68 protein-coding genes (1 of these 68 only partly in view) are annotated in these 53,460 nt (G+C 62.4%); 24 read left to right on the top strand and 44 right to left on the bottom strand.

Annotation, left to right across the window (positions count from 1 at the left end; all coding sequences use genetic code 11):
- From BLT65_RS48095 to BLT65_RS30795, 36 genes are all read right to left on the bottom strand, one after another.
- Positions 1–83, bottom strand: the 5' end (the start) of a protein-coding gene (locus tag BLT65_RS48095; protein WP_244186773.1) for a hypothetical protein. It extends 511 nt beyond the left edge of the window; only the first 83 of its 594 coding nucleotides appear in the window; the start codon lies at positions 81–83; the stop codon falls past the left edge of the window.
- A complete protein-coding gene (locus BLT65_RS30970) occupies positions 80–493 on the bottom strand; it encodes a glycoside hydrolase family protein (protein WP_091785337.1) in 414 nt (137 codons plus the stop codon). Before BLT65_RS30970 ends, BLT65_RS48095 begins: the two co-directional genes overlap by 4 nt.
- An 11-nt stretch (positions 494–504) precedes the next feature.
- Positions 505–876 carry a hypothetical protein gene (locus BLT65_RS30965; RefSeq protein WP_143036594.1) on the bottom strand — a complete coding sequence of 124 codons (372 nt, stop codon included), beginning with the start codon at positions 874–876 and terminating at the stop codon, positions 505–507.
- 36 nt (positions 877–912) lie between these two features.
- Positions 913–3,600, bottom strand: coding sequence for a glycosyl hydrolase family 28-related protein (locus tag BLT65_RS30960; RefSeq protein WP_091785073.1), 2,688 nt, complete (start codon positions 3,598–3,600; stop codon positions 913–915).
- A 37-nt stretch (positions 3,601–3,637) separates the two neighbouring features.
- Entirely contained in the window at positions 3,638–5,266 is a 1,629-nt protein-coding gene (terL, locus tag BLT65_RS30955; protein WP_279634498.1) for a phage terminase large subunit, read from the bottom strand.
- A complete protein-coding gene (locus tag BLT65_RS30950) occupies positions 5,256–5,618 on the bottom strand; it encodes a hypothetical protein (protein WP_091785070.1) in 363 nt (120 codons plus the stop codon). The genes terL and BLT65_RS30950 overlap by 11 nt, the downstream gene beginning before the upstream one ends.
- The gene (locus BLT65_RS30945; protein WP_091785068.1) at positions 5,618–8,224 is read right to left on the bottom strand and encodes a hypothetical protein; all 2,607 of its coding nucleotides are present in this window, start codon (positions 8,222–8,224) and stop codon (positions 5,618–5,620) included. The genes BLT65_RS30950 and BLT65_RS30945 overlap by 1 nt, the downstream gene beginning before the upstream one ends.
- Before the next feature lie 2 nt (positions 8,225–8,226).
- On the bottom strand, positions 8,227–10,158 hold the full coding sequence (locus BLT65_RS30940) for a lytic transglycosylase domain-containing protein (RefSeq protein WP_091785065.1): 1,932 nt from the start codon (positions 10,156–10,158) through the stop codon (positions 8,227–8,229).
- A 7-nt stretch (positions 10,159–10,165) separates the two neighbouring features.
- Positions 10,166–12,325, bottom strand: a complete 2,160-nt coding sequence (locus BLT65_RS30935) for a hypothetical protein (RefSeq protein WP_208545829.1) — start codon at positions 12,323–12,325, stop codon at positions 10,166–10,168.
- Positions 12,326–12,328: 3 nt separating this feature from the next.
- Positions 12,329–12,850 (bottom strand): hypothetical protein, encoded by a 522-nt coding sequence (locus BLT65_RS30930; RefSeq protein ID WP_091785062.1) that lies wholly within the window; start codon positions 12,848–12,850, stop codon positions 12,329–12,331.
- A 3-nt stretch (positions 12,851–12,853) separates the two neighbouring features.
- Positions 12,854–13,318 (bottom strand): GNAT family N-acetyltransferase, encoded by a 465-nt coding sequence (locus BLT65_RS30925; protein WP_091785059.1) that lies wholly within the window; start codon positions 13,316–13,318, stop codon positions 12,854–12,856.
- A gap of 3 nt (positions 13,319–13,321) precedes the next feature.
- Positions 13,322–15,727, bottom strand: a complete 2,406-nt coding sequence (locus BLT65_RS48090) for a phage tail protein (protein ID WP_244186772.1) — start codon at positions 15,725–15,727, stop codon at positions 13,322–13,324.
- A 3-nt stretch (positions 15,728–15,730) separates the two neighbouring features.
- Positions 15,731–16,321: a phage connector family protein gene (locus BLT65_RS30910; RefSeq protein ID WP_091785056.1), complete on the bottom strand. Its 591-nt coding sequence runs from the start codon at positions 16,319–16,321 to the stop codon at positions 15,731–15,733.
- Between the two features lie 78 nt (positions 16,322–16,399).
- Entirely contained in the window at positions 16,400–16,861 is a 462-nt protein-coding gene (locus BLT65_RS30905; RefSeq protein WP_167306582.1) for a hypothetical protein, read from the bottom strand.
- A gap of 66 nt (positions 16,862–16,927) precedes the next feature.
- Positions 16,928–17,818, bottom strand: a complete 891-nt coding sequence (locus BLT65_RS30900; protein WP_091785054.1) for a phage capsid protein — start codon at positions 17,816–17,818, stop codon at positions 16,928–16,930.
- A gap of 242 nt (positions 17,819–18,060) precedes the next feature.
- Positions 18,061–19,029, bottom strand: coding sequence for a hypothetical protein (locus tag BLT65_RS46680; protein ID WP_143036593.1), 969 nt, complete (start codon positions 19,027–19,029; stop codon positions 18,061–18,063).
- Between the two features lie 34 nt (positions 19,030–19,063).
- Complete coding sequence (locus tag BLT65_RS30885) at positions 19,064–19,267, bottom strand: hypothetical protein (protein WP_091785046.1); 204 nt, start codon at positions 19,265–19,267, stop codon at positions 19,064–19,066.
- Between the two features lies 1 nt (position 19,268).
- Entirely contained in the window at positions 19,269–19,520 is a 252-nt protein-coding gene (locus BLT65_RS30880) for a Bbp19 family protein (RefSeq protein WP_244186771.1), read from the bottom strand.
- Positions 19,517–21,133: a portal protein gene (locus tag BLT65_RS30875; RefSeq protein WP_091785043.1), complete on the bottom strand. Its 1,617-nt coding sequence runs from the start codon at positions 21,131–21,133 to the stop codon at positions 19,517–19,519. The genes BLT65_RS30880 and BLT65_RS30875 overlap by 4 nt, the downstream gene beginning before the upstream one ends.
- A 5-nt stretch (positions 21,134–21,138) precedes the next feature.
- Positions 21,139–21,408 carry a hypothetical protein gene (locus tag BLT65_RS30870; protein ID WP_091785040.1) on the bottom strand — a complete coding sequence of 90 codons (270 nt, stop codon included), beginning with the start codon at positions 21,406–21,408 and terminating at the stop codon, positions 21,139–21,141.
- Positions 21,409–21,418: 10 nt separating this feature from the next.
- On the bottom strand, positions 21,419–21,913 hold the full coding sequence (locus BLT65_RS30865) for a hypothetical protein (RefSeq protein ID WP_091785036.1): 495 nt from the start codon (positions 21,911–21,913) through the stop codon (positions 21,419–21,421).
- Positions 21,914–21,981: 68 nt separating this feature from the next.
- Positions 21,982–22,248, bottom strand: a complete 267-nt coding sequence (locus BLT65_RS30860; protein ID WP_091785033.1) for a hypothetical protein — start codon at positions 22,246–22,248, stop codon at positions 21,982–21,984.
- A 7-nt stretch (positions 22,249–22,255) separates the two neighbouring features.
- Positions 22,256–23,269 carry a hypothetical protein gene (locus BLT65_RS30855; RefSeq protein ID WP_143036592.1) on the bottom strand — a complete coding sequence of 338 codons (1,014 nt, stop codon included), beginning with the start codon at positions 23,267–23,269 and terminating at the stop codon, positions 22,256–22,258.
- On the bottom strand, positions 23,235–23,666 hold the full coding sequence (locus BLT65_RS47345; protein ID WP_208545828.1) for a DUF2829 domain-containing protein: 432 nt from the start codon (positions 23,664–23,666) through the stop codon (positions 23,235–23,237). The genes BLT65_RS30855 and BLT65_RS47345 overlap by 35 nt, the downstream gene beginning before the upstream one ends.
- 26 nt (positions 23,667–23,692) lie before the next feature.
- Entirely contained in the window at positions 23,693–24,076 is a 384-nt protein-coding gene (locus BLT65_RS47655; RefSeq protein WP_143036591.1) for a hypothetical protein, read from the bottom strand.
- Positions 24,064–24,342 carry a hypothetical protein gene (locus BLT65_RS30840; protein WP_091785023.1) on the bottom strand — a complete coding sequence of 93 codons (279 nt, stop codon included), beginning with the start codon at positions 24,340–24,342 and terminating at the stop codon, positions 24,064–24,066. The genes BLT65_RS47655 and BLT65_RS30840 overlap by 13 nt, the downstream gene beginning before the upstream one ends.
- Entirely contained in the window at positions 24,339–24,758 is a 420-nt protein-coding gene (locus tag BLT65_RS30835) for a nuclease domain-containing protein (RefSeq protein ID WP_091785020.1), read from the bottom strand. The genes BLT65_RS30840 and BLT65_RS30835 overlap by 4 nt, the downstream gene beginning before the upstream one ends.
- The gene (locus BLT65_RS30830) at positions 24,755–25,135 is read right to left on the bottom strand and encodes a hypothetical protein (RefSeq protein ID WP_143036590.1); all 381 of its coding nucleotides are present in this window, start codon (positions 25,133–25,135) and stop codon (positions 24,755–24,757) included. The genes BLT65_RS30835 and BLT65_RS30830 overlap by 4 nt, the downstream gene beginning before the upstream one ends.
- Positions 25,132–25,593: a DUF1064 domain-containing protein gene (locus tag BLT65_RS30825; RefSeq protein ID WP_244186770.1), complete on the bottom strand. Its 462-nt coding sequence runs from the start codon at positions 25,591–25,593 to the stop codon at positions 25,132–25,134. The genes BLT65_RS30830 and BLT65_RS30825 overlap by 4 nt, the downstream gene beginning before the upstream one ends.
- Before the next feature lie 2 nt (positions 25,594–25,595).
- The gene (locus BLT65_RS30820) at positions 25,596–25,811 is read right to left on the bottom strand and encodes a hypothetical protein (RefSeq protein ID WP_091785013.1); all 216 of its coding nucleotides are present in this window, start codon (positions 25,809–25,811) and stop codon (positions 25,596–25,598) included.
- A 2-nt stretch (positions 25,812–25,813) separates the two neighbouring features.
- Positions 25,814–26,905, bottom strand: coding sequence for a hypothetical protein (locus BLT65_RS30815; protein ID WP_091785010.1), 1,092 nt, complete (start codon positions 26,903–26,905; stop codon positions 25,814–25,816).
- Positions 26,902–27,180, bottom strand: a complete 279-nt coding sequence (locus BLT65_RS30810; protein WP_167306581.1) for a helix-turn-helix domain-containing protein — start codon at positions 27,178–27,180, stop codon at positions 26,902–26,904. Before BLT65_RS30810 ends, BLT65_RS30815 begins: the two co-directional genes overlap by 4 nt.
- Positions 27,177–27,440, bottom strand: coding sequence for a hypothetical protein (locus BLT65_RS47340; protein WP_167306580.1), 264 nt, complete (start codon positions 27,438–27,440; stop codon positions 27,177–27,179). The genes BLT65_RS30810 and BLT65_RS47340 overlap by 4 nt, the downstream gene beginning before the upstream one ends.
- Positions 27,441–27,516: 76 nt before the next feature.
- Positions 27,517–27,840 carry a DUF4406 domain-containing protein gene (locus BLT65_RS30805; RefSeq protein ID WP_091785004.1) on the bottom strand — a complete coding sequence of 108 codons (324 nt, stop codon included), beginning with the start codon at positions 27,838–27,840 and terminating at the stop codon, positions 27,517–27,519.
- A complete protein-coding gene (locus BLT65_RS30800; RefSeq protein WP_091785000.1) occupies positions 27,840–28,286 on the bottom strand; it encodes a phage regulatory CII family protein in 447 nt (148 codons plus the stop codon). Before BLT65_RS30800 ends, BLT65_RS30805 begins: the two co-directional genes overlap by 1 nt.
- Before the next feature lie 65 nt (positions 28,287–28,351).
- Positions 28,352–28,576: a transcriptional regulator gene (locus BLT65_RS30795; protein WP_091784997.1), complete on the bottom strand. Its 225-nt coding sequence runs from the start codon at positions 28,574–28,576 to the stop codon at positions 28,352–28,354.
- Between BLT65_RS30795 and BLT65_RS30790 the strand changes: the two genes are divergently transcribed.
- From BLT65_RS30790 to BLT65_RS30745, 13 genes are all read left to right on the top strand, one after another.
- On the top strand, positions 28,575–29,408 hold the full coding sequence (locus tag BLT65_RS30790; protein ID WP_091784994.1) for a helix-turn-helix domain-containing protein: 834 nt from the start codon (positions 28,575–28,577) through the stop codon (positions 29,406–29,408). The two genes, BLT65_RS30795 and BLT65_RS30790, sit on opposite strands and share 2 nt — an antisense overlap.
- Positions 29,409–29,708: 300 nt before the next feature.
- Positions 29,709–29,840, top strand: a complete 132-nt coding sequence (locus tag BLT65_RS48495; RefSeq protein ID WP_279634497.1) for a hypothetical protein — start codon at positions 29,709–29,711, stop codon at positions 29,838–29,840.
- 8 nt (positions 29,841–29,848) lie between these two features.
- The gene (locus BLT65_RS48490) at positions 29,849–29,983 is read left to right on the top strand and encodes a hypothetical protein (protein ID WP_279634496.1); all 135 of its coding nucleotides are present in this window, start codon (positions 29,849–29,851) and stop codon (positions 29,981–29,983) included.
- 8 nt (positions 29,984–29,991) lie between these two features.
- Complete coding sequence (locus tag BLT65_RS30780) at positions 29,992–30,189, top strand: hypothetical protein (protein WP_091784989.1); 198 nt, start codon at positions 29,992–29,994, stop codon at positions 30,187–30,189.
- A gap of 116 nt (positions 30,190–30,305) precedes the next feature.
- Positions 30,306–30,737: a hypothetical protein gene (locus BLT65_RS30775; protein ID WP_167306579.1), complete on the top strand. Its 432-nt coding sequence runs from the start codon at positions 30,306–30,308 to the stop codon at positions 30,735–30,737.
- Entirely contained in the window at positions 30,734–30,877 is a 144-nt protein-coding gene (locus BLT65_RS47335; RefSeq protein ID WP_167306578.1) for a hypothetical protein, read from the top strand. The genes BLT65_RS30775 and BLT65_RS47335 overlap by 4 nt, the downstream gene beginning before the upstream one ends.
- Positions 30,877–31,008, top strand: a complete 132-nt coding sequence (locus tag BLT65_RS48485; protein ID WP_279634495.1) for a hypothetical protein — start codon at positions 30,877–30,879, stop codon at positions 31,006–31,008. Before BLT65_RS47335 ends, BLT65_RS48485 begins: the two co-directional genes overlap by 1 nt.
- A gap of 112 nt (positions 31,009–31,120) precedes the next feature.
- Complete coding sequence (locus BLT65_RS30770; protein WP_091784982.1) at positions 31,121–31,303, top strand: hypothetical protein; 183 nt, start codon at positions 31,121–31,123, stop codon at positions 31,301–31,303.
- A gap of 4 nt (positions 31,304–31,307) precedes the next feature.
- A complete protein-coding gene (locus tag BLT65_RS30765) occupies positions 31,308–31,586 on the top strand; it encodes a hypothetical protein (RefSeq protein WP_091784980.1) in 279 nt (92 codons plus the stop codon).
- A gap of 11 nt (positions 31,587–31,597) precedes the next feature.
- Positions 31,598–32,356, top strand: a complete 759-nt coding sequence (locus BLT65_RS30760; RefSeq protein ID WP_091784977.1) for a DNA cytosine methyltransferase — start codon at positions 31,598–31,600, stop codon at positions 32,354–32,356.
- A 30-nt stretch (positions 32,357–32,386) separates the two neighbouring features.
- Positions 32,387–32,869, top strand: coding sequence for a hypothetical protein (locus tag BLT65_RS30755; protein WP_091784974.1), 483 nt, complete (start codon positions 32,387–32,389; stop codon positions 32,867–32,869).
- Complete coding sequence (locus BLT65_RS30750) at positions 32,866–33,303, top strand: hypothetical protein (protein ID WP_091784971.1); 438 nt, start codon at positions 32,866–32,868, stop codon at positions 33,301–33,303. Before BLT65_RS30755 ends, BLT65_RS30750 begins: the two co-directional genes overlap by 4 nt.
- Positions 33,303–33,578, top strand: coding sequence for a pyocin activator PrtN family protein (locus BLT65_RS30745; protein WP_167306577.1), 276 nt, complete (start codon positions 33,303–33,305; stop codon positions 33,576–33,578). Before BLT65_RS30750 ends, BLT65_RS30745 begins: the two co-directional genes overlap by 1 nt.
- Here BLT65_RS30745 and BLT65_RS30740 read toward each other — a convergent pair.
- Positions 33,547–34,620: a site-specific integrase gene (locus tag BLT65_RS30740; protein WP_091784966.1), complete on the bottom strand. Its 1,074-nt coding sequence runs from the start codon at positions 34,618–34,620 to the stop codon at positions 33,547–33,549. The genes BLT65_RS30745 and BLT65_RS30740 overlap by 32 nt on opposite strands.
- 189 nt (positions 34,621–34,809) lie before the next feature.
- On the opposite strand from BLT65_RS30740, the gene cobO reads away from it, so the two are divergent.
- Genes cobO through bluB form a run of 3 tightly spaced genes read left to right on the top strand, consistent with a single transcriptional unit; the run spans position 34,810 to position 37,402 of the window.
- Positions 34,810–35,415, top strand: a complete 606-nt coding sequence (cobO, locus tag BLT65_RS30735) for a cob(I)yrinic acid a,c-diamide adenosyltransferase (RefSeq protein ID WP_091784963.1) — start codon at positions 34,810–34,812, stop codon at positions 35,413–35,415.
- 3 nt (positions 35,416–35,418) lie between these two features.
- A complete protein-coding gene (locus BLT65_RS30730) occupies positions 35,419–36,723 on the top strand; it encodes a cobyrinic acid a,c-diamide synthase CobB (RefSeq protein ID WP_091784960.1) in 1,305 nt (434 codons plus the stop codon).
- Complete coding sequence (gene bluB, locus BLT65_RS30725) at positions 36,707–37,402, top strand: 5,6-dimethylbenzimidazole synthase (RefSeq protein WP_091784956.1); 696 nt, start codon at positions 36,707–36,709, stop codon at positions 37,400–37,402. Before BLT65_RS30730 ends, bluB begins: the two co-directional genes overlap by 17 nt.
- A gap of 42 nt (positions 37,403–37,444) precedes the next feature.
- Here the strand turns inward: bluB and BLT65_RS30720 are convergent, their stop codons facing one another.
- Together BLT65_RS30720 and BLT65_RS30715 are read right to left on the bottom strand one after the other, a co-directional pair.
- Positions 37,445–38,131: a response regulator transcription factor gene (locus BLT65_RS30720; protein WP_042309219.1), complete on the bottom strand. Its 687-nt coding sequence runs from the start codon at positions 38,129–38,131 to the stop codon at positions 37,445–37,447.
- Positions 38,132–38,975: 844 nt separating this feature from the next.
- Positions 38,976–39,770: a DeoR/GlpR family DNA-binding transcription regulator gene (locus BLT65_RS30715; protein ID WP_091784952.1), complete on the bottom strand. Its 795-nt coding sequence runs from the start codon at positions 39,768–39,770 to the stop codon at positions 38,976–38,978.
- A 211-nt stretch (positions 39,771–39,981) separates the two neighbouring features.
- On the opposite strand from BLT65_RS30715, the gene BLT65_RS30710 reads away from it, so the two are divergent.
- The gene (locus BLT65_RS30710; RefSeq protein WP_091784949.1) at positions 39,982–42,465 is read left to right on the top strand and encodes a GcvT family protein; all 2,484 of its coding nucleotides are present in this window, start codon (positions 39,982–39,984) and stop codon (positions 42,463–42,465) included.
- A gap of 17 nt (positions 42,466–42,482) precedes the next feature.
- Here the strand turns inward: BLT65_RS30710 and BLT65_RS30705 are convergent, their stop codons facing one another.
- Positions 42,483–43,370, bottom strand: a complete 888-nt coding sequence (locus BLT65_RS30705; protein ID WP_091784946.1) for an AraC family transcriptional regulator — start codon at positions 43,368–43,370, stop codon at positions 42,483–42,485.
- A 192-nt stretch (positions 43,371–43,562) separates the two neighbouring features.
- Between BLT65_RS30705 and BLT65_RS30700 the strand changes: the two genes are divergently transcribed.
- Positions 43,563–44,444, top strand: a complete 882-nt coding sequence (locus tag BLT65_RS30700) for an NmrA family NAD(P)-binding protein (RefSeq protein ID WP_091784943.1) — start codon at positions 43,563–43,565, stop codon at positions 44,442–44,444.
- 265 nt (positions 44,445–44,709) lie between these two features.
- Here BLT65_RS30700 and ribA read toward each other — a convergent pair whose 3' ends face one another.
- A complete protein-coding gene (gene ribA, locus BLT65_RS30695) occupies positions 44,710–45,357 on the bottom strand; it encodes a GTP cyclohydrolase II (protein ID WP_042309212.1) in 648 nt (215 codons plus the stop codon).
- A gap of 368 nt (positions 45,358–45,725) precedes the next feature.
- Here ribA and BLT65_RS30690 point away from each other — a divergent pair, with 368 nt between their 5' ends.
- Positions 45,726–46,160, top strand: coding sequence for a CBS domain-containing protein (locus BLT65_RS30690; protein ID WP_007579103.1), 435 nt, complete (start codon positions 45,726–45,728; stop codon positions 46,158–46,160).
- Between the two features lie 270 nt (positions 46,161–46,430).
- Here BLT65_RS30690 and BLT65_RS30685 read toward each other — a convergent pair whose 3' ends face one another.
- Both BLT65_RS30685 and BLT65_RS30680 read right to left on the bottom strand, forming a co-directional pair.
- Positions 46,431–46,760 carry a DUF4148 domain-containing protein gene (locus BLT65_RS30685; protein ID WP_091784936.1) on the bottom strand — a complete coding sequence of 110 codons (330 nt, stop codon included), beginning with the start codon at positions 46,758–46,760 and terminating at the stop codon, positions 46,431–46,433.
- Positions 46,761–47,050: 290 nt separating this feature from the next.
- On the bottom strand, positions 47,051–47,701 hold the full coding sequence (locus tag BLT65_RS30680) for a DNA-3-methyladenine glycosylase (protein ID WP_091785317.1): 651 nt from the start codon (positions 47,699–47,701) through the stop codon (positions 47,051–47,053).
- A 400-nt stretch (positions 47,702–48,101) separates the two neighbouring features.
- Here BLT65_RS30680 and BLT65_RS30675 point away from each other — a divergent pair, with 400 nt between their 5' ends.
- Positions 48,102–48,458, top strand: a complete 357-nt coding sequence (locus BLT65_RS30675; protein WP_042309209.1) for a BON domain-containing protein — start codon at positions 48,102–48,104, stop codon at positions 48,456–48,458.
- A 225-nt stretch (positions 48,459–48,683) separates the two neighbouring features.
- Positions 48,684–49,772, top strand: coding sequence for a calcium:cation antiporter (locus tag BLT65_RS30670; RefSeq protein WP_042309207.1), 1,089 nt, complete (start codon positions 48,684–48,686; stop codon positions 49,770–49,772).
- A 7-nt stretch (positions 49,773–49,779) separates the two neighbouring features.
- Here the strand turns inward: BLT65_RS30670 and BLT65_RS30665 are convergent, their stop codons facing one another.
- Positions 49,780–50,655: a LysR substrate-binding domain-containing protein gene (locus tag BLT65_RS30665; protein WP_091784932.1), complete on the bottom strand. Its 876-nt coding sequence runs from the start codon at positions 50,653–50,655 to the stop codon at positions 49,780–49,782.
- Between the two features lie 262 nt (positions 50,656–50,917).
- Between BLT65_RS30665 and BLT65_RS30660 the strand changes: the two genes are divergently transcribed.
- The 3 genes from BLT65_RS30660 to BLT65_RS30650 are packed head-to-tail and all read left to right on the top strand — an operon-like array spanning position 50,918 to position 53,179.
- Positions 50,918–51,727: a transporter substrate-binding domain-containing protein gene (locus tag BLT65_RS30660; RefSeq protein WP_091784929.1), complete on the top strand. Its 810-nt coding sequence runs from the start codon at positions 50,918–50,920 to the stop codon at positions 51,725–51,727.
- 43 nt (positions 51,728–51,770) lie between these two features.
- Positions 51,771–52,526, top strand: a complete 756-nt coding sequence (locus BLT65_RS30655; protein WP_042309202.1) for an amino acid ABC transporter permease — start codon at positions 51,771–51,773, stop codon at positions 52,524–52,526.
- Positions 52,523–53,179 (top strand): amino acid ABC transporter permease, encoded by a 657-nt coding sequence (locus BLT65_RS30650; protein ID WP_091784926.1) that lies wholly within the window; start codon positions 52,523–52,525, stop codon positions 53,177–53,179. The genes BLT65_RS30655 and BLT65_RS30650 overlap by 4 nt, the downstream gene beginning before the upstream one ends.
- Positions 53,180–53,460 lie beyond the last annotated feature (281 nt).

Below are 53,460 nucleotides of genomic sequence, written 5' to 3'. Positions count from 1 at the left end.
GCTGCGCCAGCGGGGCCGCCGAGCAGCGTGCCAACGACAGGCGCGGCCTTGCTGACGACGCCTTTCAGGTCACTCCAGTTCATGCCGTCTCTCCAGTGCGCATCATCTGCGCGAGGCGTTGCGCGCGGGCGCCAACCTGCTTCGCCCATTTCGAATTGAGCATCCCGCTGGCTGCCTGATCCCACGATCCGGCCTTGATAAAGGCCAGCGTATTGATGAACGTCAGCAGCCCTTCGATGCCGAGATTGAAGGCCATGTTGACCATCACGCGCTGGCGCACGGGATCGAGCGACCGCCACCACGGCAGGCCCTTGTCGAGGCCCGCGCACGCACGCGCGACGTCGTTCGTGAGCATCAGGTTGATCTCGTCGTCAGAGAACGGAACGTCGGACAGATTGCGCCCCACGCCGCCACTGATCTTGCCAACGGTATCCGTGTAGATCCGCGCGCGCCGCCCTTCGTCGCGGCTCAGTTCGCCGATCAGCGTCGGCATATCGAAGTCGCTCACTGCGTAACCTTCGTCTTGATGTATTGCCAAACCGCTATGCCTAGCAGCAGCACCAGCGCCCACAGACCTTTCTTTGCCAGTTCTTCACGCAATGCCTTGTAAAGTGCCGCGCGCTCTTCGGCCTTTCTGATAAGCGCCTCGTGCGCACGGCGATGCCCCTCCGGATCGCTGTCAGGGAAGCCCCTGGCCAGGTCGTCGACGCGCTCGATCACGACTTTCAGATCCTTTTCCAGAACCTCAAGTGAGCTGGTGTTTTCGACGTGCCGCTGTCCGATTTCGTCGCGCAAGGCATCCAGCGCGACGACGACGGCCGCGTAGCCGTCGCCCTCGGTATGCGGCGGATCTTCGTATCGCATCCGCTCACCCATCCTTCCCCCGACTGTGGTCTTTACGTTTTATCGATCTCAGGTCAGCGCAACGGTCTTCCAGTCCGTCCCGGCTACGTGTGCATTCCCGAGCGTGAGGCGCTGCCAGCCATGAACCGCGAGCGATGAGTTGAAGTTGCGCACGAAGTGCCCTGGCACATACGTGCCGCTGCTCGGCATCGCGTTGCTTTCGAAAAGCGTCGGGTTGAACTGCGTTCCGTAACTTGCGGACGTCGGGTCGCAGTTTGAAACCTCATGCCAGTACTGCGCGCCGCCGTTCGGCAGAAAGCCGATACCCTTGTTCGACGCGCTATAACCCAGCGCGGCAGGCGAGCAGACCAGATGGTTGTCGCGGATGAAGAACGAACCCGCATTCGACGCGTTGATCGGCTGCGATACGTTCGCCACCTTGTTATGCCGGAACGTGATCCCGGCCGAGCCGTTCGCGACGAGCGCCGCCGGGCCGCTCGAAGCGGACGTCCACGTGCCCGAACCACCGCGCCCGGTCGAGTTGTGGAAAGGATCGCCGTCGAAGTCGTTGTCGTAAATTTCGGCGGCGAAGTTAATGCCGGACGACGGCGAATTCACCAGCACGCCCGCGAACGAAAAGTCGTACAGCACGTTGTCATGCACGCGATTGCCGCGCCCGGCGAAGTTCGTCGTCGGTGCGTAATACGAAATGGCCGAGCCGGTGTGCATGATGATGTTGCCGCCGATGTTCACGTTGCGCGCATCGGCCGGCACTGCGATACCCGCACTCATGCGAAGCGCGGCGTCCGAGACGGCTGCATCGGAATAGCCGCCGACAGCGAATGCCTTGCCGAACCCCCATTGGCTGTACGCCGACACGGCGGGCAGCGTGCGCATGATAGTGTTGTTCGAGATGTCGATTGCAAGCGACGTCGGCCAGCCGAAGGTGGCGACGCTCGCATAGCTCGCATCACGGTACGGCCAGAACTGCGTCACGAGTCCGATGTTAGGGCCGGACGTCTCGTTTTGCATCGGGATCGTGTTCGCCGAGTTCGTGTCGGGCGCCGGCGGAAACTGCGTAACCGAGATAGCGCAGAACTGCGGACCGGAGAACGGCGGGCGCACCAGCGAATCGAAGATCTGGTTGTTATGCACCCTGATACCGAACATCGGATTCGGGCCTTCGTTCGCGTCCGCGTCGATGTCGATCACCGTCTGCTTGACGCGGCGCATCAGGTTGTCATGCACACTCACATTCCGGCCGCCGAGGATGTGAATGCCGCACGTGTCCTCAAAGGTGTTGTCGGCGACGACGATGCCTTCGCGGATATTGCCGGTGCCCATGACGTAGTTCGCCTGATGCAGCGCGACGGCATCATCATCGCTATGCCGGAACGTGTTGCCGACGATGAGGCAGTTCCACGACGAGCGGAAACGCGCGTTGTCGCGCAGGCATTCGTCGAACTCACAGTTCATCACCTGGACGACGAGTATGTACTCGCAAGCCGTGTTCATCTGCGACTTGTTCGTGAAACGGCAGTTGATGATGTGGACTGATCGGTAGTAGTTCAGCGCGATCGACGTGCCGCCGCGCTCGGCATAGCCGCCTTCAGCCAACGTGCCCTTGATCTGCAGATCGCGGAAGCCCACCGAGCCCTTCATCGTCGTGTCGCTGATATGCACGAACAGATGCTTACGGCTTTCAAACGGGCTCGTGTTCAGCGCATCCCCTTCTTCGTGAATCAGGATCGACGCGTCGCGGCCGTCGCCACAGAACTCGATGTTGCCGACACCCGGATCGAGGCCCGGCGAAGCGGCGAAGAACCGGTACGTGCCGGTCGGGAAATAGACGCGCTTCATGCCGATTGCGAGCGCGGCGCTGATGGCGTTCTGGACAGCCGTCGTGCAGTCGCCGACGCCAGTCGGATCGGCGCCGAAGTCAATGACATTTGCTTCGTAGGTGAGGCGGTTCGCGAGCTTGCTGCCGCTCTTTACCTGCTCGTCGCCGACCGTGCCGACGCCCGTCTGATTGAGAGAAATCGTTGTGCCGCCGTAGCACCAGATTTTCGAGACGCCGAGCGGGATGACAGCATTGAACTGCAACTGATTACCGGCAATGCTGTAGGTGTCCGGGTCCTGCGTGACGCCCATCATGACGACGGCGCCGAGATTTGCCTTGGACGTATAGCTACGCGAGAGCGTGACGCTCGTCGACGTGCCGGCCGTGTAATTGGCGCCATCGTTCCAGATCTCGTTCTTCAGGTCGCCCGCGCCGACGCTCGCCGGCATTGGCACCATCGTTTGGAAACCGTTGGTATCGAAACCTAGAACGTTGTTCGCGCGATCCGTCGCGCCGGGCAGCGTGCCATCAAGGGTAAATTCCGTGACCGGATACTGGATCGCGCGCGTGGACTGGCCGTCGATGTCCTGCAGAGCCATCCATATGCGGTCGAAATCGGCATTGACCGTATCGGCGAGCAGATCGCCGTTGTCCTGATAGTCGGTCGTGCGCTCGATCGCAACCTTGCGATAGATGATGATCTTCGCGCCAGCAGCGGGAACGGCGTTGAACTGCACCGACCCGCCGTTCGGATTCCCGAGACCGTTGATCGAATAGCCCGAACCGAACGTAGCTGCCACGCCATTGATGAGCACGTTGAGATCCTGAACCTCAAGAACCTCGAACGGGAACGTAAAAAGCGTGGTGATGCCGTTTCCGGCATACGAAATGATGGGGTTCTGGACTGGGACTGTCACGCGGCGGCCTCTCTTGTGGCGCGCCGCAACTGCGGCGCTACATTTCGAGCGTCACCTCATGTACGCCCGATCCTGGACGCCAATCGTGCCCTTCCTCGCCAGTCGGATTCCCGACCAACTTCCCTATCCGGACAGGCGCCTCAAGGATCGCGCTCGCGCCGGAGTCGATATAGTCATCGGCCTGCGTCTTGATGAGCGGGTTGAAATCCTTCATCTGGTCCCACACTGGCCCGTCCAGAACGTCCACGTGCGCCCACAGCACTCCCGACTTGAGCGGCCCCTCCAGCCCGGCCAGAATCTTCTCGTTCTTGTTGACGGTTGCGGTGCGTTCGAGCACGCCACAACTGAGCTTGCGCACCTTGATCGCCTTGCGAAGCAGCTGCGGCACGAACGAGCCGACGCCGTTCGTCTCGACGTAGATCTGCGGGATGGAATACTTTTCAATCAGGTCGCAAACCTGCATCACCTGGCCGCCGACAATGGTCGAATTCGCCTCGTCGCCGAACACGGCGAATTCGCCCACCATCGCCTCGGCCACGTGCCAGTAATAGTTTCCGGCTGCATCGTCGAGAATCAGCGAGATCGCCGAGTCGTCGCCGCCTGCCTTGCCCGTCGCGCAGTCCCAATAGGCTCGCGCGCTCACGATCCGCGCGCCGCCCAGCATCATGCACATTTCGCGGTTTGCCCGCGCCAGCGTTGGGTGAATGTCGTACGCCCGGAGTTTCGCGGGATCAAGGCGGCATTCAGCGACCGGTTTCGAGTGCAACTGATACTGGCTGTCCCACTCGTTTATCGTGCGCGTCTCGCGCCGCCGCTTCTGCAATTCCTCGCCGTCGAACCGTTCCGGCCAGCTGGCATCGGCATAGAAGTCGATCAGACTGTTCGGCGCGGCCGCGAACCGCACCACATTGCCGGGCTCGATGGAATAGTCCGCACCCTCGCGCAGCAGCCGCGCATGCTTGCCTATGCCGGAAAACACGTACTCCGGGCGGAACGGCACGGTATAGCGCGCGTGCGTCGCCTGCTCGATACGATGTTCCTTCTCGAACATGCGAATCGTCAGGCAGTCTGCGCCGAGCGCCTCGATCTCGTCGTAGAGCGAATCGTGGGTGTGCGGCGTGCCGATGTACAGCTTGCTGCCGCCCGGCACCAGAATGTGCGTCTGCTCGCCCAGGCGATAGCGCAGCTTCTCGCGGGCCTCTGGCGTCTGGATGTTCTTCGGGACTTCGACGTCGTCGTTCTGGCACTCGTCCGCGCGCGCGCTGGTCACGTTCGACAGGATGCCTTTCGCGTACATGCTGGCATTCCGGTAATCGTTCGAGCCGATCACCCACCATTGCTCGACGGTGCCCTGATTCGTCGGTAGCAGACCCGCCGTCAGCGGATGTTTGCGGATGACGTTCTGGGTGTCGCGGCTAGTCTTGTAGGCGGTGCCGTCCGATTCCGACTGGTGCAGGACACGAAATGTCTCGTCCTCGTAGTAGCGCCACGCGTTATAGACCGCCAGCAGCGTCGATTTGCCGAAGCCGCGAAAGCAGCGCAGCACCGCGAGAGTGCCTTTATTTTCCAACCAGTGACACGCAATGATGTGTACATCCGGAACCTTCCACCGCATGCGGTCGGCCCAGATGAGAAAGAAGGCGAGGAAAGATATCTTACGTGTCACCCGTTGCGCGCTTCACGAATGCCGTGCGCGAAGCGTCCTTTTTGACCCGATCTACCAGCTGCGCTGCGCGCTTCTCGGCGTCGGAGATCCTGTTGTCGAGCTCGCCGTCACCATACGGATCGCGACCGAGCGCGTTCTTGTCGTTTGCAATCAGCTTGCGGGTTTCCTGCGCGAGCGCGACGGTCGCAATCGCGTTCTTCTTCTCCCAATAGCGATTCCCGCGCTCCTCTTTCGTCAGCTGCGATCCCATCGTGCCGACGCCCGGCCAGTTCGCCGGATCGGCCTCATCGAGGTAGACGTCAATCAGCGACTCCTCCAGGAGCTTCAGCCGTTCAATCTGGTCCGGTCGCATCAGGGCGCTCCTGCGATGGTTGCGAGGTTCGGCGCGCGCTCCGGCGATGTCTGCCCCGGCGACCACCAGTAGTCATTTCCATACTCTTTGTTCGACTTGTTGATGTTGCGCTGGGTCACGCCAGGCGACACGCTTTCCGCCACGTTGTCCCAGATCAACCGGTTCATCACCGTTTTCCAGTACCACAGGTTCAGCAGCGGCAGATTCGACTTCGCCACCTTCACGAGATCAGCGGCGACGTGCGTGTCTTTGCCTTCGGCTGCATCAGCGGCATTCTCCGCTAAAGCGTGTACAGGTTGAAAGATGGTCGAAAGAACGGGGCCGCCGACGAGGCTTGAAAGCAGCGATCCATAGTCCGAGCTGGTGAACGCCGCATTCAGCATGTCGCCCGCGAACCCCGCGCCGCCGCCCGTCGTGAACGCGCGAGTCCAGAACGAGGCCGCATGCTTCAGGTCGCCGCCAACCGATTCCGGATCTTTGCCCGCGAGGATGTTCTTTATCTCAGTGGTGATCGCACCGATCAGCGTTGTGCTGACGATCAACGCGGCGCCGTAAGCCAGCGGGTTCGCGAGCGCGGGCGCGCCGTCGACCTTGTAATCGCCCGAGCGGCGCATTTCGGCCAGCCTGCCCCAATGCCGCGTAATCATGGCGATCGGGAAGCTCTTGAACTGCATGAACGTCTTTTGCAACTCGCCCTTCCACGTGCCCGAATTGCCTGACGCGATCACCTTCGTCGTCAGATCAGGGTTGAGCACCGCGAATTCGCCTTCCTCGCGGATCATGCCGAGCAGCTTCGGCGCGATATTCGAGGCGTCGGGGTGCCCGGTCTCGTAGATCGAATCGGGAGTGAGATATTTGTTGCTGCCGTACGTGCTCGGCTCGGCCTGATTCACGACACTCCAGTCGTGCTCGGCAATTCCCGCGCGCGACATCGCGCGGCGATCCCACTCGGTCAGTTCCGCCCATGGTGTTTTCGAGATCTCGGCAAGGCCGCGCATCATGTTGGCCTGAAATCCCGTGCGCAGCGCATCCGTCCAACCTGTGACGCCGCCGAACTTCATCGTCGCCGCTGACAGGTTTTTCGCCCAGTCGGTTGCGAGATTGTCTTGCCCCCAGCGCGTCAGGCCATGTTCGAGGTTTTCCGCGATCAGACCTTGCGACGACAGCCAGTCGCGCAGGTCCTTCGAGCCCGGCGCCATTAGGCGCGCAGCCGTGCCCAGCGTGCGGAAGAACGGCACCTTGTTGTAGTTCGCGGTCACGAACGTGGTGCCGACGTCGCCGAGTGCGGCAAGCAAAGTGCCCTGCAGCTTGATCGCACCAACCGTCGTCCTGACGGTCTGGAAGTTGCGCGCTAGCGTCGGATCGATCGGGGTGTTCGTGTTGCCGTTGACATAGTCCCAGTACGCGCCAATCGACGTCGGGCCCTTCTCCAGAATTCGGACGGGCGTCCCGTCGTGCTCGGCGGTGCGATCGATCTGCGCCATGATGTTTCGCGTCGGGTTCGGGCCGTAGCGCTCGACGAGTGCGATGTTCTTCGCCATGCCGTTCACGTGATCGAGCGTCGCATTCAGGAGCGAGCCCTCGCCGTAGGCGCGGTTGTATTCAAAGTGCGCGTCGGCATCGACGAAGTGAATGAATCGGTGCTCAGAGTTCGCATTCGCACGGGCGCCGACTGCGCCGCGAATCGTCGTGATCTCGCGCGGCGACGTGCCCGCGATCTCATCCCAGATGCCCGGCTTGCGCCGCTGCATATCCTTGCCCTTCGCCTTGATGTTCGCCTCTTGCCACGGACCGCGCGCCTCGCCTGTGAGCATCTGGCGCACTTCGGCATCGCTCATGAGATCGCCGTTGTCATTCAGGTACTTCGACCGGTCGAGCAGCGGCAGCACGAAATCCGCCCACGCGCGCCGCTGCACATCCGACCCATTGCCGAGCACCTTCGCCTGGCTGTGGCGGATCGGCACGTAGCCGTAGCCGACGTCGCCGACGTTGCCGCCAGACGCATTGAAGCGCTTGCGCATCGCCTCGTTCGTCTTGCTGATCTGCTCGGCGGCCGCCTTCGCCACATCGTTACCCGTCGATCCATCGGCCTTCTTGTAGATCTCGCGCACGATGTCGCGCTCCATCGCGGGATTGTCGACGTCGAACGCTCGCGCAACGAAGTTCTGGCCATGCTTCATTGCGTCGATCGAGGCCATCGTCTGACGCATATAGTCGGCCTTGATTGCGCCGGACAGTACGTACGTCTGCTCGATGTCGGCTTTCACGACCTTTTGACGTGCATTCTTGTCGTGCGCGCGCTCGGGATCAGCGTATAGCGCATCCTCGATCCGGTTTTGCGTTTCGAGCTGTTTCGAGACCTGCAGGAGCTTGCGCTGTTTCGCCAGCTCGGCTTCCTGCGTCAGCTGCTTTGATGCCCACTCAGCGCCGGCGGTAATCCGCTCGCCGGTAGACATGCCGCGCCACGCGTCGATATCCTTGTTCGCAACCGAGCGCATGCCAGCGCGCACGCGATCTTCGATGTGATCGAGCTCAGCTTTCGTCAACGGCTTGCGGCCGGCGGACTCGCGCACGGCCTGAACTGCATTTGCGCACTTGTCGTGCATGGCTAGAACCCCGTTCCAAGGAAGCAATTCGCTGCGACGCTGAATAGCTTCGCGTCGTCCAGGGTAGCAGCGTGCTCGTTGTCGATCAATTCGAGTGCAGACTGGATCGTGCCGTTGTGCTCCGCGAGCGTCGGGTCCGCGGCGTCAAGATGAACCTGAATGTTCGGATCGACGTTCGCGGCCTCGCGCACGTTCGCCTCGACCGCACTGACCGGCTGCTCGCCCGACGGTGTGAGTCCGCTGATTCTCGGTTGCTGCTGGGCGCCACCGCTGCCCTGCGCTGACGCCGCCGCCTGATTGACAGGCGCATCCGCCGCATCCGCAACCGTCCCCGCTTGGGGTGAAATCTCGACCTCATTGGGACGTTCGGCGAGCGCGACATCACCAATGCGCTGCTCAAAATCGCGATACGCCGCGCGAGCGGTCGCATCATCAGGAATCAGGTTTGCAACCTGCGGGAATTCTCCCTCACCCATCTGGCGCGCCGCCAGTTCGAATGCGTCCTGATGCGCACCCATCGCGGCGATGTCACCCTCCGGCAGCGGGTTCGATTCGTCGACCATGCGCTGACCGTGCGCCTGCAGCGCCGCGTCTACCTGCTCGGGCGTCGCATTGAACTTGACGCCATTGATCTGCTGGTTCGCTGCGAAGCGATCGTACTTCTGCAGATACTTGATCGTCTCCGGATCGGTAGGCGCGCCGCCTGCATGCACTGCCTGCGCCTGCTTGACGCCGCCGTTGTATTCGGTGATCGCCGCGCGCACGTCTCCGTCGTACCGCTGCAGCAGATCTTTCGCATACGCCGCTGCCGCGTCGATCGAATTGACGGGGTCTGTGGGGTCGCCCTTGCCGAACGCCTGCCAAGTCGGATCGGTGAACTGCATGACGCCCTTCGCGCCCTTCGGGCTCACCTGATTGCTGTTCGACTGTTCGCCCTTATTCTTGATGAACAGCAGCATTTCCGGCGGAACGCCAGCCGCCTGCGCGGCCTGTGTCGCGTATGCGTCGAGCTGCGGGGCGTTGTAGCGAAGCGCCTTGCGCGTGTCGATCGGCAGATCGGTGAGCGGCACATCGACGGGCGCGGTCGTCGGCGCGGCAGCGGATGACGTGGCGCCCGCCGCCTTGCTCGCCGCGCGCGCGGTCGATGCCATGTGCGCGGCGCCGAACACGCCGGACACCAGCGTCGCCGCGGCGAGATTCGTCGGGTCGAGCGGGTCAATCTGATCGGCGAGGTGATCGTAGTTCGCGTTGCGCAGAATCGCCTTCTCTGCGACGCCCTGCGCGATGCCGAGCCCCGGCCCACCCACGGCGACGAGTCCGGCCGTCCGCGCGATCGTCGAGCCTGCGACGGGCAACACGGCGCCAACGGCGCCGAGGCCTCCTTCGACTGCGCCGACAGCCGTGCGCGTGCCGACATCGACGCCCTGTCGCTTGAGATCTTCCGCACGCCCGAGACCGATCGACGCGCCGCCAGCCACAGCCCCGCCTGCCGGGCCGAACAGCAGCGTTGATGGAACGATCTGCGTCAGGCCCGAGAACGCGCCTTGCACGATCTGATCGGTTGCCGTTGTCTTCGTCGGATCGGGTTTCAGCGTGTCCGCGAGGTCATAGGCACGCGCACCGAAGCGCGATTCGAACAGATGCCCGGCGCGCTGCTTCGCAATCGCATCGTTGATCTGCGCGTCAGTCTGCGCCTGCGCATTCGGGTTGAGTGCCAGCGTGTCGGGATCGACGAAGATCTGCGATGCGCCGGCCAGCGTGTCAGCAGCCGCGCCACCGAACTGCAAAGCGCCCTGCCCGACGCCGCGCGCCGCCGCGCGAGCAATCGAACTGATAGACGTCGACGGCGCTGTCTGCGGCGTCGGCACATTTACCTGATTCGCGCCAGCCAGATAGTCGTTCGTCGATTCTGCGTAGAGGTCATCAATCGGCATGCTGGCCTCAGAACGGATTGTTGATCTGGTCGGGCGACTGTCCCGGGACAGTCGGCGCTGTCGTCGTCGCAGGCTTCTGGCCGAGCTGCAGGCGCACGGTCACTGGCACGCCCGTCGAGTCGGTGACGAACTTTGAGCCGGCGACAACGGCATAAGTACCGCGCACACCCACGCGCACCATCTGGTAACTCGGGAACTTCGACATGAAGTCAGCGACGGGCAGCGGGTGGCCGTTCGCATACACGGTGTCAATCGGCTTGCCGCCGACCGTGTTTTCGATGTTCGACGCATCCGCGTTCTTCACGCTCGACTGGAAATCCTTCTCAAGCCAGCCGTACGGCATCGCGACGCGATTCGGATTGCCGTTGTACCGCGTGCCGCCTGTCGTGGAGATTCCGCCGGTCGCTGCGTTGATGCCGTCCTGAATATCGGTGCTGTTGGGCACGGCGCGGCCGTTGCGCGCGGCGCTACCGATCGCGATGTAGTACGCGCTCTCCTTCGCATCCGTCGCCTGCTCGGGCGGCAATGCGCCATCGACGGCATTCGAGATCGTCGCGCGCATGCCCGTGCCGACCGTGTCGTCCACCTTGACCGTCTTGTCCTTGATAGCCTGCTGGCCGGACAGGATGAAAGCGCCAACGGGCTGACCCGTGATCGTCGTCAGCGGCGAGCCGTTGCCGCCCGCCGCGCCCGCCTTCAGCGCCAGCGCCATGGCCGGATTCTTTTCTTGCCACTGCTTTGCGAGGTCGTTGATGCGCGCGCCCTGGCCGAAGCTCCCGCCGATCCCGTTGAGCATCTGGGCCTGCTGGTCGACGGGCAGCGCTTCGACGGTCTTCAGGACGGTCTGCGCTTCGTCCGGCGTGAGCAGCGACACCGTGCGGCCGGCGGCCTGATCGACGACGCCTGCGGCCTTGCCGCGCTGTTGCAATGAGGTGAGAAGGTTCGGGATCGAACTGGAGTCGATCTGCGGAACCTGCTGGATCACGCCGCGATCGAGCGCCGCATTCCACGGATCGGTTTTGTACGCCGTCTCGCTAGCCGTCAGGATCTGTTGGCGCTGCTTCACCGCCTCCGCTGTCACGGGATCAGTGCCGACGCCCGGCGTATTCGCTGATTTCTGATCGGCCTGAATCGCCGCGCGCATCTGTGGCAAAGGCAGCGTCGAGAAACCGGCGTTCGACGCCGTGCTCTTGATGAGTTCCTGAGCCTGCCCGGCCAGCGACGTGCCCGCCGTTGCAGCGGTCAACGCCTGAGAATACGCTGGGCTGAACTGCTTTCCCTGCGTCATCAGGTCGAAAGCCTTGTTGTACTCGGTAACGGCGCCATTCTCGCGCGCCTGTTGCTCTGCGCCCATCTGGTTTTCGAGTGCCATGCGTTGCGAGACGACGCTCGACAGCACCTGATTGCGCTGGTTTGCGTCCATCTTGCCCGCGTAGAAGCCGTCAGGCTTCGTCAGGTCGGACTGCAACTGCGTGAGCGCGGCGAGATCGCCATTCGAGCGCGCGGAGATCGTGGCCGCCTGAGCGTGCTGCGCATACTGCGCATCTGACCAGTCCTGCGCGGTTTTCTCGGCGACCGGCTTCGAAATGCCAGCCGCGGCGGCCGCGTTCAGATAGTTGGCCTTCGTGCCTTCGACGGTCGAGTCGATCGCAGCCGGATTCACCGCGATGTTCTTTCCTGCCGTGTCGAGCATCGATGCCGCGTTAGCGCCAATCAGCTGCTGCGTGTTCTTCGTCAGCGCTTCCTGCGTGCCGAGCGCGACGGTGCGATCCAAGCCCTTCGACGAAAGCGCCGCGACGTTCTTGTAATGGTTGTCGGGAAGGCCGCCGATCGTCGAGTCGTAAGATTGCTTGACGGCGTCCTGCACGGTTGACTGATAGCCGGTCTGGTCGAGCTCGCCAGCCTGAAGCTTCGCGCCCGCATCGCGCATCGCGATCTGCACGTTCGTCGAATGCTGCTGATACGCCGATGCCGCAGCCGTGCGCTGAAGGTCATCATTCAGCTTCTGCTGTTGAAACGCCAGCTGCTGCCCCGCACTTTCGAGCGTCGTCCCGAGGCCCTGCTTGGCAGCCGCAGACAGACCTCCAAAGTCAGCAGCAGATGTTTGGACCTGTTGCGGGGGCGTAGATATAGCATCGCCCTGATTGCCGAGTGGGATTCGCGCCATGTTTTAGCCGTAGTTTGATGGGGTATCGAACGACGTGTCGGCCGACGACGTCGATCCTGCGGCAGTCTTCCAGCCGCTCGAAGACTTCGCGCCGCCGGCGAGCGCGCTAAGCGCGCCTTTCGCGAGCGCCTGCTGTCCAGCCTTGCGCGCATCAGCAGCGCCCTGCGTTTCGTAAAAAGCCTGCAGGCGCTGATTCGTGGCTTTGCTGTCAGCGTTCAAGATGGCGGTCATCGCGTCCTGCTCAGCGTTCTGCGTGATCTTCGTCCGGATGTCAGTCGCCGTACCCTGGCTCACGTCAACGCCCGATGCGGCCAACGACGCATTCGCCGCGCCAACGTTGGTTTGTCCCTGTGTACGAATGCGCCGCGCCGCCTGATAACCAGCCGCCTGCGTCGCGTCGGCCGTCTGATTGTCCTGATTGGCCTGCATGGTCAGCTGGTCAGCCTGCGCGTTTGCAGACGCCTTCTCCCCCTGCGCATTGATTGCGGCACCCCCTGCCTGCGCCACTAACGCGAGCCATGCCATGTGTCACCCCTGATTGGAAATTGCGACGCCAATCGCGCGCATTTGAATGCCGAGCCGCTCGCCCACGCGCGCATACAGCGCGATCGTTCGCTCCTGATGGATACCGGACGTCACCCCGGCATTGATGTTCACGACGGGCGCCAGCGCGACGGCCCATTTCAGATAGGCCGCGATCAGCCGCGCGCCTGCGATTCCCCCGCGGTGACCCGCGCGCGTGTAGAGGCCGTACTCGAAAGTCAGCGGAACATGCGAGAACCAGTCGCGCGAAAGGCCGCACGCCATCCCGCCGATGATCCGACCGGCATCCTCTGCAACGAAGATCACGCCCGCGCCATCGATGAGCGGCTCGAACGTCTCGCGCACGCGCGACTCAATGAAGCCGAACGGTGCGAAGCGGCCTTCGGCGACGAGTTCGCGCGCCATCGCGAGCAGCTCGGGCATGTCGTCATGTGTGGCGTGTCGGATCATGGTCTAGCCGTTGTTGACAGTGAACTGGCGAATCACCGCGAGGATGTGCCACGGGTAAGGCTGGTCCTGCTTGATCGAGAATTCGGACGATTTGTCCCACCCGAATTCGGTGATGTCCTTGTCTCCCGTGAACGGCTGCGGCGCCTGATCGAGCACGTCCTCGCCGAACGCGCGGAACGGAATGACCTGGCCGTCGACGAGGCAGCGGATCGTGTTGAGGAAGCGCAGGATCACTGTGCCGGTGCGCTGCTGGTTGCCTTGCGACGTGCCGAGGCCACCCGAGATATTCGGCGTGAGCGGCACGATTTCGCTGTCGTAGTGCAGACCGACTTCGATTGACGAGGCGTTGCGCGGTAGCGTGATCTGTCCGGCCGTGACGGTGAACGTGCCCATGTAGACGCCGTCCGCCTTCACGTCGCAGGCCTTACCCTCCAGATTCCCGAGCCCGGTCCAGACGGCCGCCGGCGTTCCCGCCGTGCCGATGATCGCCGCGTCCGTCATCACGTCAGGGTCGAACTGCTCGACGTTCTGGACGGTGATGCCGCCGACAGTGCGCTGCACGACCGCGAACAGCACATCACCGTCCTCACCCGGGATGACAGCGACCGACTTGTACAGGCCGTCCGTCGTGTGGCGCGCGAAGCCGCAGACGTTGTCGTCGCGGTCGTAGGTCATCGACACCAGCACGCCATCGCTGCGCACCATCCAGACGACAGGATTCGGTTCGGCCTGAAACGCCATATCAACGATGCCGGGGCCAGTGATGTGCGAAGCGAGGCGCGTGAGATTCGCGGACCGGAACGAATCCGTGTTGAAGTCGTACGTCATCGAGCGCACCTTCTTTGCCGCGCGCTGGATGTACACGAGCTCGTTGCCGACGCGAACCGGTCGCACGGGTGCCGTGCCGTTCACCGACTGGCTCTTGACGCTGATATTCGTCGGCGAGACGCTGTTTCCGCTGCCCGCGCTGATCGTGAATTCCTCGCCCTGCGTGAGCACCGCGAGAATGCTCGCGGACGTCAGATGCGTGATCTCGTTGACCTGATCGGACGATGCGACATACGAGAACGAGTCGGCATCGTCGGTACCGGGCGTGAAATCCAGATACAGGCCCGTCGAGCTAGCCCAGAAACGATCGGGAAAGCCGGCCGTGCCAGCCGCGTAAAGCCGCTGCTGATATAGGCTCACGGCATTCGGATAGCCGTCGATCGCGTTCCACACGGCTGACTTCATCGTCCAGCCGTTCGCGGGCGCGGTGATCGTCGCACTCAGCTCCTTGACGATCCGCCCGAGCACCGTCGAGCCGTTGCCGTATGACGTGATCTCGACGAGTCCACCATTGATCGACACATAGTTGCCGACGTCGGTCGGGCGGAACGCATCGCCGCCGCCATAGAGATACATGGTGCCCAGCGTGCCGCCGGCAAGCAGGCTGCCGTTGAACGCGAACGTGATCGTCGTGGAAGTCGGCGTCGAGGCGACGGCGTATGTTCCATCGAGACCGGCAGACTCGAAGCCCGACAGGACGATCGTCTGCCCGGTCGACAGTCCGTGCGGATCGACGGACGTCAGCGTCATCGTCGTGCCCGTCAGCGAGACGGATGCAACCGCGATCGCCGGACCATCAGCCACCAGTCGGACGCCACCGTCAACGGGCGATTTGTTCGACGGCGTGATCGGCGCCATGGGCGACTGGTCAAGCTTCCAGTCGTTCGCGCCGAAGCCGTTCGTGCTGAAAGCGGACGTGACGGAAATGTTTACCGTGTTCTGGTTGACGTATCCCGTTATCGCCGCGACACCCGGCGTCGCAACGAGATTCCGGCCAACATCGGCAGGATGAAAAATGACGCCAGCCGACGCGATCGCGGTGCCGCTCGCGCCAACGCCCGTGACCGATAGCGTCACTGAGGCGGCTGGGCGAACGCCGATCTCATCCATGGGCACGGGATCGAACGGAGCGTCGTCAATCTGCCAGGTGGATTGCAGCACGCGCACCAGTCGCTTGATCGGCGACGCCGGATGCGCAACGAACATCGTGTCGCTGCCCTGCGTGTATTCGAGCGAGAACACATCGTCTGCTGTCCACGGCGTTGCGAGTTCGATCGGGACGCCGCTGATCTGGATTTGACCCGTCGTCGAATAGAAGCGCGCATAGCTGTTGCCCAGCTCCAGCACATACGCCTGCGACTTGCTGAACACGAACGGCACGAGCCGCGTCGTGCCCGTTGTTTTCGTCGGCGCAACCTGTCGGCTTCCATCGCGACGCTTGCCACCTCCGGCGATCTGCGGCACGGCGTTGACCATCGTCTTGACGCCGTTCGCGTAGCGGTCCAGATCGATGTGCCCGGCGAGATCCGGAGACAGTTCGCCCGCGTTCAGGCTGCTCTGGAGGGTGGTGATCTTTGCCATGCGTCACCGACCCGGCGCGCGCGTGTAGCTCGACAGGCGGCCAGCAATCAGCGGGAAATCGCCGAGCGTTTCCTCATCGTCGTCCTGGCCGTTGATCGCCTTCGCCTGTTTCAGTTCGTTCATGAACTCGGCCGCGCACGTCTGCGCCATCGCTGCGCTTTGCGTGACGGGATAGGCCAGCGCCGCTTTCATGGCCTTCGTCATCACGTGGATGAGCGAGCTTTCCCATGTCTGCTCGATCGTGTTGCGGAAGATATAGACCAGCGGGAGCGCATCGACCCAAGCCAGCACGCGGTTCGATTCCGTCGTGTACTTCAGCGGGCAGCCGAGCTGGCCTATCTGAATCGTCTTGAGCCAGTCGTCCGGAAGCTGGAACTGAAACGGATAGTCAAATGCAGGGGCGTCAGCGAGAGGAGCGAGGACCACGCGCTTGGTTGCGCTGTTCCACGGATGCGCGCGTAACAAGGCGTCGCGCATCTCCGGATACAAGATTCCGCAGTTCTGCGCCCGTTGCGACGGGTCAGAAAACGACGAAATCGGCTTGTCGCCGAGTTGGATCAACGCGCTCGAACAGATGGATACGCTGCTAGTCATCGCCTCGCCTCAAACAAAAATGCCGGGAGCTCGCACCCCCGGCATGTTTCCGCTACACCGTGCCGGGATAGCCGGCCGTCAGTCGCTCACGTAATCGACGGTTACCGCGATGGCCTGACCGGGGCTGACCGGCGTCACGGCGCCAGCGAGCGTTCCGTAGACATCGACTTCCTGCTGCGTCACGTACGACAGGCCGTTCTTCGTCAGCGTGCCCGTGCTGATCGTGTCGGTTTTCTGCGCCGATGCGATCGACGTTGCAGCCGCGAGGCCCGTCGCGTCGATGACCGTCTTGTCCGACGCCTTGCGCAGACCGATTGCGAGCGTCGAGCTTGCCGTGCCCGCCGCTGTGTTCAGCCAGCAGCCAGTGATGCGCGCGCCGGCCGGAATGCGGCCGAGGTAGACGGTGTCGCCGATCTGCCCGGAAATCCACACGATCTGCGCGAACATGATCCGCGAACGACCATTGCGCTCGTTCGGCTGGAGTTTGACGGGCGGGCTCGCGAGAACCTTGGCCATCTGGATCGAATTTGCTTCTGCCATGATGTTTGCTCCTGAATCCGTATCGAGATCGATGCGGGGCAGCTTTCGCCGCCCCTCACATCACGCTCAGAACTGGTAGTCGATCGTGACGACCTTGTTTTCCTGCACGCGCACGGCGCCGTACGACTCCTGGATGTAGATCTGCGTCGCGTTCTTCTTGTCGCGGCGCGGACCGATGTCCACGACCCGGTTCATGCCGGTACCGAACTGCGTGCCCGACTTCGTGTAGGCAACCGTCGTCTTGACCGTGCTGACCGTCTTCAGGGCTTCGTACGGAATCCAGTTGAAGCCGAGCCACTTGCCCGACAGCTTGCCGTCCTGCAGCATCTGCACGGCCATGAAGTCCGCCGACGTCAGCGTCGTATCGCTCAGGATGTCTTCGAGCATTTCGGCGTCGTACAGCATGTAGAGCTCTTCGCCGTTTTGCTCGTCGGCTTCAGCCTTGCGGAACAGCTTCTTGCACGTGATCAGCTTCGCCTTCGTCATGCCGACGCCGCCGTCGACGATCTTCTGGCCGGCGGGCAGTGCGATCGTGCCGTAGGGCGTTGCTTCAGCCGTGCGCGTGATCGACGAGCCGAGCAGCGCGTTGTAGATCACGGCATCTTTCGCGCGGTTCATCGCCGCTACGCCGTTCTGCGTGTACGTGCCGCCAGGGTTCGCCTTCAGCTTCGGAATGTCGAACGTATCGACGGGCGTTGCCCAGTCCCAATCGCTCATCATGCCGACGCGCGTGTCGTTCGCGTTGTCGGACCATTCCGTATCACCGAGGCGGCTGGTGACCTGATTTGCCTGCGTTGCCGCGATGTTGTTCGCGGTGAACGAGGTGCCGGTAACACTGCCGACGTCCGTGATCGTCGATTGCAGACGCGAATCGCGTTGCTGCGCGACCATCATGTAGGTGTCGGCGAACTGCTGCACAAAGGCAGCGGTGATCGAGTCGTTGACAGCCGTGTTCATGGCTCACTCCAAAAGGTTTCGATTTGTCTTGTCGCCTTCCAGGGTGTCCGTTGCCGGGCCTGTGCTACGGCATCGCGTCGGCGAACGCAATGCATCGGGCTAGCTCGGGTGTCCGCGCGCCACTGCGGGCCGAATGACTCGCATGGTCGCGTTGGTGATCGGTCGGAATCCCGACCAAATTCGAGAGGGAATAAAAAAGCCCCGCCGAAGCGGGGCAAAGGTGGTGCTGCGAGGAGACTTCGTTATGAGACGGTCGCGGTGCCGTACTTGCGTGCGTAGTACGCATCGACCTTCGCACGCGTCGCTTTGTAGTCGGCGTGCTTCGGATTGAGGTTGGCTTCGGATGCGAGCAGCTTCTGGATGTCCGCTTCGCTCGACAGGCCGCCAACGCTTTCGCCGCCGACGGTCGAGTCCTCGCCGAACTCCGGCCCGATCGCTGCCATCATCTTGATGAACGTCGGGTTATTCGCGAGACCAGCTTTCTCGATGTCGTCGAAGCTCATGCCTGCCGCTTGCGCGATCGACGTCGCCGCGCGATACGACAGGCCAACGTTCTGCTTGTACGCCGCGTCATCCGTCCACGCCTTGCGCAACTCGGCGGTTGCGGATTCGGTGTGGAAATCCTGCGCGCCCTGCGCCAGCTTCGGCACAGTCTGAAAGTAATACTCCATCACGCCATCAAACTGCTTCTGCGACAGGCCAAGCTCGTGCATCTTGCCGCGAAAGCCCGTGTACACCTGATCCTGGCCGAGATCGCCAACGACCTCCTTCAGGTTGTCCGGAATGCCGACCGTGTATTCCTCGGCGGCTTTCGGTGCTGCGCCACCTTCGCCGAAGCGCTTCGACAACTCGCCATAGCCGCCCGCGAGCTTCTGCGCCGACGCGTTCAGATCTAGCGTGCCGTCCGCAGCGTTGACGCGGTATTTCTCGGGCAGCCAGTCGAGATTCGGAGCGGTCGACGCGCCAGCTGCGCCACCGGCGAGGGCTGAAGCAGCAGCCGCACCGCCCGCTCCAGATCCATCACCGGCACCACCTGTCCCGGCTGCGCCGCCCGTACCGCCTGCAGTTCCGCCCACGCCTGCCGCTCCTGCTCCCGCGCCTGCGCCGCCATTCGAGCCAGCTGCGCCCCCGGCGACGCCTCCCCCAGCACCCGCAGCACCGCCATCGCCCGCCGAATCCATCCGTACATACCGCCTCCAAAGCCAATGCATGTTCGTATCCTCGCTTTAGTTGTGGCCTTACCGATCAGTACGACGTGCCGGCGGACCACGTGCCGGCAACGTTCTCGTAGATCTTGCGGTTCACGCGGTCGATCGCGAGATCGCCAGCGGTGCCGAGCTGCGCCGCCGGCTGACCGACGACGAGCGGAACGTTGATCGTCGGATAACGCTGATCCGGCGTCGGGTTGGCGGTCCAGCCGGAGCCGCCGAGCGTCGAGCTTCCTGCCATGTCACTCTCCTTCGGGTGGTTCTGCGCCAACGGCGCGGTTCATCTGGGTAAGAATGTGGTCAACGACCGCGCGACGGCCAAGTCGGAAGTCAGTCTCGCGCTGCGCTTCGAGTCCGCCGCGCACATACGCTGCCGCGCCGAAGCGATTGACAAGGTCTTCGAGCACCAACTGGCCAGTCGGGCTGTTGAACAGGATTTCGTATTCGCGCGGCGTTGCCTGCGGTGCTGCGGCGCCCGGGATGTCTGCTCTCATTGCGCAGCCACCATCCGGTTAGCGGCCGCGCTGCCGACCGACTTCAGCACGTCGCCTGTTACCTCGTTGCCGAGTTGCTGCTGTTGCGCCTGCTGCGCGGCAGCCTGCTTCTTCTGGCGGAACTGCGCGACCTGATCGGCCGGGCGAATGATCGCGTCCGGCACGCCGAGACCCTTCGCGGTCGCTCGCGCGGCCTCGTCGGTATCGACGTTGTCGAGCACGCCGGGATCGGTCTGCGCCATCACGGCGACGTCACCCATGAAGCGCTCGATCGCAGTCACCTCTTCGAGCTTCTGCGCGCGCGCGAGCGGGGACTGATACTGGATCGTGAAGTCGCGCCCAGCCAGACTATCCGGGGGCGGCGCAAAGACGCCAGCACGGTACGCGACGCCGAAGCAGCGATTGATGAGCGGCTGCAGGTATTCGGCCTGAAGGCGCCCGTAGATCGGGCCGAGCAACTGGCGGATCAGATCGACGCGAACATGCACTTCTGTCGCCGTCATCGCCGGTCCGTCCTGCGGCTGCAGCTGGTCAGCCATCAGCGTGCGGCGGATGTTGCCCTGCAGCTTGTCTTTCTCGGTGAACGCGACATTGAAGTTCGCCGCAGGCTGCAGCGGCTTCATGCTATCGACCGAGTTCGCAACGATGATCTTGCGCGGGCCGACCTTGACCGTGCGCGGGTTCAGCACACCATCGTCCTCGGCGATCCACATGCCCGATACAGCCAGGTCGAGATTCGCGTATTCGAGCTTGACGATGTCGTTCAGAGTTCGGATATCAGGCAGCGCATCGAGCACCGGACCGACGCCGTAGACGCTGTTCGGGATCTTCTTCCAGCGAGCGACGACCACGGGCATTTCGTTGTAGCCAGACTCACGAACGACTGCCTTGTCCTTGCACGAGATCGTCACCGAGGCGATCGGCAGGTTCTTCGAACGCACCGCGCCGACAGCCGCGAGCGTACGCGGGTAGATGCATTGGCAGAATTCGAACTGCTCGTCGGGACGCGTCTTGGCGCACTCGGCGATCGTCGCGGGCAGCGAATCGCCGCGGCGGCTGAATTCTGTTACGGCCTGCTCGGCCGTGAGCTTGTACGGGCGATAGACCGTGTCGATCAGGCCGCCGGGCTTCGACGACGCGCAGAACACGTTCGCCATCGGCCAGTTTTCGAAGTACAGGCCGCCGTTCTGCTTGTCCTCGTCGATGTACAGCGCGAACCAGCCCGCCATCAGGTCGTCCATGCAATCGGACGTCTCGGCGTCGAAGTTCGCGTTGTGGATGTTCTCCCACAGTAGCTCGCTCGATTCGTCCAGCCAGCGCGTCTGCTCGTCGTCCTCGCCATTCACGCGCAGCTTGAACCAGAGCGAGTTCGCGGGCGTCATGCCCGAGATGATGGACGCCTTGAGCGTGCGGCTCGCGTCGATGGCGGTCGAATCGAAGATCAGCGAAATCGCGCGCGAAATCTCGTTCGCATCCATCACAGGCCCTTGCAGGCCGGATGCGCGGATCGGATCGGTGAGCATGAAGCAATCGCGCCAGACGAGCTCATGGATCATCCGCGCGGACTTCAGCGCTTCCAGTCGCTTGACGAGGAGTTCGCCGGTTTCGGCCATGTTGGCTATTGCCCGAGTGAGGTTTTCGCCGTCGCCATCACGGACGACGAGGCAGGCGCGGCAGTCTGCGAACCGGCGCCCGTCGCAAGCAGGCTCGACGCAGCGCGACGCTTCTTGTCCGCTGCGGCCTGCGCATTCGCTGCCGATGCAGCCTGAGCGTCGGCCGCATCAGCCGCACTGCCAGCCGTCGATGTGGTCGTTGTCGCCGCCGGCGTCTGATCCTTCTGCCAGAGGCCGCCCGGGTCGAGGAACTTCGTGAAGCTCAGATTGCCCATGATGGTCGACTCACTGGAAGTTGCGCGGCAGTTGGCGCTGGGTCGTCGGCACGAGCCAGCCATCGCGGCACAGCTTCGGCGCGGCCAGCGATGCGGGATCGATCTCGCTCGAATGCGGAAGTGCTGGCGCGGCAGGCACGGCGCTGTCCGAACTGGCTTGTGCCTGAGCACGAGCAGCCTTGCGAGCATTGACGGCAGCAACAGCGGCCTCGCGCGCGGCGTCTTGTCCAGGAAGATCCTGCGAGGAGCGGAACATCGATTCCATGTCCCGGCGTTGCGCCGCGATCAGTTCATCGCGCTTCTCGCCATCGGCAGCATTCCACTCGTCGAGCGACATGCCGCTCGTCTCGAACGCACCCTGGACGACATCATCGAGCGCAACCTCGCGGCCAGCGATCTCGATCACACCATCCGAACCCGTGCCAGCAATGACAGGGCCGTCGCTCAATTCGGAATTCACAGGCGCGCCCGGCGTCTGCGTCTTGTACTGTCTTGCACCAGCCATCGCTGCACCTCCGTGATTGTGCTGGCGAGTATCGGGCTGGCTGTCGGTCGGATTCCCGACCAAGTGGGCTATCGACGGAAGTCTGCCGCGCTCGGGATCGGATCACGCAGCGGCGGTTGGCGCTCGTCGGCGTACGTCGCCTGCGCCCAGAAGCGCAGCAGCTTCGACCCGGCTGAATGGCGCGGCTCGGCACCGTGGTTCCGGTAGCCAAGCAGCGTCGATTTCGGGATTTGCGTGTAATAAGCGACTTCGGAGACGGTGTAACCCGCCCTCCGCACATCGTCGAGAATGCGCGACCAGTCAACTACTTGTGCGGGGGCGAGTTCAAACGTCATAGGCAGCTCAGAGCGTTTCTTCGATTGCGTGGATGAGGCGCAGCAGATCAGACATGACGATTGCCTCGCCTGACTCGATCTTGCGACGCAGTGCGCTCAGATGCGGTTTAGCCGGATGCGGCGGCGTCACGGTCCCGCTGCCAGTACCACCCGCATCGGGGGCACCAGCAGCCAATACGTTTCCCGCTTCAGCCTCGCCGGATGTCGACGGGCTCACATCGGACGTTTCCGTGTTCGTCGTACCACCATCGGATGCAGTGCTCGCCGCTGCCGAGGTCGAAGCCGATGACGTGTCCAACGTCACATCCGCAGACGGCGAGGAGTCGCTCGACGATGCCGCCGACGGCGCGACTTCCGACATCGGCGTATCGACGTTTCCCGACTCACCACCAGCGGCAACTGCATCGCCAGCCACGGGCGCGCCAGCGTCCGCAACCGACGCAACGTTTCCCACGTCACCGACCGGATCGGCGGAAGGCGCAGCCGCCTGCGTGTCGCCTGCGGGCGATGCACTCGGCACAGACAAGGAGGTGTCGCTTTCGGATCGATCGGCCGCAGCCGATACACCGTTTGGGACGTCACCGGCTTCGCCAAGGGTCGGGCTCGGCGACGAGTTGGAACCATCCGTCGTTGCCGATTGGGTCGATTCGGAATCGCTCGCCGGGCTGGAGTTGTCCGAGACAGAATCGGCGGTCGCCGTCCCGGAGCCCGCGTTTCCCTCATCGGCCACATCAGCGGGCACCGCAGCACCTTCACCGATCGACGACGGCGACTTTTCCGCAGACTCGGCAGAGGCTGTATCGCTTGCCTGCTCGTTCGTGGTGGAACTCAAAATCGTGTCGGTGCCGGCGGTAAGGCTCTCGCTTGCCGCCGCAGATGATTCCCCCAGGTTGGGCTCCGTGCTGCTCGGCGCAGCGCTCAAGTCGTCTTGCTTTTGTTGCTCTTCCATAGCTGTTGCTCCAGTTGAATTGCGCGGGGTGAATGGTTTAGTCAACGATTTGCCAGTCGTCTGCGAGCACATCGGTCTGCGAAGCCAGCCACGGCACCACCGTGTCCTGAGCCGTCTTCATGTCGATGTGCGAGTGGTAATTGATCTCGGTGCCTTCCGGATAAATGCCAAGAAGAGGCGCTCGATTGACCTTGAACGTCGAACCGGGCACGAGGAACAGAAACATGCCACTGCCGTTCCACCCGGCACGCGCGACGCGCCTGCCTTTCTTCAGCGCTTCGACAGCGAGACCAAACGGCAGCCCGTCAGAGGGGCGATAGGCTTCCTCGAACGCCGCCTTCGGGCTCCAGCTCGTGTATCCATCCGGATAAACGACGGTGTAGCCCGGCTCGCCGTGGTGCTCCGGCGGACCATAGTTCTTATCGCGCGGCTCGGCTTTGATGATCTTGGTTCCGATGAACGTTTGCACTGCGTGCTCCTTGGGTTGTGCTGCGGTTATGCTGCGTACGAAAAGCCTTTCCAGCGCGCCCAGCTTTGCTCTGCCTGCTCGTCGCTCAGGCACGCGATCGCGCGCTTTTCCAACATCCAATCCTTCATCCGAGGGTCTTCGCGATTCGCATTGATGGCGCCCAACGTCGCGCGAATCACCAGTTCGGCGAACCATTCCTGATCGCCCTCCTCGCCGCGAACGCAAGCTTCGCGATACATCCAAGCTGCCGAGCACGCCATTTCCGCGATCAGCGGATCACTCAACTGGATCTGCAAAGACGACACGCTGACGGGCGGCGCATCGATCAACCCGTCAAGATTTGCAGTAAACGCGCGCGCGCGTGGGCTAGCGAAATAGCTCGAAAATGCGAGAAGGTCTAAAAAATCCATACCCCATCCCCGGACGCCAGAAACGGCGCCAATGACTTACGGTTGAACTGCAACGGCACTTCGACCTGATATGTGCCCTCGTCCGTCCAGTCCTTAGCGAGCGCGAGGCGGCGATACTGGACCGGCAAGATCACCTCGGCATGCAGAAATGCACCGCCGCGCTTTGGCTTCGTCAGCGGCCCACTAAGCCGAATCACCATGCATTCGAAAGTGGCGTAGCTGTCCGCCCTCGATTCCGACAAGCGCATGCGAACGAGCAACCTCATGCGAACTCCAGCATTGGCATTCCCATCTTTTCGGCGCGCACGGGCACCCATGCGTCCAGCGCAGCATCGAACCGCAGCACCTTCGTCTCGCGCGGCGCATCGCCCTGATCGAGCCACGCGTGACACGTGAGGCAGCCGGGCACCGTGAATTCGTGCTTTGCCTTGATGCCCATGCCCTTGCCGTGCTTCGACTGGTTCGAGTGGCACGGCACAACGGTGTCGATGCGGCCGCAGCACACTCCCGGCACGCGGAGATAGCAGGACTCGCCGCGGCAAGCCGCGAGGTAATCGCTACCTTCGGCCTTCGTCACGCGCTTCCGCTTGACCTTCACCGAGCACGTCGACTTCATCGGCGTGGCGCGCGTGAGCGTCGCGTAGACCTTTCCGGGCTTGCGCACGAATCCGCTGCGTTTCATGCTGCGGCCCTCCCGGTCATCACCATCGCGTGCATCGAGGCCGCGACGAGATCGAGCGCGATCGCGCGGCCAGAGGCGCGCTCATCGGCGCGCATCTTCGCCGCGAGCCATTTCTGGTTCGCCTTGTATCCGTCCGAATGCGGGAACTCCTTGCCCGTCCACGAGAACGTCGGCGTCTTGCCTTCGGACGTGGCGACCAGGTGACCGGATGCCACCAGCGCGTCAACCTTCCGCGAAACGGCCTTTTGATCGCTGCCCAGTTTTGCCTTGCACTGCGGGCGCGTCGAGTTCGGGTGCGCTTCGAAGAACTCGCAGACGAGCCGTTGTTCCATGCTCATCGTGCGATGACGGGTTTTCTTTACGGGTGCGGTGCTCACTTGACCTCCACGATGTCGATGCCGTGTACGACCTTCATCAGATGCCGCTTGAGCTTGTAGATCGCCGTCAGCATCCCTTTCACGTCCTCGACCACGCGCGCGCCGCCAGCGTCCCGATAGACGAAATCCGCGATGTAGCGAACCGGTCGGCGCGATTTGCCAGCGACGACGGCGGCCGGCACGACGTCGAACGGAACCTGAATCTGCAGTTCGCTGATTTGCCCGGCGAGCTGCAAGCGCGCGAGCACCTCGTAACGCGCCGCCTCGCGGGCGCTATCGAACGTGATGCCGTTCACGACGGTCGGGACGTTGCCGTACTTGCTGCGCGCCGCCGGTTCGCTCGTGACGGCCGCAATCTCGCGCGCCGCCATGGCGATCGGATTGCCGTGAACGCGCGCGGTGCCGAAGCGGCCAGCAGTGATCGCGCTTTCCGGGTAGCGGAGTGCGTTCTTGCTCATGATCAGAACGGCACTTCCGGGCTGAACGTGATGCGCTGCATGCCATCAACGCAGCGCGCCGCCACGGCCTCAAGCACGATGAACTCATCGCCCGGCCGCAGCTTCGCCAAGCGCTCTGCTTCTGCAATTGCGACCCCAAGCGTCTCGTGCCGATATTGAGGAGGCGTCACGCCTTGCGGCGACCAGACAATCCAGAAAGAGCTTTGAGCGATGTCCATGATCAGAAGTCCACAGGTAGAAGGGCTTCGCCGATGTGTTCGACAGCCCATTGGAAGAACGCCTGCCCGAATCCACGGGCACGCGTGATGACATAGTCGATCCACGGGCCTTTGCCCGACGCGCGAGCAACGCGGACCAAAAGATGCGGAGTTGTCTCGGCACGCTCGCGAGAAACGCCAACGCGCGCCGCCTGAGCTTCGATCGCGGAGTCGCCGCCTTCCCACCACGGGCCGTCGTCTTCACGCGCCGCCGCTTCGGGCGACGGTGCTCCGTCAAGCCAGCGGCGTTGTTCGAGATACTTGATCGGCGTCGGATCGCCGCCAGTGCGCCAGTGCTTCGTCAACCTCATGGCCTGCACGTGCGCGATGATCACTTCGGCGTGCTGTTCGAGGCCGTTCGCGTTCCAGTGCGATTCACACACGGCGCGTTGTTGCTTGCGACCTGACGCATCGGGCCAAACTTCCCACAGGCGATCGAACTTCGAGATCGGTTTCTCGGTTTGCTCTTCTTCATCTGTGTGTGCGGGCTGGTTTTCATCGCGCGCGATACACACTCCTACCCCTAAACCATATAAACCCTTATCGGGTGTCGTTTTTGGTAGGGTTTCACTCTGTATTTGGTAGGGTTTCGCTACGTTTTTGGTACCCTTTCGCTTCGTATTTGAAAGGGTTTCGTTTTTGGAAGCCTTTCGTTTTTGCGAGGGTTTAAGAGTGTTAGATTCGGAAGCCTTTTGTATTTGGTAGGCTTCGAACGTTTCCAGATCCGGCGGGCTCAGCGTCTCCGTCTTGCCTGTGCGACGATCCCGCGCTTCGACGACAACCGACCCAGAAGGCGCTGTCATCTGGTAGATGACGATCTGCTTCGTCGCACCGCCGCGAAGCCCTGTATCGCGCAAATAGCCCATCTGGATCAGGCGTTTCGTACATGAGCGGATCGTGTTCGGCGACATTTCGGTATCGCGGACGAACTCGTCAAGCGTCACCCAGGTCGTGTAATCCTCCTGGGCAAAGCTCGCGTAGGTCTTCAGTGCATGCTTGGTGCTGCTGTCGCCCAGCGTTTGACGCTTGGCCCACACGCCGGCGTTGTAGCTCATTGCTTGGCTCCCGCGCCCATCTGCGGCAGGTAGACGTTGCGATCGCCCGGGAAGCGCTCGACGCGCAGCAATCCGGCCTTCTCGAGCTTCCGGATGGTTGCGAACACAGTCATGCGCGTCACACCGCAGCGCGCCGCCAGTTCGTCGATGGTCGGGTCGAAGAAATGCGCGCCGTTCTCGTGTTGAGCAGCCATATGGCAGCCCGTCACGAGCAGCAGCTTGGCTGTCGGCTTCAGGTTCTGGCCCAGAGCCCAGGATACGAGCGCCGTGGTCATGCGGGCACCTTCGGGGTGACGAGGTAGTGCAAACCTCTTCCGGGCCGCTGTAGGCGCTGGAAATGGCCTTCCTGTTCGAGTTCTGCAGCGAACTTGCGCGCCGCCGATTCGCTCATGCCGCATTCGTGGGCGATCTTGTGCATCTGCAGGTGACCTTCACCAGTCGACAGGAGCGCTTCGCGGTAAAGAAATACGAGTACGAATTTCTTTAGGGCCTGCGCTTCGACCTTCCACGCAAAGTTTTCGTGGTGCAGGCTCATTGGCACGACCTCCAGCACGCGATTGCGGACAGCGCGAACAACGCAAGCATCGACAGCGATACGAAGTCGGAGCAGTTCATTGATGCACCTCTTTGGTTTCGTAGATCGCGCCGGCTTGGGCGTACTCGACCGACAGGCCAAGCTCCAGTGCGATGAAATGCTCCAAGCGAGCGCCGCGCGAAGCCGTCCAGCCCGGCAGCATGAAGACTGCGTCGCACGTCACCAGCTCGCGGATATCGGCCTTCATGCACTCAGCCCACTCGACGCTCGTGTCAGCCACGATCTCTGCCGGGTTGATCACGAAGTGCCCTTGTTGACGCAGGCGTGCCGCCGCCTTGAAGAAGGCGGGAAAGTTGAATTCGGGGATGCCCGTCATCGGGCCAGCGATGTAGATGCGCATCAGTCCGGCTCCGCCATGCCTTCGATGCGGCTCACCAGAGCAAAGATCGTCTGCACGTGAGGCCACGCCCGATCACGAACCCGCTTGACCTCGGCGCGCTCGACGCGGCCGTCCGCGAACGTCTTGTTGATCTCGTGCCCCATGTCGCCCAGCGTCTTCATCGCCTGCGCCATCATTTCGATCACGTCGGCGTCCGCGCAGTTGTCGGCAGTCGGCGCCTTGATGCAGACCATGCCGAGTTCGCGGGCGAACGCTTCGAGGATTCGCGCATCACCGGTCACGACCGACAGTCGCACGGCTTCTTTGAGCGTAAGGTGATTCGCGGTGTTGTTCGGGTTGACCTTGTTGCGCAGCAGTGCGCTCGACATCGAGACGCGTGGCGCGAGGGATTCGCACCCGCCTTCGTAGTCGTGGGCTACAGCGTGGGCGGCGTCGAGTACATTCATAAAGGGCCTAATCGAATGTTGTGCAGTGCGGTGAGGACTACTAAAGTGCAATCACGGCAAGCGAATCAAGCTGCCGACTGCTCTAGGGGATAAAGGTCGGGACGTTGCTCGTGGCGGGGAACCCCAGCGACGCGCTCGATCTTCAGAACGTGATGTGCAGGGATGCGGCCGGTTCGGCACATCTTCTGGACGTTCTGCGGGGTGCATTGAAGCAGGCGCGCGAGCGCCGACTGACCGCCTACATTCGAACAAGCCCGCTCAATAGCGGAGTGATGCGCGGAGGCTTCCATGGATGAGCACTTTCCGGTTGATGGTCTACAACCACAATCTACAACTTACAACCAGAAATTTCAACCGAATTTTGCAGTGCTACCTACAACCAGTTTTTGTATCATCCCGCCAATGAACCCAGTTCACATTGGCGTGCGCATCCGTGAAGCACGCGAGGCGGCCGGCTTGTCACAGTCGGACCTCGCGCGCGCACTCGTGCCTCCCGTCCGGCCGCAGGCCGTGCAGAAGTGGGAAGCGCTGCTGTCAGCACCGCGTAATGACAAACTCCAACAAATTGCTGACGCGCTTAACACAACTGTCAGATTGTTAATTCGCGGAACAGACCTAGAAGGTTTGGCCGATTCGGAAGGCATTAAAGTTGTAAGCAGCGGTAGAGTTTTCCCCCTGAAGGGCGCCCGGGCGAGCGCTCCTAAAGACAAAAGGGGTTTGGTCCCACTACTTTCGTGGGAACAAGCCGTCAACTGGGGGCAAACCTTGAACACATCCAATATCGAAGAAGCAGAGGATTGGCTGCGGTGCCCGTTTAATCACGGACCTGAGGCTTTCATTCTGGAAGTTGCTGGAGAGAGCAACTACGATCCAACTGGGGCGAAGTCTTACGCGCCCGGTGAATTCATTGCTGTAGACCCTGCTCGACCTCCGGCGAACCGTAGCATGGTCGTTGTACGGGTCGATCACGAGGAGCGCGCGCAGCTCAAGCAGCTGCTGATGGACGAAAGCGGCACGCGGCTCCTAAAATCTCTCAATCCGGCCTGGCCGAATCGCGTGCTCGGCATGCCGGAGGGCTCGCGCATCGTCGGCGTGGTAATCGGAAAATGGGTGCCTGAGTGAAACTCGTATGGGCTTTCTACGCTGCGACAACGCTGCTGATCTTTTTCGGCGGTCGCGAGCTGGTCGGAAGCGAAATAGCCATGTGCGCAACGCTCCTATGGCAAGCACCGGGCATCCTGCTCGGGATAAAAATATCTAACACGATCGAAGAGCGCCGAGCCAGATCGGCCGCCACTCCCCGCTAAAAGAACATCCGCCTCCGGGCGGATTTTTCTCGTCCTCCGTTACAACTTTCACTTGCAGAGTTGAGTTGTAGGTTGTAATCTGTAGTTGTAGACCGATACAACCACGGAGGACGCCATGTCCAAGACCTTCCGCGACGCACAGGGCCGGTTCATCACCACCAGCGATGGATTGACCTTCCTCTCCGATGAGCGCGGCAATCCGCTCGTCGATGACGATGGCTTTGTCACCTACTTTTGCTCGCTGTGAGGTCCGACATGGCCACGCTCAACACACTCCATCACTTCATCGTCATCGGCTGCAACGCCTACGACGAGTACACCTTCGTGCCCTGGCTCAACAAGACGGTTTATCGCCGCACCGTTGACCTGTCGCGCGTCTGCCTTCAGTGAGGCGAATCATGAAAACCCAATTTTTTGACGTGTTCGAGGTCGCTGAGGATGGCGTGCTCGGGGCTTCTGTCGGTGTCTGCACGGCGTCGAGCGAGCGCGCTGCCGTCGCGCAGTTCGGCGATGAGTTGCACTTCGCTGCTTTCCCGCATGAGGTCGTGACGCGCGTTGCTGCCGAGGCCGCCTACTTCGTGGGGTTGATGCAATGAGCGCGACGCCCTACCAGATCGAACTGCTGCAGCACACGTTAGGGCTCGCAGGAAAGACACGCGGCAATCACACGCCGCACCGCAATCACTTCGTGGCGGGCAAGGGTCACAGCGACATGCAGCACCTCGAAGCGCTTGAGGACTTGGGCCTGATGGAACGCCGCCGCTCGCCGGGCTTTCTCGAAGCCGGCGACATTGTGTTTGCCGCAACCGATATCGGCCGGTCAACAGCGCTCGCGGCTCTGCCGGAACCCAAGCCGCGCACGAAGTACGAGGATTATCTCGACGCCGACGGCTGCGCAGGCGATTCGTTCGGCGAGTTTCTTTGCGGTGACCGCTTGCCGAAATTCGAGAATCGCCGTCCGCTGTTGGGGAGTTGGCGCGAGACGGAATACCGGATGTACCGCAATTTCGCTTTCCCGTATGACTACAAGCGCGACGTTGAGGGCGACTGGTGCAAGACGATGAAAGAGGCGAAGGCGAGCTACAAGGCCGCGCTCAAGCGCCATCACGAGGCCAATCGAGCAGCATTGCGGGAGGCTAAATGAACCGCGCCGCCGCCGACAACGATCTGCTCGCCGCGTGCGAGCGCGCGCATGGCCGCGTTGCCCTGTATAGCCTCGCCACCGGCGTGGCGATCGGCTGCGTCTGGTTCCTCGGCGTTGCCTACCGTGCTGGGGTGCTCTGATGCGCGATCTCAAATTCGCCGCCCGCATGGTGTTCGCGCTCGCCGCGATCGTGCTGATTCTCGGTATCGCGGACAAGTGGGATCGCGCTGACGATCTGCGTATCCGCGCCGCCTATTCGCGAGGCACCTGATGCGCACCCTCTGGCAGATCGTCGAGGATCTGGCGAACGGCTCGCTGTCGCGCTGGGACGCATTCCGCCTTCTGCGTGCCCAGCTTCGAGCAGCGCGCCGCCGGAGCAAGCGATGAACGAACCGCTTGTCCTGTTCGGCCTTCTGCTGCTCGCAGCCATTGCGCTCGGAGTCCTGCTCGCGTGGCTCTGGATTCACGTCCTGCCGTTCACGCCGCCAGCTGCCGAGTTCGATCACCCGCTTTATCACCGTAAGTATCGCGATGCGGCCACGCGCCGCCCTACTCACAAGGATTGATGCCATGTCCCGCACCAAAGCAAGTCCGGAAGAACTCGCGGCGCGCCGCCAAGCTCGCGCCGAAAAGATCAAAGCCGCGCGCGAGGAAAAGAAAAGCACGCTGCGCAAAGAGATCGAAGCGCTCGCGAGCCGCATTCCGTCTCACGTGATTCAGGGGGGGGTGCAGACGGTTCGGGCGTGGAAGGACGCACTCGACGCGGCTACCGGCGCTACGGAGTTGTCGCGCGTTTCGGTAGACAGGCTGACGGATCTGCGCGACGCGTTGCAATTGCAGGTTGAGTAACGCGCCGAGGTATGCCCGCTTACTACAACGAGATCGACCCATACGCCGCGCAGTGGCTGCGCAACCTGATAACCGCCGGGCACATCGCGCCGGGCGACGTAGACGAAAGGAGCATTGAAGATGTCCGACCTGATGACCTGCGAGGCTACACGCAGTGCCACTTCTTCGCCGGAATCGGTGTCTGGTCTTTCGCTCTCCGGTTGGCGGGCTGGGCAGACGATCGACCTGTTTGGACTGGATCATGCCCCTGCCAACCCTTCAGTATTGCCGCCGTTGCCCACGCGCGAAAAGGATTCGACGACCACCGACATCTGTCACCCAAGTGGCTTGGGCTCATCCGCGAGTGCAAGCCTGACACGATCTTTGGCGAGCAAGTTGGAAGCCGCGACGGCCAGACGTGGCTCGATGACCTTTTCGGTAACCTGGAAGATGTCGACTACGCCTGCGCAGCGGCTATTACCAGTGCAGCTGGTGCGGGGGCTGACCACATCCGAAGGCGCATTTACTTCGTTGCCAACTCCCTGCGCGAGGGACGGGCGCGACATCAGCCGATCGAACGCTTTCCTCTCGCAGAGAAAGCGGCATTCACCCAGTCTCGCGACGCGGCTGCTCGACTCCGGGCACTCATGGCAGGTGATTACAGCGGCCTACTGCCTGGCGATGAACCTTCCATTGCTGTGGAACGCTGCCGCGCCAAAGGATACGGCAACGCTATTGACGCGCAAACGGCAGAAATCTTCATCCGCGCAGCCGACGAAGTGATCGCCTGATCTGATCTAACCGCAAGGACAACGATAACCATGACCAACTATCCAATGCTCGATGACAAGCTGGCAACGCTGCGCCACGCCATCGAAGGCGGCGTAAAGGCCGACTCCATGCAGGCGCTCAAACTGATGGAACTGGTCGATGCAATCGGCGAGCAGTTCAAGCTCGAAGTTGCAGACGCTTCCGCGCCAGCCGTGCTGACGGATGCAGCTCGCGACATGCTGGCCGAGCGCGAGCGGCAAGTGACGGCGGAAGGTTGGACGCCCGAGCATGACGACAGCCACGACGAAGGGCAGATGGCCGCTGCTGCGGGTTATTACGCGCTCGCGTCTTCCTTCCCACACGAACGCGACCTTGGCCGAGGCCATGTGCCGCCCTACTGGCCGTGGGAAAAGTCATGGTGGAAGCCGTCCACGAAGCGCCGCAATCTCGTGAAGGCCGGCGCGCTCATCCTCGCCGAAATCGACCGCATCGATCGCGCAGCCAGCGACAGCGCTGAAGGAGGTGCGGCGTGACGAAAATGATCGGACTCGCGAATAGCTGCAAGGAATGCCCGCACAGGCATTACTACAGTAGCGGCGCCTATGAATGCGCCATCGTGCAAAACAGCCGGTTGAACGCGGACAACACGATACCCGGGTGGTGCCCGCTGCCTGACTATCCGAGCGCCGCCCCTGTCGCTGACAGCGCAATGGCGAAGTTCGCAGGCCTCGTGCTGAAGGATCATCGGAACGACGGCTATCCGGGCGACGTCGACGGCGGCTCGATTCAGCAGTGGGCGCTCGATTCCGGGCTGATCGAAGTGCGAACGGTCTATGAGCGATGCGGCGAAAACTGCTCGTGCGCAGAGTTCGTTGGCGCTGACGCATGGCTTGACGGCGTCGAGTGCTTCTTCACAACGGATGCCGGAAAGGCCGCTATCGCTGCAGCTGAGCGGAAGGAGGGATGATGTCTGATCTTGTGAAGCGGCTTGAATCCCAGTTCAACACGGCGCTGCTGCCCGCCGAGACGGTGCGCGTGAACTTCTTCCCGCACCTGTCGGAGGACACGTTTAACCGCCGGGCGCGCGCGAACGATCTCGGCTTCCCGATCATCCGCACCGATCGATCACAGAAGGCCGCAATGTTCGTGCACGTGGACGATCTCGCCAGCTACCTCGAATCGCGCCGAACTGTCGCCGTGCATGAGCACGTCACGCTGTCGCGGTCGATGTCGCATGCGTGACGAACTCAAGCCATTTCCACCCTTTGTATTTATCCCCTGTCTGCCGCACGTGGCTGTAGCGCTGAAGACTCTGCCAGGTGACGTGCCCGGTCACTGCGGCGACGCGCGGAATCGTCCACCCCATTTCGAATAGTCGGGATGCGGCCTCATGACGAAGGTCATGAAACCTCAAGTCGTCGATCTCTAGAAAAGTGCAGGCGCGCGAAAATATCGTCGAGACTGACGACGCGGTGTGCGGGAAGATCCGGTCACTCACGCGCGGCTGGGCGTCAATGATCTGCTGCGCCTCTGGCGTCAGGTCGCAATAGACGTTGTTCGTTATTTTCTTCTCGGGATCCTTCATCTGCCGCACGAGTATGCGGCCGGGCTCCAGATCGCCCCAAAGGATTCGGCACGTCTCGCCCTGCCGCCGGCCGCTGAATATCGAAAATACGATCAGCGTACACATCGGCACGCCGCCCGGCTGCCGCTCCTCGACGGCCTTGAAGTATTCAAGAAGCCGATTCAGCTCGTCCATCGTCGGGCGCCGCGAGCGCTCGACAGACTTTGCCGTCGTGCCGAGCTTCTTCAGGACAATCTTCGCATCCTCGATCTGCTGCTTCGCCAACGGGAAGCCCCACGCCGCCTGCGCCACCTTGAACACGGGTGATAGGTGCGCAACGTACGTCAGGCGCGTGGCGGGCGTGCAATCAAGTGTGCTGACCCAGTTCACCAGCTCGATGCTAGTGACGGAGCTGCACTTCAGCTGACCAACCTTCGCATCTGCAACGGCCTCAAGCACGCGCCGCTTGGTCTTTCCAACGGGTCCGGTTGATTCGGCCACGTACTTCCGTATGACCGACGAGAACGTCGGGTCTGGACCGTCGTTTAGCGCGCCGGGCCGCTGCAATTCCGCTTCGCGAGAGGTCATCCATTTCTGCGCGACAGACTTCCGCTCGAACGTCTTTGACTCGCTATGCACGACCTTCCCGCCGCGCTTGAGTCTGATCTGCGCGGTGTACACTACGCCGCTATTTGTCGTGCGCTGCGTGATGGTCCCCATGCCTTTGTTCTCTCGGTGCTTATGATGGAAAATTAAGCACGAAATTTAGCACTGACCGTAGAAATATGCACAAGAATCATGTGTGATGAAACCAAAACATCACAGAATGACGCACTAGAAATCGAGCGCAACGACTTGATTCTAAACACCAATCTGGCGCGAAGCCTTATCTGAAGGGAATCCACTGAAATGGTAAAAACCGATCCCGAATCGCATGCACGCATGACGCAGCGCCGCCGCGAAGGCCACGAAAAGAAGCAGGCGCAGGCCACCATCGAGAAGGGGCTGCTGATCGTCAACACGGGCACGGGCAAGGGCAAGTCGACGGCGGCGTTCGGCATGGCCGTGCGCGTGCTCGGCCACGGCATGAAGCTCGGCGTCGTCCAGTTCATCAAAGGCGCGCTGCATACGTCCGAGCGCGATTTTCTGGGCGCGCAGGCGAATTGCGATTTCGTCACGATGGGCGACGGCTACACCTGGAACACGCAGGACCGCGAGGCCGACATGGCGACGGCGCGCAAGGGCTGGAACGAGGCACGCCGCATGATCGAAAGCGGCGAATACCAGATGGTGATTCTCGACGAGTTGAATACCGTGCTGAAGTACGAATATCTGCCGCTCGAAGAAGTGCTCGAAGTCGTGAACGCGCGGCCTGAGATGCTGCACGTCGTCATCACGGGCCGCCACGCGCCCGACGCGCTGATCGACGCCGCCGATCTCGTCACCGAGATGCGCATCGTCAAGCATCCGTACCGCGAGCAGCATGTGAAAGCGCAACGCGGCGTGGAGTTCTGAACGATGCCCGCGTGCCCCGCTCTCTTCATCAGCGCGCCGGCGTCGGGCCAAGGCAAGACGACGGTCACGGCCGCGCTTGCGCGGCATCATCGGCGGATGGGGCGTGAGGTGCGCGTGTTCAAGACGGGCCCGGATTTTCTGGACCCGATGATTCTCGCGCGCGCGAGCGGCGCGCCCGTTTTGTCGCTCGACCTGTGGATGGTCGGCGAACGCGCGTGCCGCGCGTTGCTCGCGCAGGCCGCGCGCGAAGCGGATCTGATTCTGATCGAAGGCGTGATGGGTTTGTTCGACGGCACGCCGAGCAGCGCCGACCTCGCCGCGAAGTTCAACGTGCCCGTTGCCGCCGTGATTTCTGCGAAGGCGATGGCGCAGACCTTCGGCGCGATCGCCTTCGGCCTTGCGCGCTTTCGCGACGACGTGCCGTTTCATGGCGTGTTCGCGAATCGCGTCGGCTCGGCGCGTCACGCGCAGATGCTCGAAGAAGCGTTGCCGCACGATCTGCGCATGCTCGGTCATCTGTCGAGCACCGATGCGATCGAATTGCCCGATCGTCATCTCGGTCTACTGCAAGCCGCGGAAATCGACGACCTCGATGCACGCCTCGATCGCGCGGCGGATGCACTCGCGTCGACTGCGCTCGCACAGTTGCCGCCTGCCGTCACGTTCGAAGACGACGCCGACACAGCGCCGTTGCCGCGACTACTCGACGGCATGCACATCGCGATTGCACGCGATGCTGCGTTCTCGTTCATCTATCCGGCGAACGTGCAACTGCTCGAAGCGCTCGGCGCGCGTCTCACGTATTTCTCGCCGCTCGCGGATGAAGCCGTTCCCGACGATGCAAACGCGCTCTATCTGCCCGGCGGCTATCCCGAGCTGCACGCAAGCGCGCTTGCCGCCAACGCGCGAGCTGCGGCATCGATCCGCGCGCATGCGACAGCCGGCAAAACCATCGTCGCGGAATGCGGCGGCATGCTTTACCTGCTCGACAGCGTCACCAACACCCAAGGCATCACCACGCCGATGCTTGGCATGCTGCCAGGCAGCGCGGCCATGCAGACGCGCTTCACGGCGCTCGGCATGCAGCAGCTGGACGACGGCGCGCACGGCTTGCTGACGGGCCACACGTTCCACTATTCGCGCGTGACCACGCCGCTCGCCCCCGTCGGCCACGCGACGCGCGCCCAGTCCGACGCACCCGGCGAAGCAATCTATCGCCGGGGTTCGATCGTCGCCACTTATATGCACGGCTACTGGCCGTCCAATCCAGCCTTCGCGGCTGCCCTCTTCCATGGCCGAGCCTTTTGACGACGCCGAGCGCGCCGCCGTTTACCGCGCGATCTACGAACGGCGCGACATGCGCCACTTCGTGCCCGCGCCCGTCGATCCCGCCGTGCTCGCGCGTCTCATCGACGCCGCGCATCACGCGCCGAGCGTCGGCTATATGCAGCCGTGGCGGATCGGGCGCATAACCGATCCCGCGCTGCGCGCACAGCTGCATGCCGCCGTCGACCGCGAAAGGCTGCTGACGGCGGACGCGCTCGGAAAGCGACGCGACGAGTTTATGAAGCTCAAGGTGGAAGGCATGCTCGAGTGCGGCGAGCTGCTGGTAATGGCGCTGATGGATGGCCGCGAGAAACACGTCTTCGGACGGCGCACGCTACCGGAGATGGACCTCGCGTCGGTTGCGTGCGCGATCCAGAACATGTGGCTCGCCGCGCGCGCGGAAGGCCTCGGCATGGGCTGGGTGTCGCTATTCGATGCCGACGAAGTGCGCGCGATGCTCGGCATGCCGCCGGGCGCGCGGCCCGTCGCGCTGCTGTGCCTCGGACATGTGGAGCGGTTTTATCCCGAGCCGATGCTCGAATCGGAAGGCTGGGCGACGCGCAAACCGCTGAGCGCGTGCGTGTTCGAAAACACGTGGCCCGACGAACTGCCCGCCTGCAAGGAAGCGCAGCCGGAAGGCGGCGCAAGCCAGACGGTCTAACACGCCATCAAAGCCGTTTCAAACGGCTGTTTCGAGGTCTTCTCAGGCCTCGCCCTTTTCGATCCGTTCCAGCCGGTAGCCATAGCCGTAAATCGGCATCAGGCGATAACCGTTTTCAGGCCGAAGACCGAGCTTCGAGCGCAGCATCGACACGTGCGTGTCCATCGTGCGCGACGGAATGGCGGCGGCCTGCTTCCAGATCGCATCGAGGATATGCGAGCGCGACAGCGGCCGGCTCAGATGCTTGAACAGCAGCAGCGCGAGTTCGAACTCCTTGTGCGTCAGCGTGACGGCATTGCCGCGCACATGCACGCGCTTCGCGCCCGGCTCGAATTCATACTCACCGAACACTTCCTTCTCGGCCATGGGCTCGCGATGAAACGCGCCGCGCAACAGCATGCCGACACGCGCCAGCAGTGCCGCTGCACTCACCGGCTTGACGAGATGATCGTCAGCGTCGATGTCACGATGCGCGGCATCGCTTGCGCGGGTCATGAACAGCACGGGCAAACGCTCCGTGAGATTCTGACGGATCCAGCGCAGTACCTCGTCACCCGACAACCCTGGCGTATGGCGATCCAGCACGAGCAGATCGAATGGCTGGCTGCGCAACTGTCCGACGAGTGCCCGGCCGTCATCGAATGCATGACATGTGTGTCCCGCCGCCGACAAGGTCCTGCACACAAAGTCGGCTTGCGCCTGAGTCTCCTCCAGAACTGCAATTCTCATAAAACCCCGCAACGCTAATTCGTTGTTTCAGTCCGACCGGGTAATCGTCGATGAAGGGATGACGACTCGCGAATATGAAATTTCAAATCCACATACGCTTTGTTCTTCAAGCCCTACACCGAATTCCGGCAAATTGGTTCACATTGCCAGACAACGCCTCGATTGCCCGATATTGCTTTAATGCCTGCGCGCCTCATTGCGACAATGGAACAGCCACAATTAAACAGGCGCACAATCCACTTCTTTTGACCGCGCAGTACAAGCGGAATTTTTTTCTTGCGTTTTGCTGCCCGCATCGCCCGCCGGGCGGTACTGCGCGCCACGCTGCAAGAGCATGACGCCACGCGCCTGCGGGACGTGCCCGGCACTTCTTTTTGCGGCTGGAAATGACTGGCGTACGACTGAAAGCTGATCGACAGATCACGCTGCCGATACACGGGGCGCTACAACACAAACACCCGTTTTGTGTGTCCTATTCCACACATTGGAATAAAAGTTCGTGCCAGTATTCGTGCGATTTAACAATTCGAGCGTCGCCGCTGACGCATTCGATTTAAATCGGGGTGAAGATTATTAGAACGAATTGAATCAGTCAATTAATCTTGCCATTTTTATGTGGCAAGGCAGTCATTTCGTTAAATCGGACCGATGATACCGATAACGGACTTATCGGTGCCATATGCGCTATACGCCGTCAAAGGCACTGCACTCAATTCGGTTAGCGGCTTTTGCCGCACTGCACTTTAGGGTTGCGAGCAACCTCGCGAAGGCCACACTTCAGACGATGCGGCCTGGCATCGCCCTGCGCCATCCATGGCGGGCGACGCAAGTCTTCAACGCGCGATTAGACGACTTCCTCATTTGTATCGTCCGTAGCGGGCGACGCGCAGATCACGTCGACACCGGCGGCCGCCAGCACCTTGGACAGTCCCGCTGCCGGCGCCGCATCCGTGACCAGGATGTCGAGGCCATCCGCGCCGAACACATGCACCAGCGCGCTATGGCCGAACTTCGTGTGATCGGCGGCGACGATGCGGCGCTCGGCTTGCGAGAACGCCGCGCGAGCGAGCGCAGCGTCGGCGGGCTGGGCGTCCATGAAGCGCCCTTTCGCGTCGATGGCCGTCACCGACACGATCGCGTGGCGCACATGGAATTGCCGGAAGAACGCGAGCGCGCTTTCGCCGACGGCAGACGAATCGTCCGCGCGCAACTCGCCGCCCGCCATCAGCACGCGGTTCTCGTTGCGCGGCGCGAGCAGCCGTGCGACCTCAGCCGAATTGGTCACGACCGTGAGACGCGCGTGCGACTCGAGCGCCTGCGCGATGTGGACGCAAGTCGTGCCGCCGTCGAGCATCAGCGAATCGCCGTCGCGGATCAGTTGCGCGACGCGCGCTGCGATCGCGCGCTTGGCGTCACGCTGTTCCACCATACGACGCCTGAACGGCGGTTCGTCCAGTTGCGCAGGCAGCATGATGCCGCCATGCACCTTGACGAGCAGTCCCTCGGCCACGAGCGGCTTGAGATCGCGGCGGATCGTTTCGTCGGATACCGCGAAGGTGTTGGCCAGATCGGTGATCGTGCAGGTCTGTTGCGCGCGGACGAGCCGCAGGATCTCGTTCTGTCGGTGAGTGGCGAACATCGTTGGCGGGGTCTGGAAATTGGCGCCAGTCTAGCAAACCTGTCCGCCCGGCTCCAATACGAATCCATGCAATTCCACATTCATCCTCATCGCCCGCGACCGCATAGTTGTCGGGCAACGTTGCATTTCGGGGATTTTTGCGGCAAAGTACGCAAGACCGAATTCCCACACATTTCCACTCATTTCCACACTCTTCCGCGAGCCCTCCCTCATGTCAACCCACCTTCCGACGCAGGCGCGCGTCGTCATCATCGGCGGCGGCATCATCGGATGCTCGGTCGTGTATCACCTCACGAAGCTCGGATGGACGGATGTCGTGCTGCTCGAACAGGGCCAGTTGTCGTGCGGCACGACATGGCACGCGGCCGGTCTCGTCGGCCAGTTGCGCGCGCAGGAGAGCATGACGAAGCTGATCCGCTACTCGACGGCGCTCTATGCCGAACTCGAAGCGGACACGGGTCTGGCGACCGGCTGGAAGCAATGCGGCTCGCTGTCCATCGCGCGCACGGCCGAACGGATGACGCAACTCAAGCGTACGGCCGCCGTCGCGCGCGCCTATGGCGTGAGCTGCGAGGTGATCGGACCGAAGGAAGCCGGCGAGTTGTGGCCGCCCATGCGTACCGACGACCTGCACGGCGCAGTCTGGCTGCCCGGCGACGGCAAGGCGAATCCGACCGATCTGACCCAGGCGCTCGCGCGCGGCGCCCGTCAGCGCGGCGCTCGCATCGTCGAGAACACGCGCGTCACCGCGATCCACACGCAGGCTGTATCGAAGGGCCGCGAAGCGAGCGGCGTCGCATGGCGCGACAAGGAAGGCAACGAAGGCGCGATCGCCGCACAGGTCGTCGTCAATTGCGCGGGGCAATGGGCAAAGAGCGTCGGCCGTCTATGCGGCGTCACGGTGCCGCTGCATTCGGCCGAGCACTATTACATCGTCACGGAGCGCATTGCAGGCGTGCATCCCGATCTGCCCGTGATGCGCGACCCGGACGGCTACATCTATTTCAAGGAAGAAGTGGGCGGGCTCGTGATGGGTGGCTTCGAACCGGACGCGAAACCGTGGGGCATGAACGGCATCCCCGAGAACTTCGAGTTCCAGCTGCTGCCCGACGACTGGGATCAATTCCAGATCCTGATGGAGAACGCGCTGCAACGTGTGCCTGCGCTGGAGACAGCGCAGGTGCGCCAGTTCTACAACGGCCCCGAGTCGTTCACGCCCGACAACAACTTCATGCTGGGCGAAGCGCCCGAGCTGCGCAACTTCTATGTCGGCGCGGGCTTCAACTCGATGGGCATTGCGTCGGCGGGTGGCGCGGGCATGGCGCTCGCCGAGTGGATCGTCGCGGGCGAGCCGACGATGGACCTGTGGCCTGTGGACATTCGCCGCTTCGCGCGCTTCAACGGCAACGATACCTGGCTGCACGACCGAGTGAAGGAAACGCTCGGCTTGCACTACGCGATGCCGTGGCCGAACCGCGAACTCGATAGCGCGCGGCCCTTCCGCCGCTCGCCGCTCTATGCGCTGCTGCGCGACGAAGGCGCGTGTTTCGGCAGCAAGATGGGTTGGGAGCGTCCGAATTTCTTCGCGCCTTCGTTAGAAGAGGCTCGCATCGAGTATGCGTTCGGACAGCAGAACTGGCTGCCGTGGAGCGGCGAAGAACATCGCGCTTGCCGCGAAGGCGTCGCGCTGTTCGATATGACGTCGTTCTCCAAGTTTCTCGTCAAGGGCCGCGATGCGGAAGCGGTGTTGCAGCGGATCGTCGCGAACGATGTCGCAGTGCCCGTTGGCACGGCCGTCTATACGGGCATGCTCAACGAGCGCGGCGGCTACGAGTCGGACTTCACGCTCACACGCGTAGCCGACGACCAATACCTGCTCGTCACGGGCTCCGCGCAAACCACGCGCGATTTCGACACGCTCGACAAGCGCATTCCACCCGATAGCCATTGCATGCTCGTCGACGTGACGAGCCAATACGCGGTGCTCGCCGTGATGGGGCCGCGTGCGCGCGATCTGCTTGCGAGCGTGTCGAAGGCCGACTGGAGCAACGAGGGCTTTGCGTTCGGACAGAGTCGCGAAGTGGATATCGGCTACGCAACGGTGCGCGCGACGCGCATCTCGTATGTCGGCGAACTGGGTTGGGAACTGTATGTGCCCGTCGAGTTCGCAGTCGGTGTCTACGAAACGTTGCATGCGGCAGGGAAGCGTTTTGGCCTTAAAAACGCGGGGTATTACGCGCTCGAGTCGCTGCGGATCGAGAAAGGCTATCGCGCGTGGGGACGCGAATTGTCGCCGGATACCAATCCGTTCGAAGCGGGCCTCGCGTTCGCGTGCAAGCTCGTCAAGGACATACCGTTCATCGGCCGCGATGCGCTTGTGAGGCTGCGCGACGAGCCGCTGCAACGACGCCTCGTCGTCTTCACCGCCGATGGCGCGAGCGATCGCATGCTATGGGGCGGCGAAGCAATCCTGCGCGATGGCAAGGCGGTCGGCTTCGTAAGCTCGGCGGCGTTCGGGCATACGCTCGGCTGTCCCGTCGCAATGGGCTATGTGAAACGCGACGACGGCGCCACGCTCGATCAAACCTGGCTCACGAACGGCCGCTATCAGATCGACGTCGCCGGCGATCTGCTGCCCGCGACGCTGCATCTGAAAGCACCCTACGATCCCGCTTCCGCTCGTATCAAAAGCTGACGCACACAACGCGCACGTTAGCGCGCAACGATCAGCCGCAGTGCATCGCTGCGCGCGATATCGCGCGGCGTCACGCCGAGCAGCCGCTTCATCCAGTGCGCCATGTGGCTCTGATGTGCGAAGCCGACTTCGAGCGCGACCTGGCTCGCGCTCAACTGACCCTGCAGCAACAGCACCTTTGCACGCTCGACACGCCGCTGCACCACATGCCGATGCACGGGCACGCCCATCGTCTCGCGAAACAGCACCTTGAAATGCGGCACGCTCAGCTCGACGAGCGCGGCCAGTTCGCTCAATGTCAGGCGTTCGTCGAGATGCGCCTCGATATAGTCGATCACGCGCGCCGCCGCGCGCGGCGACAGCGTGCGTTTCTTGTCGTCGTATGAAATCGAAGCGCCCGCGAGCCGTACGATCATCGCGGTACACAGGCTTTCGGCGTAGAGCGGATCGGATGCGTCCTCGGCTTCGAGTTCCGCGCGCATCGCCCACGCCAGATGCTGGAAGCGCGCGTCGCGCAACTGGAACTGCGGTCGGATCTGCGCATCGGTGGCGCGCAGGCCGAGCTGATCGAACGTATTGCGCACGAAATCTTCGGCGAACCAGATGCGCAGGATCGTGCAGCTGTCATCGTCGGACCATTCGCCGTCGAGGCCCGCTGGAATCACGTCGGCATCGCCGTGCGCCTGGATGCGCGCCGCGCGCTGACCGTTGCATCGGCAGACCGCTCGCACGGGCGCACCGACATGCACGCCGACGCGATGATGCTTGATCGCCGGAATGCGATGCGCGCCCGCGGCGATCCCGAGCATTTCCGCGCCAAAACCCGACCAGCCGAGCGACGCGCTCGACAGCAGGCTCTCGCGCCCGCCCGAGTGCGGCACCAACGCAGGGTGGACTGCATTCATCGCTTGCACCTCGTTCCGTCCTCTGATTGCCGCATTGTGCTGCGTTTTGCGCTGGCGTGCTGGCCGTTGCTCTGCGGCACGGCTGCCACGCGAAGTTCGTCATCCGGATCTGTTGCCCGTCATCCTTCCATGCGCGATTCCTGATGCGGCGCCGCGTACGCTTGATTCCCATGAAACCAGTGGAGATAGACGATGTACGTGATTTTTGGCGCAACGGGCAAGGTAGGACGTTCGGCAGCGGCGGCGCTCAGACATGAAGGGCACGCCGTGCGCGCCGTCGTGCGAAACCCGGCGCAAGGCGAAACTCTGACGCGCATCGGCTGCGAAATCGTCACCGGCGATCTCGACGATGAAGCATCGATTCACCGCGCGCTCGACGGCGCGCATGCCGTGCAGATGTTGTGTCCGTTACCGCATCGCGACCCCGATCCCGCAGACGCGATGCGTCGCATGATCGATACGGCCGCGCGTGTACTGCGCGCGCATCCGCATCTGCATGTCGTCGCGCTGTCGGACTATGGCGCAGAACTCGATGCCGACACGGGCATCACGATGCTGTTTCATCACCTCGAAACGGCGTTCAGAGAGGCTGCGCCGCGCCTCACGCTGCTGCGCTCGGCGGAACACATGCAGAACTGGGCGCGTGTGGTGCCTGTCGCGCTCGCAACGGGCCGGCTGCCGAGTCTGCATCATCCTCTCGATAGGCCGTTTCCGACGGTGTCCACGCATGACGTCGGCATCGTTGCCGCGCAATTGCTCAGCGACGGGTTCGATGAAGCTGGCGTTCGAGTCGTGAGCGTGGAAGGTCCGCGCCGTTACGACGCAAACGATGTAGCCCGTGCGCTCGGCGATGCAAGCGGACGCGATATCGTCGCGCATGCGCTGCCGCGCGCCGAATGGACCGCGACGATGCTACGCGCGGGCCTCAATGCGAATCACGCGAAGCTGATCGTCGATCTGTACGACGCACAGAACACGGGGCGAATCGATGCCGAAGCGGGTACTGAACGGCGCTTCGGCACGACTGAATTGCGCGACGTTGTAGCTGCGCTCGTGTCGACGATCGACGCGTGACGGGAGCATCGAATGCAGTGCTGCCCTTTGACACGCACGATCGACCATCGTCACGCGCCCCCTCCAGACCCGACAAGGACGCTATACAGGCTCGCGACAACACTCGCCGCGCGACTCGGCTGGCATCGACTGGAGCGATTGCTAAGCTCGATCCCCGACAGCAACGACGACTTCACGATCTTCTGACGTTGTAAAGCAAATGGCCTCGCATTCGCGAGGCCATTGCACATTGCTGACATTGCTCAGCGAGTCCGGGCGACAGACGTCACTCGTTCTCTTCGAAGTAATGCCCGAACTTCACCTGCTTGGTGCGGATATAGCGCTCGTTCTCTTCGCGCATCGGAATGGCGAGTGCGACACGTTCGCAAACGGGGATACCGTGCTTCGACAGCGAGTCGAACTTCTTCGGGTTGTTGCTCATCAGACGCACCGACGTCACCTTCAGCAGGCGCAGAATGGCGGCCGCCGAATCGTACTCGCGCGAGTCGTCGGGCAGGCCGAGGTCGAGATTCGCCTCGACGGTGTCGCGGCCCTGCTGCTGCAGCGCATACGCGCGGATCTTGTTCGACAGGCCGATGCCGCGCCCTTCGTGGCCACGCAGATACAGCAGCACGCCACAGCCCTCCGCCGCGATATAGCGCAGCGCGAGGTCCAGTTGCTCGCCGCAGTCACAACGGTATGAACCGAGCACGTCGCCCGTCAGACACTCCGAATGCAGGCGCGTGAGCACCGACGGTTTATTCTCGACATCGCCCATGACGAGCGCGAAATGCTCGGCGCCCGAGTCGTTCACGCGGAACACATAGGATTCGAAGGTGCCGTAGCGGGTGGGAAGCGTGGCGCAAGCGTCGAGCGTGACGCATTCGCCGGTGATTGCGCCGTCAGCGAGCGACGGATCGTGAGACATGGGCATGGCGTTAGCGGAATTGCGGACATGAACCCGTGAGCTACCGGGGATAAAGTACAGAAGCGGAGTTTACCGCTAAACGCCGAATTGTACCTGGCAGCCGCTCCGCGGTGGTGCGCAGGCGGCAATACGGACCATCGCGGCGGACCATCGCGGTGCATCACTGCGCGTATGCATGACGAGAAGCGCAGCCTGCTCATTTCCGCAAATCGCATGACATGCGTGATCGTCCCCACGAAACCAGGCGAAGCGAGCGTCGCCTCGCGCGGTGTCGACGTCTATACTTGATTGGCGCCTGTTCTGCGCTTGACGTGCCTCTCCTTCACCCCAGCGCGCCGTGACCAGGCGTGCTGCACTGCAAACGGAGCCGCTCCATGACTAGCGTTGCACAAGTCCTCAAATCGAAGCCGACCCAAGAGGTCTACACGATCGAGGCATCCGATTCCGTCTACAACGCCATCAAGCTGATGGCCGACAAACAGATCGGTGCATTGATCGTCAAGGAAAACGGGTCGATCGCGGGGATCGTCACCGAACGCGACTATGCGCGCAAGATCGTGCTGATGGACCGCTCGTCGAAGACGACGCCCGTGCGCGACATCATGAGCAGCGCCGTGCGCTTCGTGCGCCCGGACCAGACCACCGACGAATGCATGGCGTTGATGACGGAGCGCCGCATGCGTCACCTGCCCGTCCTGGACAACGAACAGTTGATCGGCATGGTGTCGATCGGCGACCTCGTGAAAACCATCATCGCCGAGCAGCAGTTCACCATCCAGCAGCTCGAACACTACATCCATAGCAGCTGAGCGTCGCGCCGCTGCGATGTCATTTCCGCCGCTGAATCTGCGGCGCGCCCTGCTACGCCTGCCGCGCAAGCCAGCAAAAAAAGCCCAATCCGCGAGGTTGGGCGAAGCCACCTTTCGGCGGCGGAGGTTCATGCTTTCGTTCACGACGGCGCGGCGACCTTGTCCGGTCCAGGCCACGCCGCCGTTCATATTCTGGTTGCGCGCTTCATACCTGCATCGAAGGCGCGCGCGCCGGACCGTGAACACTGCGGCCCGGCTTGTACTCCGGAATCAATGACCGAAGTAGACGTCTTGCGTCGGGTTCAGCGTTTTGGCCGCGCCCGATTGCGACGAACCGTTCGTCGATGCGCCGTAGCCGGTATCGGCGACAGGCGCTTGTGCTACCGCACCGTTTTGCGCCTGAACGCGGGCTTCGGCAGCCTGGATGTCGGCCGGATAGGTCGAATCGACAGCCGTTGCCGGGTTGTAGCCTGCCTTTTCCAGCTGGACCAGTTCGGCGCGCACTTGCGCGCGGGTCACGGGCTGGTTCGACTGGGCGAACGAGACGGCGGGGATGGCGAGAACAGCAGCGATGGCGACAGCCTTGATCAGCGATTTCATGGTAACTACCTCCGAAAGTTGTTTTGTCAGCCGCTTCACACAACCGTGTGTGAAGCCAGTGAGATCAGTGTAGCCATCGGCACACCAAGGGAAAACCCCTATTCCGGAGATACTTAATTGCGCTGAATGAAAGAGTCCGGCCACTTCGCAAGCCAGATGTCAATTTGCGAGTGGTAAGACGTAATAATGTCGGGACGGATCGGCGTATCTCACTATGTGGCAAACGCCATGGATGCCACACGCATTGACAGGCTCGACGCGTTGTCCAGGACTCAAGTCTGCACGCGACCTTACTTGGACGGCGGCCCCTCACCGGGCGGCAGAGCCTCAGCCGACAGCAGTTTTCGTGGCCCGCTAACGAACGGACTGCCCGGCACATAGAAGCGCAGCAGCCGATGCATCTCCCGAGCGATGCCGATACGCGTCGTCACCGCGACCGGCGTGCGAGCCTTGCCCGCCGCGCCTAGCCACAGCCCGCGCCCGGTGCAAAGGTCCGCGCCGTCGAAGCTGAGATCGATGCCGAGCGCGAGCGCCAGCCGCCCCGGGCCGCGCGCGAGATCGCGCAGCTTCGCGTCCGGCCGGCGCGCCTGCATCCATTCGATACCCTCCACCGGCTCCAGCGCGCGAATCAATGCCGCCGCGCCCGTGCCTTCCGGCTCGCTGACCACGTTGATCACGTTGTAGATGCCGTAGGTGAGCCGCACGTACGCATGGCCGTGTTCGAGAAACATCGAGCCGTTGTACGCGCGCCGCCCCGGATACGCATGATTGGTCGAATCGCCGACGGGATACGCCTCCGTCTCGACGATCCGCCCCGCTGCCCGCCCTTCGGCCAGGTCGCGGACCAGGTATTTACCCAACAGGAAGCGCGCGAGGTCAACCGTATCGATGGGTAGATCGTTGCGGTGTAGAGGAACGAGAGAAAGCGTCGTCTTCGTCATGCGATGATGCGCCGGGAACATAGGAGGACGTCCGCGTGAGCCACGCAGTTTGCAGCATGATGACGCGCGGCGCGGTTCGATGCACGGCGCAAGACGGGCACAGGACGAATGGCGTCGAATGGCACGAGCGGCATCGATCCGTTGTAGCAATGCCGCATCCGGGCGACCCTTATCTTCACCATGGAACCAATTGAGGTATCGTTACTGTCCGGCTAGCCGCATCGGCGACTTGGGCAGGCCCGTCCGGTCGGCCAGCCGCGCGGCGTATGAACAACCCGCAACCGTTTTCATCCCGAAGCAAAAGAAGTGGTAGTGCAGTGGTATCACGCGTGAAGAGCCCGCTTGCCGGGCGCATTTCAGGCGCGACACCGTCGCAAATCATGACAACAGGAGAAAGTGAATGAAGGCGATTCAGGCAATCAAGATGGCAGCTGGCGCATTTGTGGTGCTCGCGTCGATCAACGCATACGCTCAGGCAAGCGATGCCGACATGACCGCTCAGCCGAGCGCCAAGCAGACCGCCAAGGCAGCCAAGTCGGCTGACCGCGCGCTGGCGCGCAAGGTTCGCGGCGCACTGGCGAAGGCAAAGGACCTCAGCGTTGCCAACATCACGGTTCGCGCACGTAGCGGCGCTGTGACGCTGCAGGGCTCGGTGCCGGAGCAGCCGCAAGTCGACAAGGCGACGGAAGTCGCGCAAGGCGTGGCAGGCGTGACTTCGGTGAAGAACGCGCTGACGATCCGCCCGGTCGGCCAGTAAAACCACGCATCGCCTGCTGGCGCCCGCCTGCGGGCGCCCGGTTGGACAGCACACCGCTCTTCGTCGCGAAGAGCGGTGTTTTTCTTTGTGGCGCGCATTTTTGTGGCCCCGTCACACCGCCGGCATGACCGGCTGGTTTAATCTCACGGCTATGCGAGCCGCCCGTCAGCCGATGTAGCGGCGTCCTGTCGCGAACAACACACCAACAACAGACGGACTGAACACATGGCATCGACATCGCCCGTATTGCCCCGCTGGACGATCGCAGCGCCTTTCATTGCGTGGATCGTGCTGGGCGCCGCCTACGCGCTGCCCGGCAACGGCCTGCTGACTGCCCTTGCTGCGCTTGCGCTGGCGGGCTCGGTGTTCGCGGGCGTGCATCACGCGGAAGTGGTCGCGCATCGCGTCGGCGAGCCGTTCGGCACGCTGGTACTTGCCGTGGCCGTGACGGTGATCGAGGTGGCGCTGATCGTATCGGTGATGCTGTCGGCGGGGCCGGAAAAGGCGGGGCTGGCGCGCGACACCGTGTTCGCCGCCGTCATGATCGTGTGCAACGGGATCGTCGGGATCTGCCTGCTGGTGGGCGGATTGCGCCATCGCGAGCAGGACTTCCAGATTCGCGGCGCGAGCGCGGCGCTGGCCGTGCTTGCGTCGCTGTCCGTGCTGTCGCTGGTGATGCCCAACTACACGAGCATCAACCTCGGCCCCGCGCTCAGCGACTCGCAGCTGGCGTTCGCGGGTGTGTCGTCGCTGGTGCTGTATGGCGTGTTCGTGTTCGTGCAGACCGTGCGTCACCGCGACTATTTTCTCGCCGACGCCCACGCCGCCAACGAAGACGCGCACGCCGCCCCGCCCAGCTCGCGCGTCGCGTTGACGAGCGGCGCATTGCTGGTGGTGAGTCTCGTCGCCGTCGTGCTGCTGGCCAAGGTGCTGTCGCCCGTGGTCGAGCGCGCAGTGCTCGAAGCAGGCGCGCCCGCCGCCGTGGTCGGCATCGTGATCGCGGCGCTCGTGCTGCTGCCCGAAGGCCTCGCCGCCGTGCGCGCGGCGCGCGCCGACCGTCTGCAGACCAGCCTCAACCTCGCGCTCGGCTCGGCGCTCGCGAGCATCGGCTTGACGATTCCGACCGTCGCGCTGGTGTTCATCTGGACGGGCCGCCCGCTTGTGCTTGGCATCGACGGCAAGGACACGGTGCTGCTCATACTGACGCTTCTGATCAGCACGCTGACGCTCGGCACCGGGCGCACGACCATTCTGCAAGGCGCTGTACACCTGTCGCTGTTCGCCGCGTACCTGTTTCTGTCGTTCGCGCCTTGAGCGCCGCTTACTGCGCCCAATGCCGGTCGATCCACTCGCGAAACAGATTGACCTTCTGCTGATGCGCGACGCTGTCCGGGTACACGAAGTAGTAGCGCGCGCCCGTCGTGAGCACGGCCTCGAACGGCCGCACGAGCCGTTGCGCGGCCACGTCCTCGTCGATCAGCGCGAGGTCGCTGATCGCCACGCCGAAGCCTTGCAGCGCCGCGTTGGTGGCGAGATCGAGCGTATCGAAGCTCGGACCGTGGTTCGCGTCGACATCGCGCGCTTCCACGTATTCGAGCCACATTTTCCAGTCGCGATGATCGCGCGTCGGGTGCAGCAGCGTGTGGCGCGAGAGATCGGCGGCCTTGCCAAGCGGCTTGTCGTGCAGCAACTGGGGCGCGCAGACGGGCGTGAGGCGCTCCTCGAAGAGCGGCACCGCCTGCACGTCCGCGCCCGCTGAGGTGCCGTAGACGATCGCGGCATCGAACGGTTCGACCTGGAAGTCGACATCGTGCTGCCAGGTCGTCGTGATCTGCACGTGCAGGTCCGGATACTCAGCCTGGAACTGCATGATTTTGGGCAGTATCCAGCGCATCACGCAGGTCGGCACTTTGAGCGCGAGATCGGTGCGCTGGCGCGTGAGGCGCAGCGAAATCTCTTCGATGCGCGCAAAGCTCTCCTTGACGGCGGGCAGCAGCAACTCGCCTTCCGCCGTCAGCGTGAGGCCCTTCGCGTGACGCTTGAACAGCGGGAACTGATAGTAGTCCTCGAGCGCGAGAATCTGCCGGCTCACGGCACCTTGTGTCAGGCACAGATGCTCGGCCGCGCGCGTGAAGCTGCGATGGCGCGCCACGGTCTCGAAGATCTGCAAAGCGTTCAGGGGCGGAAGTCGTCGCATGAGGGTGGTTCGCATCAGGAAAATTCATCGCGCGTGCCGCTTTGTTGCTCGGTCACACGCGTGATAATCCCAAAGCATACGCGATCCAAAATTCCCCGGACCTTGCCGCCATGCGTTAGGCTCATGCGCGATCGTTGCCGGGAGAACCCTTACGGCATGAGCGCAATGCATGGCTTCCATGCGCAGATTTCGGTTGTTCCAGGTTTTTTGCATACCTAGAGTGGCTTTCACCACTGTCTCAACATTCAAAAAGGACGCACCCATGACCACCGCCGCTCTCCTTCGCCGCCGCTTCTGCAAAGCGTTCGCCACGTTCGCCGTCGCAGGCGCAGCGCTGTCGGCGTTCGCCCCGCTCGCGCATGCGGACGCGCTCGACACGATCACGAAGGCGGGCGTCGTGCGCGTCGGCGTGTTCATGGACTATCCGCCGTTCGGCTCGATTGGCCCGGACATGAAACCGCAAGGCTATGACATCGACGTCGCGAACCTGATCGGCAAGTCGCTTGGCGTCAAGGTGGAGCTGGTGGCCGTGACGGGCGACAACCGCATGGCGTATCTCGCCGACCACAAGGCGGACATGCTGCTCTCCGTCGGCCAGACGCCCGAGCGCGAGAAGGTGATCGATTTCTCGCAGCCCTATGCGCCCTACTACCTCGCCGTATTCGGCCCGAAGTCGTTGAAGGTGAAGGACGCGAACGATCTCGCGGGCAAGAGCATTTCGGTTGCGCGCGGCACGCTGGAGGACCTGAGCGTGACGAAGATCGCGCCGCCGTCGGCGAACATCAAACGTTTCGACGATCCGAACGGCGCTATTTCTGCATTTCTTTCTGGTCAGGTACAGTTGATGGTCGTTGGTAACGATGTGGGCGCGACGATACTCGCGCGCCATCCCGCCAATGACCCGGAGCAGAAGTTCTCGCTGTTCAGCTCGCCCGATCACGTCGGCCTGAACAAGAACGAGCCGCGCCTCCTGAAGAAAGTCGACGAGACCATCGCGCGTTCCCGCAAGGACGGCACGATGAACGCGATTTCGCAGAAGTGGCTGCGCGCGCCGCTGCCGGAAAACCTCTAAGCCTTTTCTTTCGATCAGCCGATGTCACGATGAGCCGCATACGATGAGTTATACGTTCGATTTCAGCAGTTTCGACATGTATGCGGGGATGCTCGTGCGTGGCGTCGGCGTGACGCTAGGGCTGACGGCCGTATCGACCGTGCTGGGCGGTCTGGTCGGGATCGGGGGCGCGGTGGTGGCTGCGTCCGGACCGAAATGGGCACGCGGGCTGATTGCGACTTACGTCGAGCTGATTCGCAACACGCCATTTCTGGTGCAGTTGTTCTTTGTGTTCTTCGGGCTGCCTAGCCTCGGCATTCACATCGACGAAATCCAGGCCGCGATATTGGCGATGACGGTCAACCTCGGTGCGTACGCAATCGAAATCGTGCGTGCCGGTATCGACTCGATTCCGCGTGGACAGATTCAGGCGGCGCAAGCGCTTGGGCTTCAGCAACGCCAGGTGTTTCGACATGTGGTGTTGCCGCAGGCGGTGGCCAATGTGTTTCCGGCGTTGTTGAGCCAGGTGTTGATCGTGATGCTTGGCTCGGCGGTCGTGTCGCAGATCTCGGTGCCCGATCTGACCTACGCGGCGAACTATATCCAGTCGCGCAACTTCCGTTCGTTCGAGGCTTACCTGATTATTACCGCGACGTATCTGGTGCTGTCGGTCGTGTTGCGGCAAGTGCTGAACCGGCTCGGCAAGGGTCTTTTCGCAGGACGTGCAGCGCGGTCTTCTGATGCTCCGCGTGGGTTGTTGCGCACTCTCTTTGCCATTCGCGGCGCACGCACCGCGCCGACGACGGAGCGCTCGTCATGATCGAATTTACGCTTTGGGATATTGCGCGCAATCTGCTGCTCGCGGCGCGGTGGACGGTGTTGTTGTCGTTGATTGCGTTTGTTGGGGGCGGGGTTGTTGGATTGGTGTTGCTCGCGATGCGGGTGTCGCCTTTGCCCTGGCTTAGGCGTGTTGTCGTTTTGTATGTGGAGTTGTTTCAGGGCACGCCGTTGCTGATGCAGCTTTTCCTCGCGTTTTTTGGGTTGCCGTTGATGGGGGTTGATGTGTCGCCCTGGGTCGCGGCTACTGTTACTTTGACGCTTTATACGAGTGCGTATCTTGCGGATATCTGGCGTGGGTGTGTTGAGGCCGTGCCGCGTGGGCAGTGGGCCGCGGGTGCCAGTCTTGGGATGACGTTTTCTCAGCAGTTGCGGTTTATTGTCTGGCCTCAGGCCTTGAAGATTGCTGTTGCGCCTACTGTTGGGTTTCTGGTTCAAGTTGTTAAGAGCACTGCTCTCACTTCTATTATTGGGTTCACCGAACTCACAAAGACGGGGAACATGATTACTAATGCAGCCTTCCGGCCGTTTCCTATTTATGGCATGGTCGCGCTGCTGTACTTTGCTATGTGTTTTCCACTTACGTGGTATGCCCGGGTTTTGGAGCGGCGGCAGAAGATAGCGCAGCAGCGTTAGTGTTTTTTTTGTCTGCGACGCTGGGTGGTCGGCTTGTCGTTTCGCCGGCATCTGCGTTTTGCCTCCGCGCTTCTTGCGTTGCCGTTCGGTGTGTTTGTCTTTGCGCTGGCATTCGCGTTTTGCCTTCGCGCTTTATGCGTTGCCGTTCGGTATGTTTGCCTTTTCGCTGGCATCCGCGATGCGTTAGCGTGCTTCACGCGTCGCCCCTGTGCGGGGCGGCACCTACTTTTCTTTGCCGCCGCAAAGAAAAGTAGGCAAAAGAAAGCGGCTAACACCGCCAG

The organism is Paraburkholderia steynii (assembly GCF_900100565.1).
In the GTDB taxonomy this organism is placed as follows: Bacteria; Pseudomonadota; Gammaproteobacteria; order Burkholderiales; family Burkholderiaceae; genus Paraburkholderia; species Paraburkholderia terrae.
Note: the sequence above shows the minus strand (reverse complement) of the source record. Positions and strands in the feature narration are given on the sequence as shown.

Bases quoted from the DNA above. Each gene is read 5' to 3' on its own strand.
- BLT65_RS30940 (WP_091785065.1), bottom strand. From the start codon at position 10,158: ATGCCGATTGATGACCTCTACGCAGAATCGACGAACGACTATCTGGCT.
- BLT65_RS30825 (WP_244186770.1), bottom strand. From the start codon at position 25,593: ATGAGCAAGAACGCACTCCGCTACCCGGAAAGCGCGATCACTGCTGGC.
- BLT65_RS30730 (WP_091784960.1), top strand. From the start codon at position 35,419: ATGCCCGCGTGCCCCGCTCTCTTCATCAGCGCGCCGGCGTCGGGCCAA.
- BLT65_RS30710 (WP_091784949.1), top strand. From the start codon at position 39,982: ATGTCAACCCACCTTCCGACGCAGGCGCGCGTCGTCATCATCGGCGGC.
- BLT65_RS30780 (WP_091784989.1), top strand. From the start codon at position 29,992: ATGAAAACCCAATTTTTTGACGTGTTCGAGGTCGCTGAGGATGGCGTG.
- BLT65_RS30660 (WP_091784929.1), top strand. From the start codon at position 50,918: ATGACCACCGCCGCTCTCCTTCGCCGCCGCTTCTGCAAAGCGTTCGCC.
- BLT65_RS30810 (WP_167306581.1), bottom strand. From the start codon at position 27,180: ATGACCACGGCGCTCGTATCCTGGGCTCTGGGCCAGAACCTGAAGCCG.
- BLT65_RS30925 (WP_091785059.1), bottom strand. From the start codon at position 13,318: ATGATCCGACACGCCACACATGACGACATGCCCGAGCTGCTCGCGATG.
- BLT65_RS30900 (WP_091785054.1), bottom strand. From the start codon at position 17,818: ATGAACACGGCTGTCAACGACTCGATCACCGCTGCCTTTGTGCAGCAG.
- BLT65_RS30805 (WP_091785004.1), bottom strand. From the start codon at position 27,840: ATGCGCATCTACATCGCTGGCCCGATGACGGGCATCCCCGAATTCAAC.
- BLT65_RS30970 (WP_091785337.1), bottom strand. From the start codon at position 493: ATGCCGACGCTGATCGGCGAACTGAGCCGCGACGAAGGGCGGCGCGCG.
- BLT65_RS30910 (WP_091785056.1), bottom strand. From the start codon at position 16,321: ATGACTAGCAGCGTATCCATCTGTTCGAGCGCGTTGATCCAACTCGGC.
- BLT65_RS30705 (WP_091784946.1), bottom strand. From the start codon at position 43,370: ATGAATGCAGTCCACCCTGCGTTGGTGCCGCACTCGGGCGGGCGCGAG.
- BLT65_RS30800 (WP_091785000.1), bottom strand. From the start codon at position 28,286: ATGAATGTACTCGACGCCGCCCACGCTGTAGCCCACGACTACGAAGGC.
- BLT65_RS47655 (WP_143036591.1), bottom strand. From the start codon at position 24,076: ATGGATTTTTTAGACCTTCTCGCATTTTCGAGCTATTTCGCTAGCCCA.
- BLT65_RS30685 (WP_091784936.1), bottom strand. From the start codon at position 46,760: ATGAAATCGCTGATCAAGGCTGTCGCCATCGCTGCTGTTCTCGCCATC.
- BLT65_RS30835 (WP_091785020.1), bottom strand. From the start codon at position 24,758: ATGAAACGCAGCGGATTCGTGCGCAAGCCCGGAAAGGTCTACGCGACG.
- BLT65_RS30740 (WP_091784966.1), bottom strand. From the start codon at position 34,620: ATGGGGACCATCACGCAGCGCACGACAAATAGCGGCGTAGTGTACACC.
- BLT65_RS30885 (WP_091785046.1), bottom strand. From the start codon at position 19,267: ATGGCAGGAAGCTCGACGCTCGGCGGCTCCGGCTGGACCGCCAACCCG.
- BLT65_RS30760 (WP_091784977.1), top strand. From the start codon at position 31,598: ATGCCCGCTTACTACAACGAGATCGACCCATACGCCGCGCAGTGGCTG.
- BLT65_RS47335 (WP_167306578.1), top strand. From the start codon at position 30,734: ATGAACCGCGCCGCCGCCGACAACGATCTGCTCGCCGCGTGCGAGCGC.
- BLT65_RS30715 (WP_091784952.1), bottom strand. From the start codon at position 39,770: ATGTTCGCCACTCACCGACAGAACGAGATCCTGCGGCTCGTCCGCGCG.
- BLT65_RS30935 (WP_208545829.1), bottom strand. From the start codon at position 12,325: ATGGCGCGAATCCCACTCGGCAATCAGGGCGATGCTATATCTACGCCC.
- BLT65_RS48495 (WP_279634497.1), top strand. From the start codon at position 29,709: ATGTCCAAGACCTTCCGCGACGCACAGGGCCGGTTCATCACCACCAGC.
- BLT65_RS30775 (WP_167306579.1), top strand. From the start codon at position 30,306: ATGCAGCACCTCGAAGCGCTTGAGGACTTGGGCCTGATGGAACGCCGC.
- BLT65_RS47340 (WP_167306580.1), bottom strand. From the start codon at position 27,440: ATGAGCCTGCACCACGAAAACTTTGCGTGGAAGGTCGAAGCGCAGGCC.
- BLT65_RS46680 (WP_143036593.1), bottom strand. From the start codon at position 19,029: ATGCATTGGCTTTGGAGGCGGTATGTACGGATGGATTCGGCGGGCGAT.
- BLT65_RS30870 (WP_091785040.1), bottom strand. From the start codon at position 21,408: ATGGGCAATCTGAGCTTCACGAAGTTCCTCGACCCGGGCGGCCTCTGG.
- BLT65_RS30875 (WP_091785043.1), bottom strand. From the start codon at position 21,133: ATGGCCGAAACCGGCGAACTCCTCGTCAAGCGACTGGAAGCGCTGAAG.
- BLT65_RS30790 (WP_091784994.1), top strand. From the start codon at position 28,575: ATGGATGAGCACTTTCCGGTTGATGGTCTACAACCACAATCTACAACT.
- BLT65_RS30680 (WP_091785317.1), bottom strand. From the start codon at position 47,701: ATGACGAAGACGACGCTTTCTCTCGTTCCTCTACACCGCAACGATCTA.
- BLT65_RS30950 (WP_091785070.1), bottom strand. From the start codon at position 5,618: ATGCGACCGGACCAGATTGAACGGCTGAAGCTCCTGGAGGAGTCGCTG.
- BLT65_RS48490 (WP_279634496.1), top strand. From the start codon at position 29,849: ATGGCCACGCTCAACACACTCCATCACTTCATCGTCATCGGCTGCAAC.
- BLT65_RS30860 (WP_091785033.1), bottom strand. From the start codon at position 22,248: ATGACGTTTGAACTCGCCCCCGCACAAGTAGTTGACTGGTCGCGCATT.
- BLT65_RS30690 (WP_007579103.1), top strand. From the start codon at position 45,726: ATGACTAGCGTTGCACAAGTCCTCAAATCGAAGCCGACCCAAGAGGTC.
- BLT65_RS30755 (WP_091784974.1), top strand. From the start codon at position 32,387: ATGACCAACTATCCAATGCTCGATGACAAGCTGGCAACGCTGCGCCAC.
- BLT65_RS48090 (WP_244186772.1), bottom strand. From the start codon at position 15,727: ATGGCAAAGATCACCACCCTCCAGAGCAGCCTGAACGCGGGCGAACTG.
- BLT65_RS30945 (WP_091785068.1), bottom strand. From the start codon at position 8,224: ATGCACGACAAGTGCGCAAATGCAGTTCAGGCCGTGCGCGAGTCCGCC.
- BLT65_RS30650 (WP_091784926.1), top strand. From the start codon at position 52,523: ATGATCGAATTTACGCTTTGGGATATTGCGCGCAATCTGCTGCTCGCG.
- BLT65_RS30795 (WP_091784997.1), bottom strand. From the start codon at position 28,576: ATGGAAGCCTCCGCGCATCACTCCGCTATTGAGCGGGCTTGTTCGAAT.
- BLT65_RS48485 (WP_279634495.1), top strand. From the start codon at position 30,877: ATGCGCGATCTCAAATTCGCCGCCCGCATGGTGTTCGCGCTCGCCGCG.
- BLT65_RS30840 (WP_091785023.1), bottom strand. From the start codon at position 24,342: ATGAGGTTGCTCGTTCGCATGCGCTTGTCGGAATCGAGGGCGGACAGC.
- BLT65_RS30815 (WP_091785010.1), bottom strand. From the start codon at position 26,905: ATGAGCTACAACGCCGGCGTGTGGGCCAAGCGTCAAACGCTGGGCGAC.
- ribA (WP_042309212.1), bottom strand. From the start codon at position 45,357: ATGCCCATGTCTCACGATCCGTCGCTCGCTGACGGCGCAATCACCGGC.
- BLT65_RS30855 (WP_143036592.1), bottom strand. From the start codon at position 23,269: ATGTGCTCGCAGACGACTGGCAAATCGTTGACTAAACCATTCACCCCG.
- BLT65_RS30865 (WP_091785036.1), bottom strand. From the start codon at position 21,913: ATGGCTGGTGCAAGACAGTACAAGACGCAGACGCCGGGCGCGCCTGTG.
- BLT65_RS30820 (WP_091785013.1), bottom strand. From the start codon at position 25,811: ATGGACATCGCTCAAAGCTCTTTCTGGATTGTCTGGTCGCCGCAAGGC.
- BLT65_RS30720 (WP_042309219.1), bottom strand. From the start codon at position 38,131: ATGAGAATTGCAGTTCTGGAGGAGACTCAGGCGCAAGCCGACTTTGTG.
- BLT65_RS30965 (WP_143036594.1), bottom strand. From the start codon at position 876: ATGGGTGAGCGGATGCGATACGAAGATCCGCCGCATACCGAGGGCGAC.
- BLT65_RS30670 (WP_042309207.1), top strand. From the start codon at position 48,684: ATGGCATCGACATCGCCCGTATTGCCCCGCTGGACGATCGCAGCGCCT.
- BLT65_RS30655 (WP_042309202.1), top strand. From the start codon at position 51,771: ATGAGTTATACGTTCGATTTCAGCAGTTTCGACATGTATGCGGGGATG.
- BLT65_RS30930 (WP_091785062.1), bottom strand. From the start codon at position 12,850: ATGGCATGGCTCGCGTTAGTGGCGCAGGCAGGGGGTGCCGCAATCAAT.
- BLT65_RS30905 (WP_167306582.1), bottom strand. From the start codon at position 16,861: ATGGCAGAAGCAAATTCGATCCAGATGGCCAAGGTTCTCGCGAGCCCG.
- BLT65_RS30880 (WP_244186771.1), bottom strand. From the start codon at position 19,520: ATGAGAGCAGACATCCCGGGCGCCGCAGCACCGCAGGCAACGCCGCGC.
- BLT65_RS30675 (WP_042309209.1), top strand. From the start codon at position 48,102: ATGAAGGCGATTCAGGCAATCAAGATGGCAGCTGGCGCATTTGTGGTG.
- BLT65_RS30745 (WP_167306577.1), top strand. From the start codon at position 33,303: ATGTCTGATCTTGTGAAGCGGCTTGAATCCCAGTTCAACACGGCGCTG.
- cobO (WP_091784963.1), top strand. From the start codon at position 34,810: ATGGTAAAAACCGATCCCGAATCGCATGCACGCATGACGCAGCGCCGC.
- BLT65_RS30700 (WP_091784943.1), top strand. From the start codon at position 43,563: ATGTACGTGATTTTTGGCGCAACGGGCAAGGTAGGACGTTCGGCAGCG.
- bluB (WP_091784956.1), top strand. From the start codon at position 36,707: ATGGCCGAGCCTTTTGACGACGCCGAGCGCGCCGCCGTTTACCGCGCG.
- BLT65_RS30765 (WP_091784980.1), top strand. From the start codon at position 31,308: ATGTCCCGCACCAAAGCAAGTCCGGAAGAACTCGCGGCGCGCCGCCAA.
- BLT65_RS30770 (WP_091784982.1), top strand. From the start codon at position 31,121: ATGAACGAACCGCTTGTCCTGTTCGGCCTTCTGCTGCTCGCAGCCATT.
- BLT65_RS30665 (WP_091784932.1), bottom strand. From the start codon at position 50,655: ATGCGACGACTTCCGCCCCTGAACGCTTTGCAGATCTTCGAGACCGTG.